At 47.3% G+C, this 57,671-nt stretch carries 53 protein-coding genes (2 of these 53 running past the window's edge); 42 read left to right on the top strand and 11 right to left on the bottom strand.

Annotated elements, in window-relative coordinates; translation table 11 throughout:
- The 5 genes from EFA47_RS09880 to EFA47_RS09860 all read left to right on the top strand — a co-directional run.
- Nucleotides 1-310: the 3' portion of an MATE family efflux transporter gene (locus tag EFA47_RS09880; protein WP_122644492.1), read on the top strand. The gene continues 1,082 nt to the left of window position 1, outside the view; 310 of the gene's 1,392 nt are visible here — the last part of the coding sequence; its start codon lies off the left edge, out of view; the stop codon is at nt 308-310.
- Nucleotides 311-313: 3 nt separating this feature from the next.
- Nucleotides 314-1,156, top strand: coding sequence for a hypothetical protein (locus EFA47_RS09875; RefSeq protein WP_122643116.1), 843 nt, complete (start codon nt 314-316; stop codon nt 1,154-1,156).
- 12 nt (nt 1,157-1,168) lie between these two features.
- A complete protein-coding gene (locus tag EFA47_RS09870) occupies nt 1,169-2,545 on the top strand; it encodes a radical SAM protein (protein ID WP_122643115.1) in 1,377 nt (458 codons plus the stop codon).
- Entirely contained in the window at nt 2,529-3,554 is a 1,026-nt protein-coding gene (locus EFA47_RS09865) for a hypothetical protein (protein WP_122643114.1), read from the top strand. The genes EFA47_RS09870 and EFA47_RS09865 overlap by 17 nt, the downstream gene beginning before the upstream one ends.
- A gap of 128 nt (nt 3,555-3,682) precedes the next feature.
- Nucleotides 3,683-4,507 (top strand): Mrp/NBP35 family ATP-binding protein, encoded by an 825-nt coding sequence (locus EFA47_RS09860; protein ID WP_122643113.1) that lies wholly within the window; start codon nt 3,683-3,685, stop codon nt 4,505-4,507.
- Between the two features lie 174 nt (nt 4,508-4,681).
- Here the strand turns inward: EFA47_RS09860 and EFA47_RS09855 are convergent, their stop codons facing one another.
- Nucleotides 4,682-5,377, bottom strand: a complete 696-nt coding sequence (locus EFA47_RS09855; RefSeq protein WP_122643112.1) for a S1 RNA-binding domain-containing protein — start codon at nt 5,375-5,377, stop codon at nt 4,682-4,684.
- A gap of 199 nt (nt 5,378-5,576) precedes the next feature.
- On the opposite strand from EFA47_RS09855, the gene EFA47_RS09850 reads away from it, so the two are divergent.
- From EFA47_RS09850 to EFA47_RS09790, 12 genes are all read left to right on the top strand, one after another.
- The gene (locus EFA47_RS09850; RefSeq protein ID WP_122643111.1) at nt 5,577-6,224 is read left to right on the top strand and encodes an ABC transporter permease; all 648 of its coding nucleotides are present in this window, start codon (nt 5,577-5,579) and stop codon (nt 6,222-6,224) included.
- Between the two features lie 30 nt (nt 6,225-6,254).
- Nucleotides 6,255-7,169 carry a glycine betaine ABC transporter substrate-binding protein gene (locus tag EFA47_RS09845; protein ID WP_122643110.1) on the top strand — a complete coding sequence of 305 codons (915 nt, stop codon included), beginning with the start codon at nt 6,255-6,257 and terminating at the stop codon, nt 7,167-7,169.
- 87 nt (nt 7,170-7,256) lie between these two features.
- Nucleotides 7,257-8,027 carry an ABC transporter ATP-binding protein gene (locus EFA47_RS09840; protein WP_122643109.1) on the top strand — a complete coding sequence of 257 codons (771 nt, stop codon included), beginning with the start codon at nt 7,257-7,259 and terminating at the stop codon, nt 8,025-8,027.
- Nucleotides 8,024-8,650 carry an ABC transporter permease gene (locus tag EFA47_RS09835; protein ID WP_122643108.1) on the top strand — a complete coding sequence of 209 codons (627 nt, stop codon included), beginning with the start codon at nt 8,024-8,026 and terminating at the stop codon, nt 8,648-8,650. The genes EFA47_RS09840 and EFA47_RS09835 overlap by 4 nt, the downstream gene beginning before the upstream one ends.
- Before the next feature lie 122 nt (nt 8,651-8,772).
- A complete protein-coding gene (locus EFA47_RS09830) occupies nt 8,773-10,425 on the top strand; it encodes a putative manganese-dependent inorganic diphosphatase (RefSeq protein ID WP_122643107.1) in 1,653 nt (550 codons plus the stop codon).
- A gap of 26 nt (nt 10,426-10,451) precedes the next feature.
- The gene (locus EFA47_RS09825; RefSeq protein ID WP_122643106.1) at nt 10,452-11,063 is read left to right on the top strand and encodes a flavin reductase family protein; all 612 of its coding nucleotides are present in this window, start codon (nt 10,452-10,454) and stop codon (nt 11,061-11,063) included.
- Nucleotides 11,064-11,405: 342 nt separating this feature from the next.
- Entirely contained in the window at nt 11,406-12,287 is an 882-nt protein-coding gene (locus EFA47_RS09815) for a carbohydrate ABC transporter permease (RefSeq protein ID WP_122644491.1), read from the top strand.
- Nucleotides 12,288-12,301: 14 nt separating this feature from the next.
- Entirely contained in the window at nt 12,302-13,138 is an 837-nt protein-coding gene (locus EFA47_RS09810) for a carbohydrate ABC transporter permease (RefSeq protein WP_122643104.1), read from the top strand.
- A 38-nt stretch (nt 13,139-13,176) separates the two neighbouring features.
- A complete protein-coding gene (locus EFA47_RS09805; protein WP_122643103.1) occupies nt 13,177-14,475 on the top strand; it encodes an ABC transporter substrate-binding protein in 1,299 nt (432 codons plus the stop codon).
- Nucleotides 14,465-15,976: a CehA/McbA family metallohydrolase gene (locus EFA47_RS09800; RefSeq protein ID WP_122643102.1), complete on the top strand. Its 1,512-nt coding sequence runs from the start codon at nt 14,465-14,467 to the stop codon at nt 15,974-15,976. Before EFA47_RS09805 ends, EFA47_RS09800 begins: the two co-directional genes overlap by 11 nt.
- Entirely contained in the window at nt 15,969-16,715 is a 747-nt protein-coding gene (locus EFA47_RS09795; protein WP_122643101.1) for an HAD family hydrolase, read from the top strand. Before EFA47_RS09800 ends, EFA47_RS09795 begins: the two co-directional genes overlap by 8 nt.
- Nucleotides 16,716-16,717: 2 nt before the next feature.
- Entirely contained in the window at nt 16,718-17,803 is a 1,086-nt protein-coding gene (locus tag EFA47_RS09790) for an ABC transporter ATP-binding protein (RefSeq protein ID WP_122643100.1), read from the top strand.
- Nucleotides 17,804-17,953: 150 nt separating this feature from the next.
- Here the strand turns inward: EFA47_RS09790 and galT are convergent, their stop codons facing one another.
- From galT to EFA47_RS09775, 3 genes are read right to left on the bottom strand one after another with little or no spacing between them, the layout of a single operon-like run.
- Entirely contained in the window at nt 17,954-19,444 is a 1,491-nt protein-coding gene (gene galT, locus EFA47_RS09785) for a UDP-glucose--hexose-1-phosphate uridylyltransferase (protein ID WP_122643099.1), read from the bottom strand.
- 2 nt (nt 19,445-19,446) lie between these two features.
- Nucleotides 19,447-20,445, bottom strand: a complete 999-nt coding sequence (galE, locus tag EFA47_RS09780) for a UDP-glucose 4-epimerase GalE (protein ID WP_122643098.1) — start codon at nt 20,443-20,445, stop codon at nt 19,447-19,449.
- A 29-nt stretch (nt 20,446-20,474) separates the two neighbouring features.
- On the bottom strand, nt 20,475-21,641 hold the full coding sequence (locus EFA47_RS09775; protein WP_122643097.1) for a galactokinase: 1,167 nt from the start codon (nt 21,639-21,641) through the stop codon (nt 20,475-20,477).
- Nucleotides 21,642-21,927: 286 nt separating this feature from the next.
- On the opposite strand from EFA47_RS09775, the gene EFA47_RS09765 reads away from it, so the two are divergent.
- Nucleotides 21,928-22,797: an AraC family transcriptional regulator gene (locus EFA47_RS09765; RefSeq protein WP_122643095.1), complete on the top strand. Its 870-nt coding sequence runs from the start codon at nt 21,928-21,930 to the stop codon at nt 22,795-22,797.
- A 110-nt stretch (nt 22,798-22,907) separates the two neighbouring features.
- Here the strand turns inward: EFA47_RS09765 and EFA47_RS09760 are convergent, their stop codons facing one another.
- A complete protein-coding gene (locus EFA47_RS09760) occupies nt 22,908-24,302 on the bottom strand; it encodes an MATE family efflux transporter (RefSeq protein WP_122643094.1) in 1,395 nt (464 codons plus the stop codon).
- 104 nt (nt 24,303-24,406) lie between these two features.
- Here EFA47_RS09760 and EFA47_RS09755 point away from each other — a divergent pair, with 104 nt between their 5' ends.
- The 3 genes from EFA47_RS09755 (at nt 24,407) to EFA47_RS09745 (ending at nt 27,402) form a co-directional block, all read left to right on the top strand.
- On the top strand, nt 24,407-25,216 hold the full coding sequence (locus EFA47_RS09755; protein ID WP_235853246.1) for a polysaccharide deacetylase family protein: 810 nt from the start codon (nt 24,407-24,409) through the stop codon (nt 25,214-25,216).
- Nucleotides 25,217-25,312: 96 nt separating this feature from the next.
- Nucleotides 25,313-26,038: a tRNA threonylcarbamoyladenosine dehydratase gene (locus tag EFA47_RS09750; RefSeq protein WP_122643092.1), complete on the top strand. Its 726-nt coding sequence runs from the start codon at nt 25,313-25,315 to the stop codon at nt 26,036-26,038.
- A gap of 47 nt (nt 26,039-26,085) precedes the next feature.
- Nucleotides 26,086-27,402 carry a replication-associated recombination protein A gene (locus EFA47_RS09745; RefSeq protein ID WP_122643091.1) on the top strand — a complete coding sequence of 439 codons (1,317 nt, stop codon included), beginning with the start codon at nt 26,086-26,088 and terminating at the stop codon, nt 27,400-27,402.
- On the opposite strand, the gene EFA47_RS09740 is transcribed toward EFA47_RS09745, so the two are convergent.
- The 3 genes from EFA47_RS09740 to EFA47_RS09730 are packed head-to-tail and all read right to left on the bottom strand — an operon-like array spanning nt 27,379 to nt 29,983.
- Entirely contained in the window at nt 27,379-27,891 is a 513-nt protein-coding gene (locus tag EFA47_RS09740; RefSeq protein ID WP_122643090.1) for a DUF4364 family protein, read from the bottom strand. The two genes, EFA47_RS09745 and EFA47_RS09740, sit on opposite strands and share 24 nt — an antisense overlap.
- The gene (locus tag EFA47_RS09735; protein ID WP_122643089.1) at nt 27,884-28,810 is read right to left on the bottom strand and encodes a TIGR01212 family radical SAM protein; all 927 of its coding nucleotides are present in this window, start codon (nt 28,808-28,810) and stop codon (nt 27,884-27,886) included. The genes EFA47_RS09740 and EFA47_RS09735 overlap by 8 nt, the downstream gene beginning before the upstream one ends.
- A 24-nt stretch (nt 28,811-28,834) precedes the next feature.
- On the bottom strand, nt 28,835-29,983 hold the full coding sequence (locus EFA47_RS09730) for an NAD(P)-dependent malic enzyme (protein ID WP_122643088.1): 1,149 nt from the start codon (nt 29,981-29,983) through the stop codon (nt 28,835-28,837).
- A 320-nt stretch (nt 29,984-30,303) separates the two neighbouring features.
- Between EFA47_RS09730 and rho the strand changes: the two genes are divergently transcribed.
- From rho to EFA47_RS09680, 10 genes are all read left to right on the top strand, one after another.
- The gene (gene rho / locus EFA47_RS09725) at nt 30,304-31,653 is read left to right on the top strand and encodes a transcription termination factor Rho (protein ID WP_122643087.1); all 1,350 of its coding nucleotides are present in this window, start codon (nt 30,304-30,306) and stop codon (nt 31,651-31,653) included.
- Nucleotides 31,654-31,740: 87 nt separating this feature from the next.
- Entirely contained in the window at nt 31,741-31,941 is a 201-nt protein-coding gene (gene rpmE, locus EFA47_RS09720) for a 50S ribosomal protein L31 (RefSeq protein ID WP_122643086.1), read from the top strand.
- A 133-nt stretch (nt 31,942-32,074) separates the two neighbouring features.
- Nucleotides 32,075-33,049 (top strand): DUF1385 domain-containing protein, encoded by a 975-nt coding sequence (locus EFA47_RS09715; protein WP_122644490.1) that lies wholly within the window; start codon nt 32,075-32,077, stop codon nt 33,047-33,049.
- The gene (gene prmC, locus EFA47_RS09710) at nt 33,046-34,107 is read left to right on the top strand and encodes a peptide chain release factor N(5)-glutamine methyltransferase (protein WP_122643085.1); all 1,062 of its coding nucleotides are present in this window, start codon (nt 33,046-33,048) and stop codon (nt 34,105-34,107) included. The genes EFA47_RS09715 and prmC overlap by 4 nt, the downstream gene beginning before the upstream one ends.
- A 103-nt stretch (nt 34,108-34,210) precedes the next feature.
- Nucleotides 34,211-35,284 carry a peptide chain release factor 1 gene (prfA, locus tag EFA47_RS09705; protein WP_122643084.1) on the top strand — a complete coding sequence of 358 codons (1,074 nt, stop codon included), beginning with the start codon at nt 34,211-34,213 and terminating at the stop codon, nt 35,282-35,284.
- Between the two features lie 148 nt (nt 35,285-35,432).
- The gene (locus EFA47_RS09700; protein WP_122643083.1) at nt 35,433-37,166 is read left to right on the top strand and encodes an ABC transporter ATP-binding protein; all 1,734 of its coding nucleotides are present in this window, start codon (nt 35,433-35,435) and stop codon (nt 37,164-37,166) included.
- A gap of 223 nt (nt 37,167-37,389) precedes the next feature.
- A complete protein-coding gene (locus EFA47_RS09695; RefSeq protein WP_122643082.1) occupies nt 37,390-38,286 on the top strand; it encodes a DUF2156 domain-containing protein in 897 nt (298 codons plus the stop codon).
- Between the two features lie 23 nt (nt 38,287-38,309).
- Nucleotides 38,310-39,494, top strand: coding sequence for a pyridoxal phosphate-dependent aminotransferase (locus tag EFA47_RS09690; protein ID WP_122643081.1), 1,185 nt, complete (start codon nt 38,310-38,312; stop codon nt 39,492-39,494).
- A gap of 18 nt (nt 39,495-39,512) precedes the next feature.
- Nucleotides 39,513-40,577: a histidinol-phosphate transaminase gene (gene hisC, locus EFA47_RS09685; RefSeq protein WP_122643080.1), complete on the top strand. Its 1,065-nt coding sequence runs from the start codon at nt 39,513-39,515 to the stop codon at nt 40,575-40,577.
- Nucleotides 40,578-40,591: 14 nt separating this feature from the next.
- A complete protein-coding gene (locus EFA47_RS09680) occupies nt 40,592-41,101 on the top strand; it encodes a COG2426 family protein (RefSeq protein WP_122643079.1) in 510 nt (169 codons plus the stop codon).
- Nucleotides 41,102-41,205: 104 nt separating this feature from the next.
- Here the strand turns inward: EFA47_RS09680 and EFA47_RS09675 are convergent, their stop codons facing one another.
- Nucleotides 41,206-41,778, bottom strand: coding sequence for a nitroreductase family protein (locus EFA47_RS09675; protein ID WP_122643078.1), 573 nt, complete (start codon nt 41,776-41,778; stop codon nt 41,206-41,208).
- 347 nt (nt 41,779-42,125) lie between these two features.
- Between EFA47_RS09675 and EFA47_RS09670 the strand changes: the two genes are divergently transcribed.
- From EFA47_RS09670 to EFA47_RS09625, 10 genes are all read left to right on the top strand, one after another.
- Entirely contained in the window at nt 42,126-42,584 is a 459-nt protein-coding gene (locus EFA47_RS09670) for a hypothetical protein (protein ID WP_122643077.1), read from the top strand.
- Between the two features lie 189 nt (nt 42,585-42,773).
- Nucleotides 42,774-43,829: a flavodoxin-dependent (E)-4-hydroxy-3-methylbut-2-enyl-diphosphate synthase gene (gene ispG, locus EFA47_RS09665; RefSeq protein ID WP_122644489.1), complete on the top strand. Its 1,056-nt coding sequence runs from the start codon at nt 42,774-42,776 to the stop codon at nt 43,827-43,829.
- Complete coding sequence (locus tag EFA47_RS09660; protein ID WP_122643076.1) at nt 43,817-48,346, top strand: PolC-type DNA polymerase III; 4,530 nt, start codon at nt 43,817-43,819, stop codon at nt 48,344-48,346. The genes ispG and EFA47_RS09660 overlap by 13 nt, the downstream gene beginning before the upstream one ends.
- A 120-nt stretch (nt 48,347-48,466) precedes the next feature.
- Nucleotides 48,467-49,699, top strand: a complete 1,233-nt coding sequence (glyA, locus tag EFA47_RS09655) for a serine hydroxymethyltransferase (RefSeq protein WP_122643075.1) — start codon at nt 48,467-48,469, stop codon at nt 49,697-49,699.
- Between the two features lie 301 nt (nt 49,700-50,000).
- Nucleotides 50,001-51,311, top strand: a complete 1,311-nt coding sequence (locus EFA47_RS09650) for a phenylacetate--CoA ligase family protein (RefSeq protein ID WP_122643074.1) — start codon at nt 50,001-50,003, stop codon at nt 51,309-51,311.
- 3 nt (nt 51,312-51,314) lie between these two features.
- The gene (iorA, locus tag EFA47_RS09645; RefSeq protein WP_122643073.1) at nt 51,315-53,060 is read left to right on the top strand and encodes an indolepyruvate ferredoxin oxidoreductase subunit alpha; all 1,746 of its coding nucleotides are present in this window, start codon (nt 51,315-51,317) and stop codon (nt 53,058-53,060) included.
- 2 nt (nt 53,061-53,062) lie between these two features.
- Nucleotides 53,063-53,632, top strand: a complete 570-nt coding sequence (locus tag EFA47_RS09640; protein ID WP_122643072.1) for an indolepyruvate oxidoreductase subunit beta — start codon at nt 53,063-53,065, stop codon at nt 53,630-53,632.
- A 17-nt stretch (nt 53,633-53,649) separates the two neighbouring features.
- Complete coding sequence (locus EFA47_RS09635; RefSeq protein WP_122643071.1) at nt 53,650-54,069, top strand: ACT domain-containing protein; 420 nt, start codon at nt 53,650-53,652, stop codon at nt 54,067-54,069.
- A 48-nt stretch (nt 54,070-54,117) separates the two neighbouring features.
- Nucleotides 54,118-55,452 (top strand): phenylacetate--CoA ligase family protein, encoded by a 1,335-nt coding sequence (locus EFA47_RS09630; protein ID WP_122643070.1) that lies wholly within the window; start codon nt 54,118-54,120, stop codon nt 55,450-55,452.
- Between the two features lie 14 nt (nt 55,453-55,466).
- Entirely contained in the window at nt 55,467-55,910 is a 444-nt protein-coding gene (locus EFA47_RS09625; RefSeq protein ID WP_122643069.1) for an amino acid-binding protein, read from the top strand.
- A gap of 143 nt (nt 55,911-56,053) precedes the next feature.
- Here the strand turns inward: EFA47_RS09625 and EFA47_RS09620 are convergent, their stop codons facing one another.
- Complete coding sequence (locus tag EFA47_RS09620) at nt 56,054-56,251, bottom strand: cold-shock protein (protein WP_122643068.1); 198 nt, start codon at nt 56,249-56,251, stop codon at nt 56,054-56,056.
- 393 nt (nt 56,252-56,644) lie between these two features.
- On the opposite strand from EFA47_RS09620, the gene EFA47_RS09615 reads away from it, so the two are divergent.
- Complete coding sequence (locus EFA47_RS09615; RefSeq protein ID WP_122643067.1) at nt 56,645-57,070, top strand: RrF2 family transcriptional regulator; 426 nt, start codon at nt 56,645-56,647, stop codon at nt 57,068-57,070.
- Between the two features lie 102 nt (nt 57,071-57,172).
- Here EFA47_RS09615 and EFA47_RS09610 read toward each other — a convergent pair whose 3' ends face one another.
- Nucleotides 57,173-57,671 carry the 3' portion of a potassium channel family protein gene (locus EFA47_RS09610; RefSeq protein ID WP_122643066.1) on the bottom strand. The gene runs 170 nt beyond the window's last position, so the window shows 499 of its 669 coding nt (coding positions 171-669); its start codon lies beyond the right edge, outside the window; it ends in the stop codon at nt 57,173-57,175.

Below are 57,671 nucleotides of genomic sequence, written 5' to 3'. Positions count from 1 at the left end.
TGCAAAAGAATATCTGAAGTTTATGTTTTTTGTTATGTCTTATTTTGTGGTGGCGCAGTCTTTTAACACGACTCTGGTTGTGGGCACTTTCCGCTCAGGGGGCGACACCCGATTCGGCCTGATAATGGATGTGGCAACTATGTGGGGCTGCTCAATTTTGCTTGGCTGGCTGGCAGCTTTTGTGCTTAAACTGAGCGTCCCAGTTGTATATGTTATTTTGATGTGCGATGAGTTAATAAAGCTGCCAATCACATGGATCAGGTACCGAAGCCTTAAATGGCTTAAAGATGTGACTAGAGAAATGGGGTAAAAAATGAGTGGAAGAAGGCAGGACGACCGGGGACATGGAAGATATCCGATGGTGCATGAGATTCCCGTTTTTTCAGGGCGTATAGTTTATCAAATGAGGTGGTGGTCAGTTGTCATCTGTCTGGTTCTTTTCTTTTTTCTGCCGGATGATGTGTCTAAAATATTAGCTGCCCTGGGTTTTGCGGCCATGCTGCTGCTTTTAGGCCTGACCGATAAGCTGTTGAAGAAATGTACATGGCAGTTTTATGGCAGCTACATAGAAAAGAATAGTTTTGGAATCCAGAGAAGATTTTATTATGAGGAAATCACGGAATTATTGTCATGCCGGAAGATGAGAGTGACGGCCTGCTGCTTTAAAGTCCCTACAGGCAGAGGAGCCATAAAATTCCACTATGAACTTGTAAAAGAGGAACAGCAGAAGCAGTTTATAGAAGGATATCAGTTTTTAAAAGGAAAAATACAGATGGAACTGCCCGAACTAAACTGGAAGGTCATGGATCTGATGGACCGCAGCTATTATTATAGGAAGATACGCAGAAGAAGCGGCGCTTTTATGCTGCTGGGCGGACTATTTACGGTGGTTTCCTGGTATGCACTGGCTGGTTGGGGCCATCTCATAGCCGGGCCCGGCGTTTTCGGGATTGCCATTGGACTGGCTCTGGAATATACTCAGATAAAAAGCTTGTATGAAGGCATATATTTTGGCAAAAAAAATGAGTCCAGGATACAGGACATTTTTATGCAGTATGATACAATAAAACTTAGGAAAACAGGCATAACATATTTCTGGCTGCTGGCAGCAGTTGTGCTAACAGTGGGAGTGAATTTGCTGTGTGTTATGGGGTGACAGGAGGGGACTATGATTCGGGAAAAGTGGTATGAGTGGAAAAACTGGAGGGAGATGGTTCATACAACATGGAACCCAAAAGATCCGGGGGCCATTAGAATACACATGATCCCACCGAAATTTAAGGTTTTTGGCTACGCGCCGTCTGTGGCTATCCTCAATGGAAATCAGATTGTCCCGGTCAATGAATCCTGGGCAGTGCTTCTGACGGAGTTTATCAGGCAGCTCAATACGTTTGGCGGGCAGGAGATGCCAGAGAATGCATTAGAGGGGGTTTTAGAACAGGTTATCAGGAATGTAAAGAAGGTCTATCCAGGCGCGTCAGGGGAAATGCTCAGGGAGGATCTGGAGATTATGGCAGAGGCTTTTGAGGCCATAGCAAGGGGGAAAGAGCCTGAAACCCATATCGGGCAGATGAGTATTGGAGAGTATGCCCCCAATATGACTGCACCCCACCGCATGGATTTGATGGTCAGCGCCATGGAGAGGGAAGGCCGGTGGAACTGTAACCTGCGCTGCATCCATTGCTATGCAGCGGGGCAGCCTCATGCCAATGAAAAGGAGTTGGGCACGAGGGAGTGGAAGAAAATTATTGAGAAATGTAAAAAAGCCGGGATACCGCAGCTTACGTTTACCGGAGGGGAGCCTACCATGCGGGAAGACCTGTGTGAGCTTATTTATACGGCCAGATGGTTTATCACAAGGCTGAACACCAACGGGACACTTCTGACAAAAGATTACTGCCTCAGGCTGGCGGAGGCAGAACTGGATAATGTGCAGATTACACTTTATTCTTCTGACAGGGACACCCACAATAAGCTGACTGGGTCAGAAAAATATGACGCAACTGTCGAGGGGATACAAAATGCACTGGAGGCAGGACTTTCTGTCAGCGTAAATACACCCCTGTGCAGAGAAAATGCAGATTATGTAAACACCCTTCAGCTTTTGAAATCTCTGGGGGTAATCTATGTCACATGTTCGGGCATGATCCCGGCAGGAAATGCAGTAAAAAAAGGAGTTGTTTCCATGAAACTTACTGAGGGGGAAATCACACGGGCAGTTATGGGAGCAGTGAAATACTGTGCAGAGAATGAGATGGAGATCCGTTTTACTTCTCCTGGATGGATACCAGGGGAAAAGCTGAGGGAGATGGGATTGGAGGTGCCCTCCTGCGGAGCTGCCCTGAGTAATATGGCAGTGACGCCGGGAGGGGAAGTGACCGCCTGCCAGAGCTGCCTGGACATAGATACATTCGGGAGTATACAGGATACGGACTGGAAAAAAATCTGGAATCATCCTGTATGTAAAAAGTACCGAAAGTTCTCTGCGTCCATGAAAGAGGTATGTCCATTGGGAGAGGGGGGAGCCTATGAGGGCAGCATGTAATCCAACAATAAAGACAGGAGGCTTCCTGCCAAAGAGCATAGAGCCGGGGAACGGCAGGGAGGGCGCGTATTGGGGCGGAGGTTTAAGGGGCATAGCCTTCAGGTGGATGGCGTTCTTGTGCCTCGGGGTTGTTTTATCCTTTTTCATGCCAGGATTTAAATCTGAAGCTGCCGGGCCCTTAGATGAGATCGAGAAGGAGCGTATCTGGATAGAGACACGGGCAGACGGATCCCTTAATATCTCTTATTATCTGGAATGGACAGTCCTCGACAGTACGAGTGAAGGTCCCCTAAGCTGGGTGAAAGTAGGGATTCCCAATGAATACGTGGAAGGACTGGCGGCAAAAAGCAGCAGTATTGATAAAATCAGCTATTATGGCCAGGGCGGAGAGTATGTGCGCCTGGATTTGGACCGGGAATATGTGGCGGGGGAGACAGTCACGCTGGAATTTTCTATTCACCAGCACCGGATGTATAAAATGGATGGGGGGAACTATCAGTTTCAGTTTACCCCTGGGTGGTTCGACGATATTTCAGTAAAGGAGCTGACTATTGGGTGGAAGTATGACCAGAATACGGAATCAGATATGCAGTTTTCAGAAGAAATAGATGGATATACGGTTACAGAGAAGAATCTGGCTCCAGGGGAGAGGGTCAGTGTAACGGTATATTATCCACAGTCCCAGTATTCATTTCAGGATGATTACACAAAAAAAGCATCTTCACCTGCCGGCATTTTCGTAGTCATTCTTGTTTTGGCTGGAATTTTAGGGCCCCTTGCCTATGCCGCCCTGCTGTTTGGCAGAAGAAAGGGAGCCAGGCCAAAGGACAGGTATGAAAAGCACAGAGGACTTGGCAGTATGTACGCTGCCCGCAGAAAAACTGGCAGAGGACACCATGGAAGGGGCGGCGGATGTGCCTGTGCCTGCGCCTGTGCTTGTGCAGGAGGCGGAAGGGCAGGATGCTCCAGAAAAGACTTTTATCTGGGGCAGAGATATCAGGATAAATAAAAAAGAAGGATACAGTATCCTGGAAGGCATCTGAGGGAAGGTGTATTTTGTGCTAAATTATGCTATAATAAAAGACAGTTGTAAGTAAAATCAGCTGTTAAACTATAAAGAAAGAGAAGGTGAATAGAATGTCAGAAGAATTCAGCAGCGGCTGCAGTGAGGAATCCTGTGCAGGATGTGCCCAGGCAGGGACATGTGGGGGCAAAAAGGAGGATTTCCGTGTTCCTGCCAATGCGTTTTCCCAGATTAAGAAAGTAATCGGCGTCATCAGCGGGAAGGGCGGCGTAGGTAAATCTCTTGTCACAGCGTCTTTGGCCCGCTTGATGCGTAAAGAAGGATATACAGTGGGGATTCTGGACGCGGACATTACAGGGCCGTCGATTCCTAAAATGTACGGCGTACATGAGATGGCAAAAGGGACAGAGGACGGTATGTTTCCTTGTATTGCGAAAGATGAAACAAGGATTATGTCTGTAAATCTGTTGTTGGAGGAGGAGGACATGCCGGTTATCTGGAGAGGGCCGGTAATCGCAGGTGTAGTGACACAATTCTGGTCTGATGTTATGTGGGGGGATTTGGATTATCTGTTTGTAGACATGCCTCCGGGTACAGGGGATGTGCCCCTTACTGTATTTCAGTCCCTTCCCGTGGATGGGGTTGTTATTGTGACTTCCCCCCAGGATCTAGTGCAGATGATTGTCAGAAAGGCTTACAATATGGCCAAACAGATGCATGTGCCTGTACTGGGAATTGTGGAGAATTATAGTTATGTCAAATGTCCTGACTGCGGCAAAGAAATCGAAATTTTTGGGAAGAGCCATATTGACGAGATAGCCGCAGGGCTGGGAGTCCCAGTGTTGGGAAAGATGCCTGTGGATACACAGCTGGCAAAAGCTGTTGAGGAAGAAAAGTTTTATGAGGTGGAGAATCCCTATTTAGAAGTCCAATTATAGGCTGCAGATAAGACTATTAGGGGATAAAGGGCGCCGTCTTGCCCCTGGCAGGCCTGCAATTTATTTTATAAGAGGAGTATGGGCAGGAGATAGCAGAGTATCCAGAGTTATAACATACATGCGGGCAGAGCCATTTCGGCTCTGCCCGCATGTGGATCCCTATATTTTTCTGCCTTACAGCTGAATGTTCTTGAATAAATCGCCCAGGCTTGTACCAATATTCTCACTTTTGGGGATCTCCACCCGCTCTTCAGTTTCCCTGGGAGCCTCCTCAAGCACCTTCATGCTCAGGCTGATTTTGCCATCCTTGATTCCTATAATCTTCACCTTTACGGTGTCTCCCACAGCCAGTACATCACCTGGAGTTTTGACTCTCTTCTGGGATATCTGGGATACATGTACAAGGCCGGAAAGTCCATCTTCAAGTTTTATAAATGCACCATAATTTTGGAGAGTCTCCACAGTGCCTTCCATAACCGTGCCTATTTTGACATTTGCAATCTGCTCTTCACGGGCCTTTCTTTCTTTTTCTTTTAGTATTTCCCTTGCAGATAAGACAAGACGGTTGTTAGCCTGGTCAACGTCAATGACGCGGACCTCAATATCTTTCAGAAGATAGGTTTCCAAATCTTCTATATAGGAAAGGGACAGCTTAGATGCAGGAATAAACCCACGCAGCCCTTCCACCATGGCAATGGCCCCGCCGTTTACAATTCCTTCTATCTTTACGGGCAGAACCGTCTTTTCTTCCATATAGCCGAGAACTCTGTTCCAGGGATTGGCATCATCGAAATGTTCTTCGTAGTCCGCCATTGTCTCAACTTTTTCTTCGTTTGTCTGCATTTCTTCAGTTTTCATTTCTTCGCTCATTGTAGCACCTCAACTTATCTTTTAATAATATGTGTAAACCGCATGGTTTCAGTATATCATAAGTAATACAAAAAAAACAACTAATCTTATAATTTCCTATACATGATATTTTTTTCTTATAGTTACTTTACGTGGGAAGGAAAAAAGAGTATGATATCACATGAAATAGAATACAGATTTTAAAGAAAGAGAATGTACAATGTCAGAACTATTTTATGAAATACAGGGATATTTTGCCGGTAACTTTAGTGAGTACCTGACCAGCCTGGGGGAGCATATCAGCATCAGCCTGCTTTCTCTGCTGGCAGCGGCGCTGATAGGCATTCCCCTGGGCTGTGCCTGTGTGAGAAATGGGCGGTGGGAGAAGTGGGTTACAGGGTGTTTTCAGGTACTTCGGATTATTCCCAGCCTGGCAGTCTTGATTTTACTGATTCCCATAATGGGGACAGGGGCCAGGCCGGCCGTATCCGCCCTGGTGCTTCTGGCAATCCCCCCTATTTTGATGAACACGGCAGCCGGATTTAAAGGGGTGCCAGAATTTATGACAGAGACTGCGGCGGGCCTTGGCATGACTGGACGCCAGATGTTCTGGAAGGTAGAGGTGCCCCTGGCCCTGCCCCTTATTCTGACAGGGATGCGTACGGCGGCAGTGGAAATTGTGGCCAGTGCGGCCATTGCCGCAAAAATTGGAGCTGGGGGACTGGGGGGCCTGATACTCACTGGACTGGGACTCAACCGCACAGACCTCCTGCTGGTAGGGGGGATTTCTGTGGCCCTGCTTTCTCTTTTGTTCGGCGCCTTATTTGGACTGGCCGAGAGATGGATGCTGCGGTATAAATACATTTAAGATAAGAAAGAATACGGAGGGTTAAAATTTATGAAAATACTTTGTAAGAGAATCATCGCTGTAGTGATGTGCCTGACGGTGGCAGGGGGATTTGCCGCCTGTGGCGCAAAAAAGGGTGCTTCTGAAGATGGGGGAGAGAAGGCGGAGATACGGGTTGGCTCCAAAGACTTTACAGAGGGCCTGCTGGTATCAGAAATCTATGCCCTTGCCCTGGAGGATGGGGGATATAAGGTGGACAGGGTATTTGACATCGCAGGTTCTGTAGTCCATACTGCACTGGTCAATGACGAGATTGACCTGTACCCTGAATATACGGGGACAGGACTTTTGACTGTCCTTGGGATGGATATGCTGACAGACCCCCAGGAAGTGTACGATACAGTGAAGGCGGAGTATCAAAAGCAGTTCCAGGTGACCTGGCTGGATTATGCAGCGGCCAATGACGGCCAGGGACTGGCTGTCAGGACAGAGGTGGCCAAAGAACTGGGAATCGAGACTATTTCAGACCTCCAGAAGTATGCAAAGGAGCTTAGGTTTGCATCCCAGGGAGAATTTGATGAGCGGGAGGACGGCCTTCCTGGTCTGGAGAAAGTGTACGGTGAATTTAACTGGAAATCATCGAAAGTATATGACAGTGGCTTGAAATTCGAAGTATTAAGAAATGATGAGGCAGACGTCACGCCTGTTTACACCACAGACGGCCCTCTGGCAGAAAAGGAGGAGTTTACCCTCCTTACGGATGACAAAAAAGTATGGCCGCCCTATAACCTGGCGCCAGTTGTGCGGGACGATGCCCTGGAAAATACGCCGGAGATTGCAGACATACTGAATACGGTCAGCGCTTCCCTGGACACAGAAATCCTCACTGAGCTCAATGCAAGGGTAGATGTGGAGAAAGAGGATTATGAGGATGTGGCTGCAGACTTTTATGCTTCCACATTTTAGTCCCCAGGGCGCTGGAAAAACAGGATACAGGCAGAGAGGAACAGATAAAAGGCAGTCCCAGGCCACTGGCACTGCCGGGAGGAAAGAATGGGAAGTACGGCAATTGAATTTCAGAATGTAAGTAAAAGGTTTAAGAAAGCCTCGGGTTACGCGCTGAAGGATGTGTCTTTTACGATAGAGGAGGGAGAATTTATTACCATACTGGGTTCCTCCGGCTGCGGGAAGACAACTCTCCTTAAAATGATAAACCGGCTGTATGACCCGGATGAGGGGGAGATCCTTTTGTCCGGTAAAAAGATCGCGCATCTGGAGCCTTCAGGGCTCAGGAGAAAAATCGGCTATGTGATTCAGCAGATAGGACTGTTCCCCCATATGACTGTGGCTGAGAATGTGGCGGCAGTACCCAGGCTTTTAAAGTGGGAGGAGGATGCGATAACTGGCAGAGTCAGGGAACTGCTTAAGCTTGTAGGGTTAGATCCAGGGGAATACCAGGCCCGGTATCCTTCCCAGCTCTCAGGCGGGCAGCAGCAGAGAGTAGGCCTGGCCCGCGCCCTGGCGGCAGATCCGGGGATCATGCTTTTGGACGAGCCATTCGGGGCCCTGGATGCGATTACACGTATAGGGCTTCAGGATGAACTGCAGGCAATACACCGGGGGATGAATAAAACTTTTCTGCTGGTTACCCATGATATGAATGAAGCCTTTAAGCTGGGCACCCGTGTTATGGTCATGAGCGGAGGGGAAATCAGGCAGTTTGATACACCTGGCGAAATTGTGAGAAACCCGGCAGACTCATTTGTAGAAATGCTCATCCGTTCTGCGAGAGAGCAGGAAAAGCTGTGGGAGGGACTGCTGTGACAGAATATATTTTCAGGCACTATGATGATTTGCTGGAGGCTTTGGCAGAGCATATCCAGATTGTGGCTGTGAGTTTGTTTTTTTCTCTTCTTATTGCCGGGGGCCTGACAGTTGCCTCAGCCTACAGCAGAAAGATGGGGGAAATACTGATCCAGATTTTTTCGGTTGTCTATGCCATCCCCAGCCTGGCTTTGTTTGCCCTTTTGATTCCTGTGACAGGACTGGGTGCAAAAACGGCCGTCATTGTACTGACTGCATACAATCAGTATATCCTGCTGAGGAACTTTATCACTGGACTTAACGAGACAGATGCCGCGGCAGTGGAGGCGGCCAGAGGTATCGGGATGAGTGTCATGCAGGTACTGGTGCGGGTAAGGCTTCCCCTGGGGAAAAAGGCGGTTTTTACGGGGATTCAGCTAAGTGCAGTGTCCACCATTGGTATAGCTACAATTGCAGCTATGATTAACGCAGGAGGCCTGGGAACTATTTTGTTTGACGGCCTGCGGACAATGAATGTCTATAAAATTTTGTGCGGCAGTATTCTTTCAGCAGGACTTGCACTTTTGGTAAACGGAGTTTTCGGGACTTTGGAGAGGCGGCTGTATTCAGGATACAGGCCATAAGGCATAAGATACAGATGAGGGAAGTCTAGTCCTATAATATGGGGCAGATAGACGGCAAACAGGTTTTCGGCCCTTGGATTTAGGGCCAGGTTTTAGTATGAATTAAGAAAAGGAAAATAAGGATGGAAAATAGAGTAAATAAGACAAGGGTATATGTGGTGGGCCACAAGAATCCGGATACAGATTCAATCTGTTCTGCAATTGCCTATGCAAACCTTAAGAACCAGGTAACAGGAAAAGAACATACTCCGCGCAGGGCCGGCCAGCTCAATGAGGAGACTCAGTATGTACTGGAACGGTTTAAAGTGAAAGTGCCCGCCCTGCTCTCAGATCTCCGTGTACAGGTTAAGGATGTAGAATTGAGGAAAATTGAAGGCTTAAGCGGAAGTGTTTCAATTAAGACTGCCTGGGCAAGGATGAAAGAGATGAATATTAAGACACTGCCGGTGACAAGAGAAGGGAAGTTAGAGGGACTGATTACAATCGGGGATATTGCTACATCCTATATGGATGTATACGACAGTACGATACTCTCAACGGCCAGGACACAATACAGAAATATAGCCTCCACGATTGGGGGAAAAGTGGTCATTGGAAATGACCACAGTTACCTTCTAAAAGGAAAAGTGGGAATTGCGGCATCTAGCCGGGATCTAATGTCTGAGTTTATTGAAAAGGACGACCTGGTTATACTGGGAAACAGAAGAGAGGCACAGCAATGTGCAATTGACCTGAATGTGGGTTGTATGGTAATCTGCCAGGGGGCCGGGGTTCCAGATGATATTATGGAGCAGGCCAGGAAGAAAGAAATCGTAATTATTACCACTCCCCATGATACGTTTACTGTGGCCAGGCAGATTAACCAGAGTATCCCGGTACGCCATTTTATGACAAAGGACAGCCTGATTACTTTTAAAATGCGTGATTATGTAGACGACGTGAAAGATGTCATGGCACATAAGAGATTCCGTGACTTCCCTATTGTGGACAATAAGGGGAATTTCCTCGGATTCATATCCAGGAGGCGGCTGCTCAACAGCAGAAAAAAGCAGGTCATTCTTGTGGACCATAATGAAAAGAACCAGGCCGTGGATGGTATTGAGGAGGCCGATGTGCTTGAAATCATCGACCATCACAGGCTTAGCAGCATTGAAACTATGGGCCCCGTATTTTTCAGAAACCAGCCCGTGGGGTGTACTGCCACCATTGTTTACCAGATGTATCAGGAAGAGGGAGTGGAGGTGGATTCTGTGACAGCGTCCCTTCTCTGCTCTGCGATCATATCAGATACGCTGATGTTCCGCTCACCTACGTGCACGGCTTTAGACGAGGCCTCTGCCAGGAAGCTGGCACAGATTGCTGGGATTAATATTGAAGAGCTGGCGCTGGAAATGTTCCATGCAGGCAGCAACCTGAAAGGCAAGAGTCCGGAGGAAATTATATTCCTGGATTTCAAGCAGTTTACAGTAAACGAGACAGTTATTGGGGTGGGACAGGTGAACTCCATGAGCGCAGAGGAGCTCCAGGATATAAAAGCCGATGTGCTCCCCCATCTGGACAGGGCCAGAAAGTCCCATAAGCTGGATATGGTATTCTTTATGCTGACCAATATAATTACAGAGTCATCAGAATTGCTCTGCTGTGGCTCTGACGCCAGAGATAAGATAATTTCGGCCTTTGATTTGAGGGAGGATACGGAAGATATTCTTCTGAAAGGCGTTGTATCCAGGAAGAAACAGCTCGTTCCCACATTGGTAGGGGCGCTGCAGCAGTAACAAGCAGGAGAGGAAAGGAGGCAGGCATGGGAAAACAGATATGGAAGCCGGGGAATATGCTCTATCCCCTTCCTGCTGTGATGGTAAGTGCGGGCAATAAGGCAGGGGATACAAATATCCTGACAATTGCATGGACAGGGACGGTCTGTACCAATCCCCCTATGGCTTATATTTCTGTCAGGCCCCAGCGCCATTCCTATCAGATGATATGTGACACAAAGGAATTTGTCATCAATCTGGCAACTGAAAAGATGGCAGAGGCTGTAGATTACTGTGGGGTCCGGTCTGGACGAGATGTGGATAAATGGAAGGAAACAGGACTGACTAAGGAGGCTTCCTCTGTATTAGAATATGCGCCCTGCATTCAGGAGAGTCCGGTGAATATTGAGTGCAGAGTGACAGAGGTACAGGAACTCGGGAGCCACCACATGTTTCTGGCAGAAGTGGCTGCGGTGCGGATCGACGATTCCTTTATGAATGCAGAGAATACATTCGAATTGAATAAGTCGGGACTGCTTGTGTATTCCCACGGGGAGTACCTGGGGACTGGCAGGACACTGGGGACTTTCGGGGGGAGTGTGAGGAAGAAAAACAGCAGGCCGAAAAAGAAGGGCAGGCACAGTAAGGGCAGAAGATGAACGGACCCCACCGATTGTGGGCCAGTGCGCTGATGCTGCCCATATGGCCGGTTAGGGGGAAAAAGCAGCCGGTGTTTTTACCCTGGTGCAGAATACAAATTGGATCATAATACAGAACGGCAGGGCGTATAAGATGGAATTCCTTATACGCCCTGCCGTTCTGTGTGCCCTGATATATGGTTTAAGAATAAAACCCGTTCCTATCATATTCTGTGGGCATGTAAGGGATGGGAAAAATTTTTACAGTGTTTTTACAAGATATTGAAGAGATATTTAAAACCCCTGTTTATAATGTCAAACATGCTCTGGGCAGATGAATACCGGGGCAGGAAAGGGAAGATTATGAAAGGTAGCATAAAATTTAAACAAATAGGCAGCGCTTCGTTATTTGTCCTGCCAGCTTTAATTCCGCTTATTGTATTCTGGATTTATCCTATATTGAGATCTGTATATATCAGCTTTACAGACTGGGACTATATGTCTCCTGAATATAATTTCGTACTTTTTGACAATTTCAGCGCCCTGTTTAGGGATACAAGGTTTTACGATGCCCTCTGGAATACAGTAGTATTTACTTTGGGGACATTAATTCCCACGATTGTGCTTGGGTTATTGCTGGCTCTTTTGATGCAGAAGGCATTTAAAGGAAGCTCAATTATAAAATTTATTTTATTTTCCCCATGGATTACACCTACAGTTGCAGTGTCCATTGTATGGACATGGATCTATGACCCTGGCACAGGAGCCGCAAATACGGTACTTAACTTTTTCCACCTCCCGGCGCTCCAGTGGATTAAAAGTTCGGATACGGCCATGTTGGCAGTAGTCATTGTGACAGTATGGAAGAGCCTGGGATATGCTATGATATTTTATCTTTCTGCCCTGGAAAAAGTTCCGGGAGAGCTGTATGAAGCCAGCGGACTGGACGGGGCAAAGAGATGGCAGAGGTTCCGGGATGTGACAATTCCCTGTATTTCGCCGACCACCTTTTTTCTTGTGATTATTACAATGGTTACTTCCCTGCAGGCCTATGACCAGATACAGATCCTGACACAGGGAGGCCCGTCAGGGAGTACCAGGACTCTGCTGTACATGTATTATCAGCTTGGCTTTGAAGAGTTTAATATGGGACAGGCCACGGCAGTGGCGATTGTCATGATAGGCATTACAGTGCTTTTGTCTGTCATACAGTTCACGGCATCGAAGAAATGGGTTCATTATTAGAAAGAGGGGCGGATATGAGAATAAGAACAGGGATAGAGAAGGCCGGAAAGGGCGTCATTCTGCTGGTTTTCAGCATTTTTACAATATTTCCGTTTATCTGGATGGTATTAAGCGCGCTAAAAACAAAGGCAGAAATTATGGACGTAAGTGCGTTCTTTCCAGCAGAATTTCAGTGGCAGAATTTTTATGAGGTTATTTTTAATTCCCCTCTGCTTAAATATGTGGGGAACAGCCTGTATGTGTCATTTATTACGCTGGCCCTGCAGATTGTGACAGGGGCAATGCTTGCGTATGCCATTGTATTTATGCGCTTTAAGGGGAAGAAGATACTGTTTGCAGTAATTATGGGAACCTATATGCTTCCCACAGCAGCGTCTTATATTCCCAGCTATATTATTCTGGCAAATGTAAATCTTTTAAATACTTTTACCGGACTGATTTTATCAAACTGTGTGAGTATTTTTGGCATTTTTCTTTTGAGGCAGGCTTTTATGCAGGTGCCGGCGGGGTTAATCGAGGCCGCCAGGATTGACGGCGCCAACCACTGGAAAATCTTGTGGAGGGTTGTCTGCCCCATGACAAAATCATCCTTTATTACTTTTGGCCTGATGAATTTTATAACCTGCTATAACAATTATATGTGGCCTTCCCTGATAACGGATTCAGATGAAAAGATGCTTGTCTCGCAGGGACTTAGGAAATTTTTTATTGAGGGGGGCGCCTATGGGACAGAATGGCCCCTTGTAATGGCTGGAAGCACGCTGATTGTACTGCCGCTTCTGATACTTTTTGCATTCACCCAGAAATGGTTTATCAATGGGATCGGCGGAGATACGGGTATGAAGGGATAATCCCTCTTACATATAAATTAAAAATCAAGGAGAAGATTATGAGAAAAAGAGTAATAGCAGCATTATTAGTATGTGCACTTGGAATGTCTGCGGCGACAGGCTGCGCGGACACCGCCAAGGCAGAGACAGCGAGGACAGAAGATGGAAAGATACAATTGGATTTGTGGTATTCAGGGGGGAAGACAGCAGTCAATGTTTTTCAGGAAATTGTAGATGCTTTCAATGAATCACAGGAGGAGTATGAAGTACATACAACCACCCAGGCGGATTACACTGAGACATATGAGAAGCTGCAGGCAGGCATTGCAGGGAAGAAGGCGCCGGATATGGCCCTGCTGGATACGGATAAATCAAGAAACCTGTCATCTAAAAACCTGGTAGCAGACATAAACCCATTTATTGAAGCAGACAGTGAATTTCCGGAGGAGGATTATCTGTCAGTCTTTTATGAGCAGGGACTGGATAAAGAGGGAAAGCTATTTGCGCTGCCTGCATATGGCACAACCCAGGTTCTTTATTATAACAAGGCCGCATTTGAAAAGGCAGGCATTGACCCGGCGTCTATTGAGACATGGCAGGACTTGGCAGGGGCGGCAGAAAAAATGACTGCCCAAGACGGCTCCTTCATAGGATGGGAACCCATGTGGGGTTCTGCAAACCTGATAGATGCAGCATTGAGCAACGGAGCCGCCTTAGTCAGCGATGATGGGAAAACTGCGCTGATTAATTCGCAAGAGTGGGTGCAGGTATGGGAGAGCTTCCGCACATGGATCCATGATGACAAGATTATGAAGGTAAATTCCGGCGGACAGGGTTGGGAATATTGGTATACAACCATTGATGATGTCCTCCAGAATAAAGCAGGGGGTTATACAGGCTCATCAGGAGACCAGGCAGACCTGGATTTTAGTATTGTCGGGGCAATGGAGCAGCCAGGATTCAATAACAGTCCCTCGGCACCTACGGCAGACGCCCTTCAGCTTGTAATGCTGGAAAATTCTTCAGAGGAAGAAAAACAGGGTGTATATGAATTTATGAAATATTTTACAACGCCAGAAAATCAGGCGAAATGGTCTATGGCAACAGGGTATGTGGCAGTGAGGGAGTCAACGCAGGAAGTAGATGAATTTAAGGCTTATACGGAGAAAAACCCACAGGCCCTCGTGCCTCTTAGCCAGGCTGCCCACGGGACGCCGGCTTTGGAGGATCCTACAGGAGGTAAAATCCTGGACGCACTTTCTATTGCAGCGGATCAGGTAGAACTGGAGAATACGCCCGCACAGGAGGCCCTTGACGAGGCATGTAAAACGGCTCAGGAAGCATTGGATGCATTGTAAGATGGAAGAGCGTATTATATTTAAAATCGGGAAAGCTAGTCATAAGCTGCACATGGAATCTTTAGACATTCCATGTGCAGCAACTCAGTTACATATAGATGTGGTATTACCCGGAGAACTCAGATACATGGGTTTTATCCTGGCAGAAGATCCAGACATAAATATCCGGCTTCAGAAGCTTTTAGGGTATGGGGAGCAAAGACTGGGAATCGGGGAAAGTGTACAGGATACGACAATCGGAGGTGTGCCAGGCAGGATACAGGCAGGAAGCTGGAGAATTGGGTTGGGTATTTTTACAGAATATGTGGAGCATACATTGGGGGAGCGGACAGAAGAAATTACAGTCATAGTCTCAGATAAAAAGGAGAAGATATCTGACCCCATAGATGGTGAATGCTGGGTAGCAAAGGGACTCTGTATATCTGAAGAGAAGTACATGTGGGATAAGGTGTATGGCGAAGAGAAAAGGTGGTATAAAGGAGATTTCCATACACATACAAGACTTTCTGATGGGAAGGAAAGCATTGCCAGTGCAGTGCATAGGGCAGAGCAGGTAGAAATGGATTTTTATGTCCCTACGGAACATAATCTGATGCACACGGGGTGGTGTAAGACCAGCCTTTGCATCCTTCCGGGCATTGAAGTCACAACAGACAAAGGGCATATGAATGTATTTGGCATCCAGAAAATGCCGGAAAGAATTTTTGATATTGTGGCGCACAATGGTGAGGCAATTGTAGATTCTTATGTAGAAGATGTGATTTTCCAGGCAAAGCAGGAGGGATGGATCTTAAGTATAAACCATCCATTCCTGACAATATGGAGGTGGCGGTACTCCCAGACAAAAATGCAGGATATTGACTGCATTGAGATCATAAATGACCCTACCTATCCCGACGGGCCGCCCTCCAATGACATGGCGATTCGATTTCTGGATACAGTCTGGAAGGAGGGGCACCGTATATGGGGAATCGGGGGGAGCGATTCACATAATCTGGAAAATGAACTGTATGAGGGGGCTGTTCTGCCCTCTGCGGCAGGGGATCCGGGGACATGGGTATTTTGCCCTTCCCTTACCCCCAGAAACCTAATGGAATCCGTGAAGGAGGGACACATATGCGTCACCAGGTTTTGCCGGATAGAGCCAGAAATATATGTGGGCAGGGAGAAATATCTGCCCGGCAGCAGGATCACAGACCGTGCTTGTACAGTTATATATAAAGCAGAAGTGACAGGACTGGATCAGGAACCGGATATTTTTCTTGTACTGGACGGAGAATATAAAAAGCTGCCTGTGGCAAACCCATCACCCGGCATATACAGTATACGGGCGGAGCTGGATCTTGCGGAAACTCTTTGGCAGTGGTTCAGATTAGAGGCCAGAAGCAGCGGCGGGGATTTTTTAGGGTATGTAAACCCAGTCTGGAGGGGGAATAAAGTGCCAAAGCTTAAAACCTTTGGGGAAATACTAAAAAAAGCAGAAGGATCAGAAAATGATTAAAGGAATTTTATTTGATAAAGATGGGACGCTTGTGGACTTTTTTTCATTGTGGCTGGGGGCGGCAGAAGAAGTCACAGGAAAATTTCTGAGGAAGAACAGTATGCCGGAAGACAGAGAAATGAGGGAATATATTATGGAGGCCATGGGGATTAAAAATAATAAGGCAGATCCCAAAGGTGGACTGGCATACAAATCCTATGCAGAAATTGCAAAAGATCTGGAGAAGGCCCTGAGTAAAAAGAATATCTCCATAAGCGTGCGGGAAATAGGCGCCCAGCTTGAGGGCATGTTTACCCAATACATATCAGGTGATGACGTATGTTACATAGAAACAGCAGATCTTAAAGTGCTTCTGGAGAAGTTAAAGAGGATGGAGATTTACATAGGACTGGCCACGGCGGACACCCTTTACAGCGCCCTGAAATGTCTTGAGTCACTTAACATATTGGCGGAATTTGACTATATTGGGGCGGACGATGGCGTAAAGCGTCCAAAACCCTATTCTGATATGTTTCAGGAATTCCAGGAAAAGTTTTCTTTAAAACCTGAGGAAATTGCGGTGGTGGGAGATACCTGTAATGATATGGTGTTTGCCAGACAAAACGGCGGGATAGGGATTGGCGTCCTCAGTGGCGTAAGTAAAAGGGAAGATTTTGGAAAAGAGGCGGACTATATACTTGCGTCCGTGGAAGGGCTGCCTGCTTTTCTCAAAGAGCTTCAAAACAGACAGGAGGAATAAATGTGGCTGATATTCAGTTAAAACATGTATATAAGAGATTTGACGGGGGTGTCACTGCAGTGGAAGATTTTAATCTGGATATTAAGGACCAGGAGTTTGTCATCTTTGTAGGGCCCTCCGGCTGCGGCAAGTCCACGACACTTCGGATGATTGCGGGGTTAGAGGAGATCTCGGACGGGCAGTTGATTATTGACGGCAAGGCCATGAACCAGGTGCAGCCATGGGACCGTGATATAGCCATGGTTTTCCAGAATTATGCCCTCTACCCACATATGTCAGTTTTTGAAAATATGTCTTACAGCCTCAGGCTGAAAAAGGTACCCAAAAAGGAGCGCAGGAAAAAGGCAGAGGAAATTGCCAAAATCCTGGGTCTTGAGGAAGTGCTGGACAGAAAGCCGGGGGAACTTTCAGGGGGACAGAAGCAACGGGTTGCAATGGGTAGGGCCATTGTCAGGAACCCTAAAATATTCCTGATGGATGAACCTTTATCTAATCTAGATGCAAAGTTGAGGACGCAGATGAGAGCAGAAATATTAAAGCTCTATGGCAGCCTGCATTCTACGTTTATCTATGTCACCCATGACCAGACAGAGGCTATGACCCTGGGAACAAAAATAGTTGTCATGAGGGAGGGGGTCATCCAGCAAGTTGCATCACCAGAACAGCTGTATAATGAACCGGCCAATGTATTTGTAGCTGGTTTTATCGGAACGCCCCCCATGAACTTCTTTCAAGGAAAATGCTGCCGGGGCGGAGAGTATGGGGTACGCCTGCGGACCGGGGATATATCTGTGGACCTCACGGAAGCTATGGCAGAAAGAGTACGCAGAAAAGGCTATATGGGGGAGGAGGTCATAATCGGTGTAAGGCCTGAAGATATGCTCCTTAATGAAGGGGGCATAAAGCATGAGATAAAAGTATATGAGATGCTGGGGGCAGAGGCATATCTTTACTTTGATTATGAAGGAAAAGATGTGGCGGTCAGGACAACTCCGGACATCCGGCTTAAAAGAGGGGACAGCGCAGGACTGTCCTTTAGAAGAGAAAGAATCCATTTATTCGATGCAGGCAGGCAGACAAGAATATGAAACCAGGGGAACTGAGCCTGGGGATAGAATAGGGGCGCCCTCTCAGGGAAGAGAGAGGGCGCCCCGTAAATATTCTGGCCTGGAAGTATTTAGGCCGGCGGCATCAGGGCGGGACATAATATAGATCTGCAAGTCCTGCCCTGTAAAATTTTAAAGCGCAGATATAAAACGGAAAAATGCTTCTCTGCCTTCTTTTGTATATTTGTAGACGCCGGCGTCCTCCAGTACTTGGCAGAATACCTTGCCTATTTCTTGTTTTAGGATATCTCCAATATTTCCGGCATGGATATCTGGGTAATGGGGGAGGAACCCCTCCGCCCAGTCTGCATGTTTGGCGAGGATATTGCTGCTTCGGATGTCTTTGCCTTCCAGTATATATTCTTCCAACAGCTCCATTTCTCCCTTCAGGCGTGAGGGGAGGACTGCCAGTCCCATGACTTCGATCAGTCCAATATTTTCTTTTTTGATATGGTGCAGTCCGGCGTGGGGATGGTATACTCCCAGGGGATGCTCATCGGTGGTGATATTGTTGCGCAGGGTCAGATCCAGCTCATACAGGCCGTCACGCATCCGGGCGATAGGGGTGATGGTATTGTGGGGCTGGCCTTCTGTCTCGGCAAATATAAAGGCAGACTTATCCGTATACCCCCTCCATTTTTTCAAGATATGGTCGGCAAGGCCGATCAGCCGGCTTTCATCTTCACCCTGTAAGCGGATGACAGAGAGGGGCCACTTTACAATCCCAGCAGTGACATCTTCAAAGCCAGGCACAGTAAAGCGCTCAACAATGGGCGCCCTGGCCATGGCAAAGGTATAATTTCCTCCCTGGAAATGGTCATGGCTTAAAATGGATCCCCCCACAATAGGCAGATCTGCATTGGAACCAAGAAAATAATGAGGAAATAGTTTGACGAAGTCAAACAGCTTGCAAAATGTGGCCTTATCTATCTTCATGGGGATATGCTCACCGTTAAAAACAATACAGTGCTCGTTATAGTATACATAGGGGGAGTACTGGAACCCCCAGCGGCTTTGGTTGATGGTGACGGGGATAATCCGGTGGTTCTCCCTGGCCGGATGGTTCATGTGGCCTGCATAACCTTCATTTTCCATACAAAGCAGGCATTTGGGGTAGGAAGATGCTTTAGCATTCCTGGCCGCGGCGATGGCCTTGGGATCCTTTTCCGGCTTGGATAGGTTGATGGTAATATCCAATGTCCCATAGATGGTCTCTACAGTCCACTGTATATCCTTTCTTACCCGGTATCTGCGGATATAGTCGCTGTCCTGGCTGAATGTATAATAATAGTCTGTGGCAGCTTTTGGTGAATGCTCATACAGGCCCCAGAAGGTGTGCTGTACCTGTGCAGGGCGGGGCAGCAGGCAGTTCATCAGCTTTGTATCAAATAAATCTCTGTCTGTAATATGATCCTCAATCATTCCCCGCCTGCATGCCTCGTCAAGAAGTTCTTTCAAAATATCTTCCAGCTTTATACAGGACATGTCGCAGTCTGTATCTTCATACTCATGTTCACCAAAAAGCTCCAGCAGGAGGTTGGTCGTATAAATCCTTTCGCATTCCGGTGTGAGTCCAGTGGAAATACCATACTGCACAAGCTTTTTAACTGCTTCATAAAACATATCTACACCTCCTGTGACTCAAAACCATGGGGGTGCCCACTGTGCCATTTCCATGCAGAGGAAATAATCTCCTTTAAGTCTGCGTGCTGGGGGTTCCATCCAAGGACAGATCTTGCCTTATCACTGGATGCAATCAGCCTTGCCGGGTCGCCGGCCCTCCTTTGCGCTGTCTTTGCGGCAATAGCAAGACCAGTCGCTTCCTGGGCAGCCTCAATGACTTCCCGCACAGTAAAACCTACGCCGTTCCCCAGATTAAAGGTATTGCTCTGCCCGCCCTTCATAAGATAGTCCACTGCCAGAATGTGGGCCTGCGCAAGGTCTGTCACGTGGATGTAGTCACGGATACAGGTGCCGTCTTTAGTATCATAATCATCACCAAATATGCTGATGTATTCTCTCTGCCCCAGAGGAACCTGCAGGATCAGTGGGATGAGGTGGGTCTCTGGACTGTGTGCCTCGCCGATGCAGCCCCTTTCGTGTGCCCCGCAGGCATTGAAATAGCGCAGGGCCACATATTTTAACCCGTGGGCCATATCTGTCCATTTCATCATTTTCTCCATGGCCAGCTTCGTCTCCCCATATGTATTGGTGGGGCAGGTTCTGTCCTGCTCCAGTATAGGGATATTCTCCGGTTCACCGTAGGTGGCGGCGGTGGAGGAAAAGACAATTTTTTTGACATCATGGGCAATCATGGATTCCAGAAGCACTTTGGTTCCGCAGACATTATTGTCGTAATATTTCAGAGGGTTGGACATACTCTCGCCTACCAGGGAGTTTGCTGCAAAATGGATGACTGCGTCAACAGGCTCCTTCTCAAAAACAGAGTCTACAAAAGCACGGTCCCTGATATCCCCCTGATAAAATCGTGCCTTTGGATGGACTGCTTCAATATGGCCTGTTTCCAGATTATCCACTATGGCCACATCTTCTCCCTTGTCAATCAGTTCGTAAACTGTGTGTGAGCCGATGTACCCGGCTCCTCCTAATACTAATACAGACATGTTGCTACCGCCTTTCTGAATACTGGTTATTAGAGTTTATGCGCCCCGTCCCCGATCTCTACTGTATAGAAATCAGCTTCATGGCCTACCTTTTCTTTGTAGGCTTTGCCCACTGTGTCAATGAATGTATCTATAGCGTCATTCTTCACGATGCTCACTGAACATCCTCCAAATCCGCCGCCCGTAATTCTGGAACCGATAACGCCGGGAATGGCCCAGGCCAGTTCTACCAGAGTATCTACCTCGGGGCAGGAGACTTCATAGTCATCCCGCAGTGAGATATGAGACTGGTTCATTAATTTGCCGAAGCTGCTTATATCTCCATCCTTCAATGCCCGGACGGCTTCAATTGTACGCTGGTTTTCAGAGACAGCATGTCTGGCCCTTTGTACCTGTACAGGGTCATGTATGGCTTCTTTAAATTTATTAAAAATATCCATATCTAAGTCACCCAGAGAGTGGATATCTAATTCTTCCTGGAGGGCCGCCAGGGCGTCTGCACATTCCTGGCGGCGTTCATTGTATTTGGAATCTACCAGGCTGTGTTTCACTTTGCTGTTTGTGATAATAATTTTAGCATCTTCAAGCTCCACTGGGGCATACTGGAAACTTAAGTTTGAAGTGTCAAGGAAGATGGCGTGGCCCTTCTTTCCCATGGCTACTGTAAACTGATCCATGATACCGCAGTTGCAGCCATTAAAATGATTTTCTGAGTATTGCCCGATTAAGGCTAAGTCAGTCATGGAGAGTGTGTCAATGCCAAAAAGATCGGTCAAAATCAGGCCTGTGAGGACTTCCAGGGAAGCAGAGGAGGAGAGGCCGGAACCATTGGGGATATTGCCCCATATGACCATATCAAATCCAGACTTTAAGCGGATGCCTCTCTGGGCGAAGGCCCAGACAATGCCCAGGGGATAATTGGCCCACCCATATTCTGCCTTGTTGGCAAGGTCATCAACTGACGCCTCCACAATGCCGAAATTGTCAAGATTCATGGAATAAAAGTGCATAAGGCGATCCTCCCTTTTCCGTGCCAGGGCGTAGGTGCCCAGGGTTAGGGCGCAGGGGAATACATGGCCGCCGTTATAGTCGGTGTGCTCGCCAATTAAATTGACACGCCCGGGGGAAAAATAAAGTTTGGTACCTTCAGCGCTCCCAAAGAGCTCTTTAAATTTTGCCGTCAGTTTTTTTCTCATAGAAATTCCTCACTTTCCTTCTGTTTGATTTCTGAATTTCATGTTACTTTTTATTATAGACAGGAAAGCGCTGGATGTATATAAAAAATCCGTGCAAATATATGTAATTATGTTGCGGGAAATACATATCCTCTGTATTGACACCGGCAGGAAAAGGAGTATACTGATTTTAACTTGGCTAAGGCGCCGGCATATGCCATATATCGGGATAAAAAAGGAAACTGTGGAAAGATTGGCTATAAAAAAGCAGCCTGTAAAAAATGCAGGCTATAACGTGAGGTGAGAGATGAAAGATTCATATAAATATTCATATAAAGTAGGGGGGAAACTCCTGACATCCTTATCTGTGTACAATGTGGGGTATCAGAAGTGCGAACCTTTTTATCAGTGGGGGCCGGGAATCAGGAACCATTTCTGTATCCACCATATTCTTTCAGGGTGCGGCACCTACAGTGTAAATGGAAATACATACCGGCTGTCTGCAGGCGATACTTTTATTTTGTTTCCGGACACAGAGGTTAGGTACTCTGCAGACAGGGAAAATCCATGGGAATATGCCTGGGTCGGCTTCATGGGGACAGACGCCGCGCCTATTATCCAGGCCACAGATTTTACGAGAGAGGCACCTTATATTCAAAAATCCGGCCCCCCGGGGAAACTCTTGAGGGACCGGCTGAACAAGATCTATGAAGTGAAAGGGAACAGCTATGAGGCGGCAGTGGCCATGGCGGGGGCCCTTTATACCCTGCTGGCTGCGTTTATGCAGTATGCATCCCGGTCAGAGCCTGTCAAAAATATACGGCTGGCCTATGTGGAAAAGGCCGAGGACTACATATCGACCAGCTATTCCTATCCAATTACGGTGGAAGATGTGGCATCCTATGTGGGAATCAGCCGGAGTTATCTGTACCGTTCTTTCCTGACCTGCCTGGGCCAGTCGCCCAAGGAATATTTGAGTGAATTCCGTATCCGCCAGGCCAGCCGCCTGTTAAAAGAGACAAGCCTTTCTGTGTCAGCAGTGGCCTACTCTGTGGGGTTTGAAAATAATCTGTACTTTTCTAAGGCTTTCAAAAAGCAGGTGGGAGTGACGCCCACGCAATACAGGGAAAAGGGCGGCATGGGAACCCTTAAGTCAAAGACCCCGATGCAGGCATAGGGGGCATCAAATTACCAGCGATGCAAGCACCGGGGGATCAGACCCCCGCGGCAGCCGCCAAATAGACATGTAAACATGCCCGCTTGGCGTGTTGCTCCCGGGGATAAATATCAGGGGGCCTCCTCGCCGGGGGTATCCTCCGGCTTCTCAAGAGGGATGAGCTTAAGGCGGTTTATCCTCTTAAATAAAAGTGTACATAACACAAGCGAGACAATCTCTGCTATGGGGATGGCCCACCATACCCTTGCCAATCCGAAAAGTTCTGCAAATATATAGGCCACAGGAAGAATCACGAACATCTGCCTGGCCACAGAGACAATGAGGCTGTACACACCGTTTCCCAGAGCCTGGAATACAGAGCTTACGATAATAGAATAACCAGCAAAGATAAAGCTGAGGCTGATGATTCTTAAGGCCGGCACGCCAATTTCCAGCATTTGTGCCGATGCATCAAAGAAAGACAAAAACTTTGCAGGGAATAGCTGGAACAGGGCAAGGCCTATCAGCATAATGCCTACTGCAAGCAGGATGCTCAGACGAATGGTGCCCTGGATACGTTTTTTGTCCTTGGCGCCATAGTTATAGGCAACAATGGGGATCATACCATTGTTCAGTCCAAATACAGGCATAAAGATAAAGCTCTGCAGTTTAAAATATACTCCAAACACTGCCGCTGCAGTGGAGGAGAACAGGAGAAGAATCTTATTCATGCCAAATACCATGACAGAGCCAATGGACTGCATAATAATAGAAGGAACCCCTACTTTATAGATGTTGGCAATAATCGTTTTGTTAGGCCGGAACCCTTTCATATTTAGATTCAGTTCTGTATTTTTTTTACAGTTAAAATAAAGAGAAAGCAGCACTGCCACAATCTGTCCGATGACGGTGGCAATGGCGGCGCCAGCCACCTCCAGCCGGGGCAGCCCGAACATACCGAAAATCAAGATTGGATCCAGGATAATATTGATGATAGCCCCGGTACCCTGGGTAATCATGTTATAGATAGTCTTACCAGTGGACTGCAGCAGGCGCTCAAAGGTAATCTGCATAAAGATTCCCGCAGAGACAACTGTAATAATAAGCATATACTGGGTTCCGTACTGGACAATTTCCGGGTCATTTGTCTGAATAGTGAAAAAAAGGCGGGAACCAAAAATTCCTATCAGGGCCATGACAATACAGCTGATAATGCCAAGAAAAATCCCGTTCCTGGCTGTTTCATCCGCTTCTTTAAATTTTTTTTCACCAAGATTCCTTGACAGAAGGGCGTTGATGCCTACCCCTGTACCTGCGGCGATGGCGATCATAAGGTTTTGCACAGGAAATGCCAGGGAAACGGCGGTCAGTGCATTTTCGTTAATCTGCGCGACAAACACGCTGTCTACGATGTTGTACAGAGCCTGCACTAGCATGGAGATAATCATAGGCAGAGACATGGATATCAGCAGTTTGGGGACAGGCATGACGCCCATTTTATTTTCAGATAGTGTTGTTTTTTCCATTTTAATATAACCTCCTCATATGTGGCACAATGGTAATTATAACATCAATAAAAATTTAGCACAATGCATATATTTAAAAGAAGTCTAAAAAGGTTGTGTGCTGTTTGCGATTAAAAAGATTGGTACAGTTAGCCGGCATGATGTATGTATTCATGCTTTTGGGATTTACATACCCGTCCTTTATACAAGGGAGTATTTGGGGCGGGGCAGGAGAAGGGGGCAACCTGGAGGCAGATGCAGCCATACAGGGCACACATGCTTTCGTATCTAAGGAGTCCGGGGACATGGCTGGGGAAAATACAGGGGGAGGTGAACAAAATCCAGACACTGCCCCAAAAGACAGCCAGGAAACCAAACCTAAGATTGCCCTTACCTTTGACGATGGCCCTAATCCTACCTGGACGCCGAAACTGCTGGATGGACTGAAAGAAAGAGATGTGAAGGCCACCTTTTTCCTGATAGGCATGAATATTGAACAGGAGGGCGGCAGTGAGATTGTAAAAAGGCTGTATGAGGAAGGACATCTGATAGGGAACCACACATACCATCATGTAGAAATTACAAAGCTTAAGGATAGCCAGGCGTATCAAGAACTGGCTATGACAAACAGCCTTATTGAGGGGATCACCGGAGAAAAAGTAGAGTTTATGCGGCCTCCCTTCGGAGCATTCCAGAAAGAGCTGGCTGAGAAGATCCAGCTCCTTCCAGTCATGTGGAGCGTGGATCCTCTGGACTGGGCTACAGAAAATGTAGATGAAATTGTAAATAAAGTAGTGACGGAAACAGAAGAAAATGATATTATTTTGTTACATGACTGTTATGGAAGTTCTGTGAAGGCGGCCCTGCGCATTGTAGATCTGCTCAAGGCTGAGGGATACGAATTTGTGACAGTAGATGAACTGCTGCTGGACTGACAGCATCTGCACGCAATGGTGCAGTATACTGCAGAAGTGCCGGGAATTTGACGTATATTCCCTAAAAGCGGCAATGGCAGAAAGGACTAATGTATCATGCTGAATGAATATTCCCGTACGGAATTGCTGATAGGGACAGAAAAAATGGAGAAATTAAAGCAGGCCTCTGTGATGGTATTCGGGGTGGGCGGCGTGGGTTCCCACTGTATAGAGGCGCTTGCCAGAAGTGGTGTTGGCCGGCTGACACTGGTTGACAATGATACTGTCTCCCTTACGAACATTAACAGGCAGTCTATTGCTTACCACAGCACCATTGGTATGTATAAGACAAAGACCATGGAGTCCAGGATTAAGGATATTAACCCTGCTATAGAGGTGGAGACTCATGAGATATTTGTCCTGCCTGATAATCTGGAGGCATTGCTTGCCAGGAAGCCGGACTATATCATTGACGCCATTGATACAGTGACTGCTAAACTGGCACTTGTGGAGCTGGCACATAAGAAAAATATACCTATTATAAGCAGTATGGGGACAGGGAATAAACTGCATGCTGAACTGTTTGAGATAGAGGATTTGGAAAAAACCAGTGTATGCCCTCTGTGCAGGGTGATGAGGCGGGAATTGAAGGCCAGGGGGATTTCCCACGTAAAGGTACTTTACTCCCGTGAGAAGCCTGTCAGCACAAAGGGCAATGAGACAGGGGAGGATTCAGGGGCGCGCAGGAGCATCCCCGGGAGCATATCATTTGTCCCACCGGTGGCGGGACTTTTAATTGCCGGGGAAGTGGTCCGTGAACTATCAGGCATTAATCAGGCATAAGCCTGGATGGCCAGAAGGGGCAGTACGGCAGTGACAGGAGGAAACATATGGATTTGTTTGATTATATGAGAGAGACGAAACAGGAAAAAGAAGCGCCCCTGGCATCCAGGATGCGGCCTGCTACATTGGAGGAGGTGGTGGGGCAGCAGCATATTATAGGCAAAGACAAGCTTTTATACCGCGCCATCAAGGCAGACAAATTAAGTTCCCTGATTTTTTATGGCCCTCCGGGGACGGGAAAGACCACATTGGCCAAGGTGATTGCCAACACTACCAGCGCCCAGTTTAAGCAGATCAATGCTACTGTGGCTGGGAAGAAGGATATGGAGGAGGTTGTAAGGGAAGCTAAAGAGCTGCTGGGCATGTACCAGAAGCGGACAATCCTGTTTATTGATGAGATCCACAGGTTTAACAAGGGGCAGCAGGACTACCTACTTCCTTTTGTGGAGGACGGGACAGTCACCCTTATCGGGGCGACTACGGAGAACCCTTATTTTGAGGTGAATGGCGCCCTTTTGTCCCGGTCCAGTATATTTGAGCTGAAATCTTTGAACCGGGAGGATATCAGGACGCTGATTAAACGGGCAGTGTATGACAAAGAAAAGGGTATGGGGAGCTTTGGGGCGGACATAGACGAGGATGCCCTGGACTTTCTGGCGGACATATCCGGCGGGGATGCCAGGAGCGCCCTCAATGCAGTTGAGCTTGGAGTCCTGACAACCAAGCGGGCAGATGATGGGCAGATACACATTACGCTGGATGTGGCGGCTGAATGTATCCAGAAAAGAGCAGTGCGCTATGATAAGGATGGCGATAACCACTATGATACAATCTCAGCGTTTATTAAAAGTATGCGGGGGTCTGACCCTGACGCTGCGGTGTACTATTTGGCAAAGATGCTGTATGCAGGGGAAGATATTAAATTTATTGCTCGCAGGATTATGATCTGCGCCTCTGAGGATGTGGGGAATGCTGATCCCATGGCCCTCACTGTCGCCGTGTCTGCGGCCCAGGCTGTGGAGAGGATCGGCATGCCGGAGGCACAGATTATACTGTCACAGGCAGTGACCTATGTGGCATCTGCGCCAAAAAGCAACTCCGCAACTTTGGCTATATTTGCTGCCGGGGAGAATGTAAGAAAGGTCAAGACCACAGTTCCGGCCCATCTGCAGGATTCTCATTATAAAGGCTCCAGGGAGCTGGGGAGGGGGACAGGCTATCAGTATGCCCATGATTACCCCGGACATTATGTAAAGCAGCAGTATCTCCCGGATGAGATAAAAGACGCCAGGTTCTATGAACCCGGCGAACTGGGATATGAAAAGAAAATAAAAGAATATTTAGAGAAGCTGGGCCAGGATTGACGCATAGACATCCTGGCTTTTTCTTGTCCAATGATTCACAATGGTCTCAGCCTCAACCTCCGTAGGTACTGTCAGTTTTAAGTCAATCAAGCTGAAGCCGTTTTCTGTGATCTGGCAGCGGATTTCGTATTCGTGGTTTGTATTCAGGTAGTAATCTGCCTTGACGGCCGCCTCCTCCTTTAAGTCATACTGCTTTTCCTTTAAAAAATCATTTATATCTTTCTGGATGGCGGGGGAGATCTTATTTTTAAAATACTGGATAGTTTCGTCCCCGTTTTCTGTGAGATGGTACAAGGTCCGGTTGTGGGTGGACTCCACCCGCAAAAGCTCAGAGTCCAGCATTTCAGATAAAGCTCCCTGCAGCTTAAAATAGGTGGTATATCCTTTGTCCAGAATAAATTCTGAGATTTGGGAGGTGGTCAGTGGAAAATCCACTTTCTTGAGCATGTACAATATAATTAATTTATATAGTGTCAATGTTTCAGTCATGATACTCCTTTCCCTGCCAGATATCTTGCTCCTTCAAATAGTGCTGCAGCGCGTTTAATACTGTACGCTTGTTTTGCGTCCACATAGGCGCAGCTAAAAGCTCCTTTGGGCCGTCCCCGGTCAGCCTGTGAATGGCAATCTGTGGGTTAAGCCTGGATATGCAGGTTCCAAGAAATTGGATGTATTCAGCCATGTCTGGCACATGAAATGGCTGGTTTTCATAAATAACCGCCAAATCAGTATCTCTCAAAATATGGAGCAGCTGCAGCTTAATCCCCTGGATATCCATGTGGTTTAAATATTCTAAGGTCTCCAGCATCTGTTCCTGTGTCTCCCCGGGAAGATAAAGGATTGTGTGGACAATCACTGTGATCCCTATGGCCCTCAGGTTCTGCACTGCCTGCTCAAAGACAGGGAGTTCATATCCCCGACGGATAAATGCTGCCGTGCCAGGGTGGATGGTCTGGAGGCCAAGCTCTACCCAGACAGGGCGGGTGCGGTTTATTCTCTCCAGAAGAGTGAGTACGGAAGGCCCCAGGCAGTCGGGCCGGGTGGCAATGGAGAGGATTTTCACATCAGGGTCTTTTAAAGCCTCTGTATACAAGGCTTCCAGCCTGGAGACAGGGGCGTAAGTATTGGTGAAAGCCTGGAAATATGCAATAAAGGAATGGACAGGGCGTTTTTCGGCCAGCTCTTTTTTCCCAGCGGCAATCTGTTGGGCAACAGATAAACCACAGGAGCCGGCAAAATCCCCTGAGCCTTTGGCGCTGCAGAAAATGCAGCCATTAAAACCCAGGGTGCCGTCCCGGTTAGGGCAGGTCATGCCCCCGTTGAGCGTGATTTTATAGACCTTCTCCCCATAGACCGTTTTTAGATCATAATCCATGGAATGATAGCGTTTCTCTCCCCAGCGGTTCATTTTATATTTGTTCCTTCTTCACATTTATATCAATTCTTTCACGGCCCTGCTTACAGCTTCGGACACGCGGGGGTCAAAGGCCTCAGGCAGGATATGGTTTTCATCTAGCTCATCGTCAGAGACAAGTCCGGCGATAGCCTTTGCTGTGGCCAGCTTCATATCTTCCGTTATCTGTGGGGCACGGCCTTCTAGGGCCCCTTTAAATATTCCAGGGAATGCCACCACATTATTGACCTGGTTGGGGAAATCGGAACGTCCGGTCCCGATGACTTTTGCCCCGCCGGCCTTTGCCACATCAGGCATGATCTCGGGCACAGGATTGGACAGGGCAAAAATGATGGAATCTTCGTTCATAGTCTCCACCATTTCCTTTGACAGGATATTAGGTGCAGAGACGCCCACAAAAATGTCGGCGCCCTTCATGGCATCGGCCAGTTTGCCTGTAATGCCGCGGGGATTTGTAATCTCGGCCATTTTCTTTTTGATCCAGTTCAGATTTGGCGCAGAGGGGGAGACGATTCCCTTGCTGTCACACAATATAATATCTGTAAACCCATAGGTCAGGAGAAGGTTTGTGATGGCCACGCCGGCAGAGCCGGCTCCATTAATGACTACTTTACAGGACTTTTTTTGGCGGCCTGTCACTTTCAGGGCATTGATAATCCCGGCCAGGACCACAATGGCTGTGCCGTGCTGGTCGTCGTGGAAAACCGGGATGTCCAGCAGCTCTTTTAACCGGTCTTCGATTTCAAAGCACCGGGGTGCAGAAATATCCTCCAGGTTAATACCGCCAAAGGCAGGGGCAATATTCGCCACAGTTTTGATGATCTCCTCTGTGTCCTGTGTATCCAGGCAGATGGGCACCGCATTGACGCCGCCAAATTCTTTGAATAGGACGGCCTTTCCTTCCATTACCGGCATGGCGGCGCGGGCACCGATATTTCCAAGGCCCAGGACAGCGCTTCCGTCTGATACGACGGCGATTGTATTTGATTTTATTGTATAGGTATAGGCAGCCTCCGGGTCTTTAGCAATGGCCTTGCAAGGCTCGGCTACGCCCGGGGTATAAGCGATGGCCAGGTCCTCTCTGGTGTTCACATGGGCCTTTGCTGTAGTCTCAAGCTTTCCTCTCCACTGTTCGTGCATCTGTAATGCTTTTTCGCTGTTTGTCATGATAATTACCTCTCTGATATTTAGTGTTTTCTTCCAGGCAAAATGGCCTTATCTGTTCTCTGTCAACTATAATAACACTGTTGGATTGGCAACGCAAGGAGGAAACAGGTAAGGGAGGGCAAGAGGGATTCGAAAAAATACTTTTCTTTTCGCAAAGTATGATGTATAATAGCAACAGATTGTATAAATATCTCATTTACAATGGAGACAGGTATTATAGGATACCTGAATTCAGACAAGTCATTTCAGACTACGATTCCCGCAATTAAAATTAATATTAAGAAATGATTAACATAAAATTTAAGAAAGGAAACTGCAATATGACCAGAGAAAAGTATGAATCCCTGCCCCTTGCCACCCTGAGGGATCTGGCTAAAGCCCGCAAGATGAAAGGGGTATCTGCGATGAAGAAGAGTGGGCTGATTGACGCCATGCTTGCGCAGGACGAAAAAGAGAAACTGGAGGCTGCGGCGGCGGAAGCGAAGGAAGAGGTAAAGGAAGAGCTGAAGGAAAAGAAAGAAGGCACAGACATTGAGATGCTGGACAGCGGAAAGTCAGCCAATGGAATCCTGGAAGTATTGCCTGACGGTTATGGGTTTATCCGCTGTGAAAATTACCTGCCCGGAGAGAATGATGTCTATGTGTCCCCCTCCCAGATACGCAGGTTTAATTTAAAGACCGGAGATATTATATCAGGAAATACAAGGGTTAAGACCCAGTCAGAAAAATTCAGCGCGCTTTTATATGTGTCTACTATTAATAAGATGAAGCCTTCAGAGGCAGCCAAACGCCACAATTTTGAGGATCTGACGCCAATTTTCCCCAATCAGAGGATACGCCTGGAGACTCCCGGAAGTTCTACCGCCATGCGGATTGTAGACCTGCTGTCACCCATAGGAAAGGGACAGAGGGGCATGATTGTATCTCCGCCCAAGGCAGGTAAAACTACACTTTTGAAGGAGACGGCCCTTTCCGTCCAAAAAAGGGAGCCTCATATGCATCTTTTGATTCTTCTGATAGATGAGAGGCCGGAGGAAGTGACAGATATTAAAGAAGCCATTGAAGGCCCCAATGTAGAAGTGATTTATTCTACATTTGACGAGCTTCCTGAACATCATAAAAGGGTATCGGAAATGGTCATTGAACGGGCCAAGAGGCTGGTGGAGCACGGTAAGGATGTCATGATACTCCTGGACAGTATTACCCGCCTTGCCCGGGCCTATAATCTGACAGTGCCGCCGTCAGGGCGGACCCTCTCAGGGGGACTTGACCCGGCGGCCCTGCATATGCCCAAAAGGATTTTTGGCGCGGCCAGGAATATGCGGGAGGGGGGCAGCCTTACCATCCTGGCCACAGCCCTGGTGGACACAGGAAGTAAAATGGATGACGTGGTATACGAGGAATTTAAGGGCACTGGCAACATGGAGCTTGTGCTGGACAGGAAACTGCAGGAAAAAAGAGTGTTTCCCGCCATCGATATACCTAAATCAGGGACAAGAAGGGAAGACCTGCTGCTCAGCAAAGAGGAGCAGGAATCTGTGTACATTATCCGAAGGGCCATGAACGGCCTGAAAGCAGAAGAGGCGGTTGATAACCTGCTGAATATGTTTGCACAGACAAAGAGCAATGCTGAACTTGTACAGATGGTAAATAAAAAGAAATTTATTTAACTGCTTGCAAAATAAAAAGACCTGTGATACAATAACAAAGCTGTTTAGAGATTATAATAATATTTTTAAAATAGAGAGGTGAAAATCATGAGAGAAGGAATCCATCCAGAGTACCATCAGGCAACCGTAACTTGCAACTGCGGCAATACTTTTGTGACAGGCTCTACAAATAAGGAAATCCATGTGGAAATCTGTTCCAAATGCCATCCATTCTACACAGGACAGCAGAAAGCCAACCAGGCTCGCGGACGTGTTGATAAATTCAACAAGAAATATGGTATTAAATAAGAAGGATTTATTGCAGGCTGAGGTTGAGATCTCAGCCTGTTGTTGCCTTTTCAACAAGATGATAGGCCCAGAGGTCAGTGCTTTCCGGAGGGGAGGACCTGACCCTTTTCTGGTATTATGGACAGGAGGAGATATGAAATCATCAAATATAGGCGGACAGGCTGTACTGGAAGGGATTATGATGAAAAATAAAGACCGCTATGCCGTGGCGGTGAGGAGGCCTGACAAAGAAATCGAGGTAGATGTAAAGGAGTATGCCAGCGTGATTCCCTGGAAACCCCTGTCACGGATTCCATTTATAAGAGGCATTTTCAACTTTATAGATTCCCTGGTTCTTGGCATGAGGACGCTCACATACTCGGCCCAGTTTTATGATGACGAGGAAGAAGAAAAGACAGAGATGACAGAAAGTGAGATTGCCAGGCAGGAAAAAAGGGATAAGATGTTCATGAACCTGACAGTGGCCGTCTCGGTAGTGATAGCAGCAGCTCTTTTCATGGTGCTGCCTTATTTTCTGAGCAGTGTTTTGAGAAAACATATTACTTCCAGGGGAATGATAACGATCATGGAGGGAGTCATCCGCCTGGCTATTTTTCTGGGATATATTCTTCTGATTTCCAGGATGGGAGACATCCAGCGGACCTTCATGTACCACGGCGCTGAACATAAATGTATTAATTGTATTGAGAATGGCCTGGTGCTGAATGTAGAGAATGTCCGCAAAAGTTCAAAGCAGCATAAGCGCTGCGGCACCAGCTTCTTATTTTTTGTAATGATTGTAAGCATTATTTTCTGTTTTTTTATTACTGCAGAATCACAGCTTATGCGCGTACTGCTGCGCATCGCGCTTTTGCCCTTGATTGCAGGAGTTTCCTATGAGATCATTAAACTGGCCGGAAACAGTGATAATTTTATAGTAAATCTTTTGAGCAAGCCGGGAATGTGGGTACAGAACCTGACCACGAAGGAACCCGACGACAGCATGATCGAGGTGGCCATAGCCGCTGTGGAAGCGGTCTTTGACTGGAAGGCATACTTAGCAGAAAACTTTGGTGGGGGCCGGACTGAGGCGGAGACCGGGCCTTATGTGAAAGGGCAGCAGGCATGACTCTTTTGGAAGTATGCCAGTGGGGGGAGCAGAGATTGGCTGCCGTAAATATAAAGGAGGCCCGCCTGGATGCCTGGTATCTGCTGGAGCACGCGGCAGGAATCAGCCGCGCCGCCTATTATGCGCGGCCAGATAAGGAACTTGACCCCTTTATAGAAGAAAAATATAGAGAATATATTGAGAAAAGGTCAAAACGGATACCGCTGCAGCATATAACAGGGGTACAGGAATTTATGGGACTTGCTTTCCAGGTAAATGATCATGTGCTGATACCCAGGCAGGACACGGAATGTGTAGTGGAAAATGCCCTGGAAATCCTAAAAGGTATAATTGAGGAAAGTTCCCGTGAAGGTTTTTTTGCTCAGCAGGCTGGCAGAACGGAGGAAGAGGGACGTAGCCAGGGGAAAGAGGAGGAGAAAAGAGTCAGGATTCTGGATATGTGTACAGGATCAGGCTGCATCCTCCTGAGCATCCTGCACTATGGACGGGAGTATATATGCCAGGCAGATGCCGGCATAGTGAATAGGTATGTACAGGAAAGCAGGCCCTGTAGGGAAGGCCGGGGTACAGATGCAGAAGAACAAGGGGCAATGGACCCTGCCTGCAGGATGAAAAGCGGGGTTATCCTGGAGGGCATAGGCGCGGACATATCAAAGAAAGCCATTGAGACAGCCCAGGTGAATGCAGGTGCCCTGGGCCTTGAGGCTGGTTTCAGGGCCAGCAATTTGTTTGAAGATATTGAGGGAAAATTTCAGATGATTGTATCTAATCCCCCTTACATTAGGACAGAGGTGATTGATACCCTGGAAGAGGAAGTAAGGGTTCATGATCCCCGTGGGGCCCTTGACGGCGGGGAGGATGGTTTATACTTTTACAGGGAGATTATACAAAAGTCCAGGGAGCACTTAGTTTTTGGGGGATATCTGATTTTTGAGATTGGCGCTGACCAGGGAGCGGATGTGGCAGGCCTGATGGAGCAGGCCGGATTCTGCAGGCTGGCCGTGAAAAAGGATCTGGCAGGTCTTGACCGGGTTGTGATTGGTGTGTATGATAAGTAGAGTGAATGCAGAGTGTATGGGGCCTTATATAATTAACCGCACTGCGGCAGATACGTAAATGCCTCATGTGCCCGGGCACAGCAGTGAGAAAGGATAGAGAGCGATGTTTGACAGATTAGAGGATTTACTTATCCGTTATGAAGAGATTATGGGGGAATTGCAGGAACCCCAGGTGGCCGATGACCCGGAACGGTTCCGCAAGCTGATGAAGGAGCAGAGCGACTTGGCTCCCATTGTGGAGGCATATAAAGAGTACCGGCAGTGCAGGCAGAATATTGAGGACAGCCTTGCCATGCTGGAGGAAGAGTCGGATGAGGATATGAGGGAGCTGGCCAAGGAGGAATTAAATGAATCTAAGGCGCGGGTGGAAGAACTGGAAACAGAACTTAAAATTCTCCTTCTGCCCAAGGATCCTAATGATGAAAAGAATGTTATTGTAGAGATCCGTGCAGGGGCAGGCGGAGACGAGGCTGCACTGTTTGCGGCAGAAGTTTACAGAATGTACCTGCATTATGCTGAGGGCCGCCGCTGGAAGGTAGAAATGATGTCCCTCAATGAAAATGGCATCGGCGGTTTTAAAGAGTGTGTATGTATGATAACGGGCCAGGGTGCGTATTCCCGGCTGAAATATGAAAGCGGCGTACACCGTGTGCAGAGGGTGCCTGAGACAGAGAGCGGGGGGCGGATCCATACGTCTACGATTACGGTGGCTATTATGCCAGAGGCAGAGGATGTGGATGTTGTGATTGAGGATAAGGATATCAGGATTGATGTTATGCGTGCCTCTGGAAATGGGGGACAGTGTGTCAATACTACAGATTCTGCCGTGCGCCTGACCCATTATCCCACAGGCATTGTTATCTACAGCCAGACTGAGAAATCACAGCTCCAGAACAAGGAAAAGGCGTTCCGCCTGCTGCGCTCCAAACTTTATGACCTGGAGCTGGAGAAACAGCAGGCGTCAGAGGCGGAGGCCAGGAGAAGCCAGATTGGGACAGGGGACCGCTCTGAGAAGATCAGGACTTATAACTTCCCCCAGGGAAGGGTAACAGATCACCGTATCAAGCTGACCCTGCACAAGCTGGACACGATCTTAAATGGGGACTTGGATGAAGTGATTGATAACCTTGTGGCCGCGGACCAGGCGGCAAAGCTGGCCAAGATGAATGAGGAGTAAGGATAATAGGGGACGCAGGCCAGAAGGTGAAAATTAGATAATGAGATATAAATAAGGTGCCCTATTTCAGTTTTAATAGCTGTAATAGGGCATTTTTTATTACATAGGAAATTCCCTGCGGCATATAGACGGGGGAAAGGAGAAAAGTATGAAAGAGAAACTTAAAAAGCTATTTGCCTATTATAGGCCATATAAAATATTGTTTTACAGCGACATGTTATTCGCAATCCTGGGAGCGGCTGTGACACTGGTGATTCCGCTGCTTGTACGCTATATTACCAATGAGGTAGTATACTTTGAGGCTTCTGTGGCCAAACAGGCCATACTCATAATTGGCGCGGCCCTGCTTTTACTGACTGCACTTGAGATGTTCTGTAATTTTTATATTGCCTATTTCGGGCATATTATGGGGGCAAAGATGGAGGCGGACATGCGCAGGGATATTTTTGGGCATTACCAAAAGCTTACCTTTGCCTTTTACGATAACCAGAAGGTGGGGCATCTGCTGTCCAGAATTACAAGTGATTTATTTGACATCAGCGAGCTTCTCCACCATGGGCCGGAGGATCTGGTGATCTCTGTTATTAAAATTATCGGTTCTTTTATAATCCTCCTGACTGTGAATGTAAAGCTGGCGCTGCTGGCATTTATTTTTATACCATTGATGGCTGTGTTTGCTTTCTATTATAATGGCAAGATGAAGAAAGCATTTAAGAGGAACCGGGAGAAAATAGCGGACATTAACAGCCAGATCGAGGACAGCCTTTCTGGCATACGTGTAGTCAAATCATTTGCAAATGAAAAAGAGGAGATGAAAAAATTTAAAGCCGGGAATGATAATTTTGTGGCGGCTAAAAAGACCAGCTATAAATATATGGGCATCTATAATTCTGGGCTGGGTGCAATGAGCACCCTGGTTACAGTAGTTGTGCTGCTCTCAGGCGTGGGGATGATGCTGGCAGGGAGTATATATGTAACAGATTTGATTACCTTTCTCTTATATATCAACAATTTTACAGAGCCTGTGAAAAAGCTGGTGAGTTTTACAGAACAGTTCCAGAACGGATATTCTGGTTTTGAAAGATTTCTGGAAATCCTCTCTATTGCACCGGATATTGCGGATAAACCGGACGCCCTGTCACTGCCCTCAGTAAAGGGGGAAATCGAATTTAAAAATGTGTCCTTTGGCTATGAAAATGAGATGGTGCTTGAGGGCATGAACTTTAAGGCGGCGGCAGGGGATTACATTGCTTTAGTGGGCCCGTCGGGTGTGGGGAAGACAACACTGTGCAGCCTGATACCCAGATTCTATGAGGTGACTAAGGGTGCGGTCTGCCTGGATGGCACGGATATCCGGGATATTAAACTGGAGGAGCTCCGCAGCCATATAGGCATTGTGCAGCAGGATGTGTACCTGTTTGCAGGCACTATCATGGACAATATCCGTTACGGCAAAATGGACGCCTCAGATGAGGAGGTCATACGTGCGGCTAAGAGCGCCAATGCACATGAATTTATTATGTCCTTTCCAGAGGGATATGATACAGACATTGGCCAGAGGGGCGTGAAGCTGTCAGGGGGGCAGAAGCAGAGGCTTTCCATTGCCCGGGTTTTCCTGAAGAATCCAGAGGTGCTGATTTTTGATGAGGCTACCTCGGCGCTGGATAACGAGAGTGAGATGATTGTCCAGAAATCTATGGAAGGACTTGCAAAGGACAGGACTACTTTCGTAATTGCCCACCGCCTGTCCACCATCCGCAATGCCCGGCGTATATTAGTGCTCACAGAGAGAGGGATTGCGGAAGAAGGGACCCATGAGGAACTCCTGGCGAAAAGGGGGGTTTACGCGGAGCTTTATGCGCTGCAGTTTAGCAGAAGGTGACTTTTAGCGCCGGGCAATTTCAGGCGGATCTGGGACTGGAACCGTATTTTAGGGATGCTGGGGAGGAATCCGCCAGAGAGGCATTGTCAGATAAATAGAAAGTATGCTATACTTAAAAATATGTGATTTCACCCGGATACTTTCAATTTATAGGAATATGTGAAGTCTTGTAAGCAAAAGATAAATAGAAGCAAAGAGAAACGCATCAGAGAGAAGGGAAATAATGGATGAAATAAAATTTAAAAGGCCGGAACTTGAGGATCAGGAGATTATTACTTCCTATTTCGCAAAAGCGCCCAGCAGGAGTTGTGAGAGGACATTTGCCAATGTGTACCTCTGGTCCCGGCACTATCATGTCAAATATGCGGTGATTGAGGATGCCTTGATTTTTCAGGATGATGAGACAGAACTGGCTTTTGCCTATCCTGCCGGGGAACCCCATTGTGTTAAGAAAGCGTTAGAGTTTCTGACGGACTATAGCCAGGGAAAGGGATATCCATTAAAACTATATAATGTGACAGAAGAAAACTTCACGCAGATGGACGCGTGGTATCCAGGAAAGTTTAAAGTGGAGTACATCCGGGACGCGGCGGATTATGTCTATGAGTCTGAAAAATTGGCTTCCCTGGCGGGGAAAAAGCTTCACAGTAAACGAAACCATATTAATAAATTTAAGACCCTGTACCCAGACTGGCGTTATGAACCCCTTACAGATGAGAACCAGGAGGAATGTTTTCAGATGGCATTAAAATGGCGTAATCAGAATGGGTGTGAGGAAGATATTGAGAAAAATGCAGAAATGTGCGTTACCCTGAATGCACTCAGGCTGTACAAGGAGCTGGGGCAGAAGGGAGGTATTTTGAAAGTAGGCGGCAAGGTTGCTGCATTTTCCATCGGTGAGCCAATGAATAAAGATACCTTTGTGGTGCATATAGAGAAGGCGTTCCCTGATATAGAGGGAGCCTACACTATGATCAACCAGCAGTTTGTCCTCCATGAGTGTATGGATTATAAATATGTGAACCGGGAGGAGGACACTGGGGCAGAAGGGCTGCGGAAGGCAAAGATGTCCTACAAGCCTGTTTTTATGGTAGAAAAGGGCATTGTTACAGAACGATAAATGAAAAGAATGGAGAATACAGGATGATTTCAAAGAAAATGGAGAATATGGTTGCAAATAGTTCTGCAATCCGTGCAATGTTTGAGGAAGGGAACAGGCTGGCCCAGATATATGGCGCTGAAAACGTATATGATTTCAGCCTGGGCAATCCCAACGTACCTGCCCCTGAGGCGGTAAAGAAAGCCATAAAGGAACTTCTGGATAAGGAGGATCCTTTGGTTCTCCATGGATATACAAACAGCAATGCAGGTTATGAGGACGTGAGGCAGGCCGTGGCTGATTCCCTGAACAGCCGTTTTGGGACAGCCTTTGAGGCAAAAAATATAACAATGACAGTGGGAGCTGCCGGAGGGTTAAATGTGATTTTAAAGGCGCTATTGAACCCCGGTGATGAAGTGATCGCCTTTGCTCCGTATTTTGGCGAATATAGAAGCTATACAAATAATTACGATGGCGTGCTTGTGGAGATATCACCGAACACAGAGGACTTTCAGCCTAAGCTGGATGAATTTGAGGAAAAAATTACAGCCAGGACAAAGGCAGTCATCGTGAACACGCCGAACAACCCTACAGGTGTAGTATACTCGGAAGAGACGATTAAAAGGATGGCCGCAATTTTGGAGGCTAAGCAAAAAGAATTTGGGACAGACATATATTTGATTTCGGACGAGCCGTACAGGGAACTGGTTTATGACGGTATTTTGGTTCCCTATCTGACAAAATATTATGCAAATACAATCGTGGGATATTCTTATAGTAAATCCCTCTCTCTCCCGGGGGAGAGAATCGGTTATCTTGTTATACCGGATGAGGCGGCTGACAGTGAAAACCTGATTAGCGCTGCAAATGTGGCCACGAGAATTCTGGGATTTGTCAATGCCCCCACACTGCAGCAAAAGGTAGTAAAAAAGTGCCTGGGCGAGGAAACAGATATTTCCTACTATAACCGGAACCGGGAAACTCTCTATGAGGGGTTAAAAGAGCTTGGATTTGAATGCATCAGGCCTGAGGGCGCCTTTTACCTGTTTGTGAAATCGCCGCTGGAAGATGAAAAGGCATTCTGTGCGGCTGCAAAAAAATATAATATACTGATTGTCCCCGGCACTTCTTTTGCCTGCCCGGGATATGTCCGCCTGGCATATTGTGTTTCTTATGAGACGATTGTCAATTCATTGCCCAAATTCAAAGAACTTGCGGCAGAGTTTTAATAGGCAGGGGTGTGGGAAATGGGATTAAATAAAAATGTAGTAGAAAAAATCAGGAAGGTGGTGCCCTATGTACCTGGGGAGCAGCCACAGAATACGGTGATTAAGTTAAATACGAACGAGAACCCCTACCCGCCTGCACCAGGCGTACAAAAGGCCCTGCGTGAATTTGAGGCCCACAGGCTTAAGTTATACCCAGACCCGTCGGCATCTTTGCTCAGGGATTCCCTGGCAGAATACTACAAGGTCGGGCCGGAGCAGGTTTTTGTAGGAGTCGGGTCGGACGACGTGCTTTCTTTGTGCTTTCTCACATTTTTTAATTCCGAAAAGCCAGTTTTATTCCCGGATATCACTTACTCCTTCTATAAAGTGTGGGCCCAGCTTTACAGGATCCCTTATGAATGCCCTATGCTGGATGACAATTTTTGTATCCGCAGGGAGGATTATTATAAGGAGAATGGGGGGATTATTTTCCCTAACCCCAATGCTCCCACCGCCGTATACGAGGACCTTGACTTTGTGGAGGACATACTCAGGCATAACCAGGATGTGGTTGTAATAGTAGATGAAGCTTACATAGACTTTGCAGGCAGGTCGGCAGTGGAACTGCTGGACAGATACCCGAATCTGCTTGTGGTTCAGACCTTTTCCAAGGCAAGGTCTATGGCAGGCATGAGGATTGGATATGCAATAGGAAGTCCGGAATTGATTCAATATCTCAATGATGTCAAGTATTCTTTTAATTCGTATACAATGAACCTTCCTTCTATTGTATGTGGTGTGGAGGCTGTGAAGGACAAGGCATATTTTGAGGACACTGTACGCACCATTATTGAGACAAGGGAGTGGGCGAAGATAGAGCTAAAACGCCTTGGATTTTCTTTCCCTGACGCACAGGCTAATTTTATCTTTGCGGCTCATCCCCAATATGAAGGAAAGGCCCTTTTCGAGGCATTAAAGCAGGAACAGATTTACGTCAGGCATTGGGATGGCAGAAGGATCGGGCAATATCTGCGCATCACTGTGGGGACAAGAGAGGAAATGAAAGAGCTTTTTGGAACACTGAAAAGATATATGCATAAATAGGAGAATTATAGTATATGAAAGAAATGTTAATTGACTGGTTTGTAGTGAATCTGGGAGGGAAAGTAGGGAAGGAATTTATTGTATTCCTGATTTCCATGGTTCCCATTCTGGAGCTCAGGGGCGGACTGATCGCTGCAGGCCCGGCGATTCTGGACGTGGCAAAATGGCAGGCCATACCAATCTGTATTATCGGAAACTTAATCCCCATACCCTTCATCCTTCTTCTGATCACAAAAATATTCGACTGGATGAAAGGCACCAAAAAATTGAAACCCATTGTAGATAAGCTGGAGGCAAAGGCACTAAGCAAGAGCGCCAATATAGAAAAATATGAGTTTTGGGGACTGGTTATTTTCGTGGGTATTCCGCTGCCGGGAACAGGGGCATGGACGGGATCTCTGATTGCGGCCCTGCTGGGGATACGGTTCAGGAAAGCTTTTCCGGCCATTGCCCTGGGAGTGCTCATCGCAGCCGCTATTATGACAATACTTTCTTATACGATTATCGGAGGGATATTCGCGTAAGGCAATGGATTTTATGGTGGGGCATAATAAACCCCGCAGCTTTATGATCTGTCGGGTTGCAGGCAGCGCCATAGTTTCTGGGGAGCTATGGCGCTGCCTGGCAGTTATTTGATTGTTTGCACCCGTACTTTTATATCCTCCTTTTCTTTGGGCGCGGGTTCCTCAACAATTCCGCCGAAAGGCATTTGCGCCACAAGGATATAGCTTTCTGGGATCTGGAATAACTCCCTGACTTTTGTGTTGATTACCGGGTTATAGTGCTGCAGGTTTGCGCCTATGCCCAGTTCACGGAGGGCGCCCCAAATATTAATCTGCAGCATTGCGCTGGCCTGATTGGCCCATACAGGGAAGTTGTCTGCATATTTTGGGAAAGAACCCTGCAGGTTTCTCACCACTGCCTCATCATAAAAATATAGCACAGTTCCGGCCCCATTTCTAAAACCTTGGATTTTTTCTATTGGGACTTTTCCCTCAAACACATCATAGACAGTATCCCAGAGAATGTCATGCTTTTCACCCAAAACAATCATGACTTGTGAGCTTTTCATATTAAATGCGTCCGGAACCAGTTCCGTGACTTTTTGTATGGTATTTATTACTGTATCCTCAGGGACTGGCAGTTCTTTATTGATGTTATAAATGCTTCTTCTTTTTTCTAATGTCTGGATGATACTCATGTTAAAACCTCCTTACATTTTAAAATTGATGTCCCCCTTGACAGCTATAGAGGGAGGGCCTTATGGTTTCTGTCTCTGTTTTGTTTTTTCCAAAGACAGTATAACTCTATAGGCCTGATATGTAAATATAGCAATATTTTTTACTTTGGAATACATTTTAAATATACTACAGAGAATATCCTATGATACTTATCCTAGATGAAAGCTTTTCTAAAAAAACCGTAAAATACCTATAATATGGAGTAAACCGTGATAAAATAAAGGATATATGCAGGGGGCCGTACCCGTTGACACAGCACTTGAAAATCCGTATAATAAAACAGAGGAAATAGAAGGGAAGTATATACATGCTTGCGAAGAATAACGAAGAGAAGAGAAATCAAATTTGGAGGGCCGTGATGGCAGTGACTACAGTGCTGATCATCATCATTGCGGCCTTTTTTCTGATAAAACTATTTACAGCCAATCCCCTGGAGGGGAGATGGAGCCATGAGGACAGCAGCATGGTGATTACAATCAAGAGCAGCGGGAAGGCTGTCCTGGAGTGGCCGGAGGAATTTGAAGGCGCAGGGGTTTCTGTGGCCTTGGAATATGGCATTGATAAGGAGACTAAGACCTTTACCCTGCGGGCCAGTGACGAGGCTATCATACAGGCTGCAGATGCCTCAGAGGGTGCGGTGACAGCCGATGGTTTAAGCTCGGCGGTGAATACACTGGAGGGGACATATGATTACAGCATTGAGCAGAAGAAGATGACTCTGACAGACAGGGAGTACGGCGACCAGATGGTATTCGACAAAAAGTAGAAAATATAGGATATAGACGGACAGGGAAGAAGTTTCCCTGTTTCTTCTATAAGTAGGGAATGTTTTGCCGGCAATTTTGTAAATACTGCTCTTTTCTAAAGTTTCTATGTATTTTTAGTATAGTGGCGGAGACACAGGCTGACAGACACCTACAGGCAGATGATTGAGAAAGGACGGGGCATGATGGGAATTCTGCGGGAGAAGACAAAGGAAGTGAAGATCGGGGACGTCACGATCGGGGGCAGCCATCCGGTTGCAATACAATCTATGACCAATACAAGGACAGAGGATGTAACTGCCACTGTGAGGCAGATACATATGCTGGAGGCCGCGGGATGTGAGGTGATCCGCTGTGCAGTGCCTTCTTTGGAGGGGGCCCTGGCGATCAGGGAAATAAAAAGGCAGATCCATATCCCGCTGGTTGCGGATATACATTTTGACTACCGGCTGGCCATAGCGGCCATGGAGAATGGGGCAGATAAGATCCGCATTAACCCGGGCAATATCGGGAGCAAAGAGAAAGTCCAGGCAGTGGTCTTTCAGGCGAAAGAGCGGGGGATTCCTATACGGGTGGGTGTCAACAGCGGATCTCTTGAAAAGCACCTGCTGGAAAAATATGGCGGCGTGACGGCGGAGGGTATTGTGGAGAGCGCCATGGACAAGGTGTCCATGATTGAACAAATGGGATATGATAACCTGGTGGTCAGCATCAAATCATCAGATGTGATGATGTGCGTAAAAGCCCATGAGCTGATTGCCAGAAAGTGCCCCTATCCTCTGCATGTAGGCATAACAGAGGCTGGGACTGTATATGCGGGGAATGTGAAATCCTCTGTGGGCCTGGGGATTATTCTGTATCAGGGAATCGGGAATACCATCCGGGTTTCCCTGACCGGGGATCCCCTGGAGGAGATTAAGACAGCGCGCCTGCTTCTCAAGACCCTGGGCCTTCGCCAGGGAGGCATTGAGGTGGTGTCCTGCCCTACATGTGGGAGAACCCAGATTAATCTTATAGAGCTTGCAAATAAGGTGGAGGATATGGTAGCAGATATTCCTCTGGATATTAAGGTGGCCGTCATGGGATGTGCGGTCAATGGCCCCGGGGAGGCTAAGGAGGCAGATATTGGAATTGCAGGAGGCGTGGGGGAGGGCCTCCTGATTAAAAAAGGCGAGATAGTAAAAAAGGTGAAGGAAGAAGAGCTTCTTGACACCTTGCGACAGGAGTTGTTGAATTGGAAAAAATAGGAAACCAGAGACTTTTTTTTGAAGTATTCCCCACATTAAAGGCCAGCGAAGAGATCAGGCTATTGTTTGGAGATGTAGAAGTTCAGAGAATAACTACAAACTCGGGCCGGGATTTTCTTAATGTACATATTTTCAGCAGGCATCTGATCCAGAAAAAACATATATGGCAGATGGAAGATCAAATTAGAGGGCAGCTCTTTGCAGATACACACATTAAAATCCATATAAAGGAGCAGTATGCCTTGTCAGAGCAGTATACGCCGGGTACTTTGATGATGGAGTACAGGGATAGTATTGTGATGGAATTGAAGCAGCACAGTATTCTGGCAGCCAATATGTTCGAGCAGGCCAAGATAGAGTTCGAGGGACGGGAAATTGTACATCTGCATCTGGAGGATTCCATAGTCTCCGAGGGGAGAAGAGAATACATTGTGGGACTTTTACAGGACATATTTCATAAAAGATTCCATATACAGGCGGACATCCGGGTGTCCTGCTGTGAGGCTAAGGAACACAAAGGCCGGGAATATGATGAACAGAGGATACAGCAGGAGATTAATGCCATCTTTGAGAGGAGAGCCAGGCACAGAGGGGAGAATCCGAAGGAGGAAACAGATATATCCAGAGAGGAGGCTAAGGATGCCCCTGATAAAAAGAAGAGCGGCATAAAGCTGAAGAAAGAGGCTCCGGATACCAAGAGAGGCACAGCCAGAAGGGGAGAATTCAAGAAAAAGGAGTTCTATAGGCCTCTCAAGCAGGGAGATGATCCGGGCCTGATTTATGGCAGGAGCTTTGAGGATGAACCCATTACACTGGATCAGGTGGCAGGTGAGATGGGGGAAATTACAATCCGCGGCAAGATTATTCATTTTGATACCCGGGAGATACGGGGGGAGAAGACAATTCTGATGTTTGCCGTGACAGATTTTACGGACACGATCACGGTCAAAATGTTTACAAGGAATGAACAGCTCCCTGAGCTTTTAGGAGAATTAAAAAAGGGGGCCTTTGTCAAGATTAAAGGTGTTACCACCATCGACAAGTTTGACGGTGAACTGACCATAGGTTCTGTGACAGGAATCAAAAAGAGCGGCGATTTTACTGTTTCCAGGCAGGATTTAAGTCCCATAAAGCGCGTGGAGCTGCACTGCCATACTAAAATGAGCGATATGGACGGCGTGTCTGAGGTGAAGGAGATTGTGAAGAGGGCCCACGACTGGGGACATCCGGCAATAGCCATAACGGACCATGGCGTGGTACAATCCTTTCCAGATGCAAACCACTATATTGAGACGTTAGATAAGGACGATCCTTTCAAAATCCTGTATGGTGTGGAAGGGTACATTGTGGATGACCTGACAGAGATAGCCGTGGGCGCCGGAGGGGAGAGCCTGGAGGGTACTTATATAGTATTCGACCTGGAGACCACCGGGTTTAGTGCCATCAAAGACAGGATTATAGAGATTGGGGCGGTGAAGGTGGTGGACGGTGAGATAACGGACCGATTCAGCACGTTTGTCAATCCAGGCATACCTATACCTTTTGAGATCACCCAGCTGACCAGTATCACAGATGAAATGGTGATTGGATCTCCAGGGATCGAAGTGGTTCTGCCCCAGTTTCTCGCCTTTGCTGGAGATGGGGTCCTAGTGGCCCACAATGCAGGATTTGATGTTGGGTTTATTGAGCAGAACTTAAGGAACCAAGGGCAGAAGCCGGAGTTTGTCTATGTAGATACAGTGGCCATGGCCCGGGTTCTTCTTCCCACATTATCAAAATATAAGTTAAATGTTGTGGCAAAGGCCCTGAATATTTCACTGGAGAACCACCACCGGGCGGTGGACGACGCGGCGGCCACTGCAGAAATTTTTGTGAAATTTGTCAATATGCTCAAGGAACAGAATATCCATACACTGAAGGAACTGAATGCTTTCGGCGACATGAATCCAAATGCAATACGCAAGATGCCCACATACCATGTGATTATTCTGATGAAGAATGATATCGGGCGGTATAATCTCTACCAGTTGATTTCCCAGTCCCATCTGACCTATTATGCCAGAAGGCCCAGGATCCCCAAAAGTGTGTTAAACCAATACAGAGAGGGACTGATTGTGGGGAGTGCATGCGAGGCGGGGGAACTTTACCAGGCAATCCTGGAAAGGAAGTCTGCTGAGTCTGTGGCACGTCTGGCCGCGTTCTATGATTATTATGAAATACAGCCTTTGGGGAACAACCGTTTTATGCTGGAGAGCGACCGTTTTTCCGATATTAATACAATAGAAGATTTGCAGAACATCAACAGGGAAATCGTAGAGCTGGGGGAAAAGTTTAAAAACCCGGTGGTGGCCACCTGTGACGTACATTTCCTGGATCCAGGGGATGAGGTCTACCGCCGTATTATCATGGCGGGAAAAGGGTTTGGGGACGCAGATGAGCAGGCGCCCCTCTATCTTAGGACTACAGAGGAGATGCTGGAGGAATTTGAGTATCTGGGATCTGCCAAGGCAAGGGAGATTGTCATTGAGAACCCAAACAAAATTGCCCATATGATTGAGAAGATTTCACCGATTAACCCAAACAAATGTCCGCCGGTTATCGAAAATTCAGAGCAGGATTTGCGGGATATCTGCTACAGCAAGGCCCACGAGATTTACGGGGAGAATTTGCCAGAGCCTGTGCAGACCAGGCTGGAGAGAGAGCTGACCTCCATTATATCAAACGGATATTCAGTGATGTATATTATTGCCCAAAAGCTCGTGTGGAAGTCCAATGAGGACGGATATCTGGTGGGTTCCAGGGGATCGGTAGGCTCTTCTTTTGTGGCCACCATGGCTGGGATTACGGAAGTCAACCCTTTAAGCCCACACTATTACTGCGGCAGCTGCCATTATAATGATTTTGACTCAGAGGAAGTCAGGGCGTATGCAGGGGGATGTGGTTTTGATATGCCGGATAAGTCCTGCCCGGTCTGCGGCGCACCGCTTGTAAAAGCTGGATTTGACATACCCTTTGAGACCTTCTTAGGCTTTAAAGGGGACAAGGAGCCGGATATTGACCTGAATTTTTCTGGCGATTATCAGGCAAAGGCCCACAAATACACAGAGGTTATTTTTGGGGACGGCCATACTTTTAAGGCAGGGACAATCGGCACCCTGGCTGATAAGACTGCCTTTGGTTATGTACGGAACTACTATGAAGAGCGGGGACAGAGGAAGCGGAAATGTGAGATTGACCGCATCACAGTAGGCTGTACAGGGATACGCAGGAGTACTGGTCAGCACCCGGGGGGGATTGTGGTACTGCCCCACGGCCATGATATTAACGAGTTTACGCCCATCCAGCATCCTGCCAACGATATGGCCACAGACATTGTGACAACCCATTTTGATTACCACTCTATTGACCATAACCTGCTGAAGCTGGATATACTGGGGCATGATGATCCTACTATGATACGTACCCTGGAAGAATATATTACTTCAGACGCCATGGAGAATGAATTTAACGAAGAAAACCCCTTTGTGGCAACTGAGATTCCTCTGGATGATGAAAAGGTATTGTCGCTGTTCCACGACACCAGCGCCCTGGGAATCAAGCCAGAAGATATAGACGGCTGTAAGCTGGGCTGTATGGGCATACCTGAATTTGGCACAGATTTTGTCATCCAGATGGTACAGGATGCCAAGCCTCAGTCACTGTCTGACTTGATCCGTATCTCCGGCCTGTCCCACGGGACAAATGTATGGCTGGGGAATGCACAGGAGCTTGTGAAGTCAGGAAAGGCAACTATTTCCACCTGTATCTGTACCCGGGATGACATTATGATTTACCTGATCAATCAGGGGGTGGACAGCGCCCTGTCCTTTACGATTATGGAAAGCGTGCGTAAGGGCAAGGGGTTAAAGCCGGAGTGGGAGGAGGCCATGAAGGAAAAGAACGTTCCAGACTGGTATATCTGGTCCTGCAAGCAGATCAGTTATATGTTCCCCAAGGCACATGCGGCGGCGTATGTTATGATGGCCTACCGTATTGCGTACTGCAAGATCAACTATCCTCTGGCATATTACGGGGCATACTTCGGTATCCGTGCAAACGCCTTTTCTTACGAGATCATGTGCCAGGGCAAGGAAAAATTAAATTATTATATCCGGGAATATAAGAAAAAAGGGGATGCCCTGAGTAATAAAGAGCAGGATGTCATGAAGGATATGAAGATTGTGCAGGAAATGTATGCCAGAGGCTATGAATTTCTTCCCCTGGATATTTACCGGGCCAAGGCCGCCAGGTTCCAGATTATAGACGGCAAGCTCATGCCTCCCCTTTCCAGTATAGAAGGGATGGGGGAGAAGGCGGCGGAGGCTGTGGAGGAGGCGGCTAAGGACGGACCATATCTGTCCTTGGATGATTTCAGGCAGCGCACAAAGGTCAGCAAGACAGTGATTGATTTTATGGCGGACCTGGGACTTTTCGGAAATCTTCCCCAGAGCAACCAGCTCTCCTTGTTTGATTTGTAGGATACAGATTCAGGGCAGGCTGCAAGGCTTTACAGGACAGCAAAATGGTGCATAAAGCCGGCAAAAACAGATAAAATGAATAATAATAAAATACCTAACAGTATAGGGAGGAAAAGAGAGATGTACGATTTTGTAGAGATTAGGAATGCAGATCCAGAAATAGCAGATGTAATCCAGGACGAGCTGGAAAGACAAAACTCACATATAGAGCTGATTGCCTCTGAAAACTGGGTGAGCAAGGCTGTCATGGCTGCCATGGGAAGTCCCCTCACAAATAAATATGCAGAAGGATATCCCCATAAAAGATACTATGGCGGCTGCCAGTATGTGGACGTGGCAGAGGATCTGGCTATTGGCAGGGCGAGGGAATTGTTCAAGTGTGAATATGTCAATGTACAGCCCCACTCAGGCGCACAGGCCAACATGGCAGTTATGTTTGCCATGCTTGAACCTGGTGATAAGGTCATGGGGATGAACCTGGACCATGGCGGGCACCTGACTCATGGATCACCAGTGAATATGTCCGGAAAGTATTTTGATTTTGCGGCATATGGAGTCAATGACGACGGTGTGATTGACTATGGGCGGGTTCTGGAGATTGCTAAGGAACATAAGCCAAAGCTGATCATCGCAGGCGCAAGCGCCTATGCCAGAACCATTGATTTCAAGAAATTCAGGGAGATCGCAGACCAGGTGGGAGCCTATTTGATGGCAGATATGGCCCATATTGCGGGACTGGTAGCTGCGGGACTGCATCCCAGCCCTATTCCCTATGCCCATGTGACAACTACAACAACCCATAAGACATTGAGGGGCCCCAGGGGAGGCATGATTCTGAGCAGCAATGAGGTAAATGAGAAATTTAATTTTAACAAGGCCATTTTCCCGGGTATCCAGGGAGGCCCTCTGATGCATGTCATTGCCGCAAAGGCGGTCTGCTTTAAGGAGGCGCTTCAGCCTGAGTTTAAAGCATACCAGGAGAAGGTAGTCAGCAATGCCCAGGCTTTGAGCAAAGGACTAAAGGAGCGGGGGATGAAGATAGTTTCCGGGGGTACGGACAACCATCTCATGCTTGTAGATCTGACCGGCAATGATATCAGCGGCAAGGAGCTGGAGAAGCGCCTCGACGATGCCCATGTGACCTGCAATAAAAATACCATCCCTAATGACCCCCGTTCTCCCTTTGTTACAAGCGGAGTAAGGCTTGGGACCCCTGCTGTGACCACCCGCGGCATGGGGGCAGAGGAGATGGATAAGATTGCGGGGATTATTGCAGCAGTGACAGAGAGCGAAGCAAATGTGGCAGCGGCAAGGGAGTCCGTGTCTGAGCTGACAGAGAAGTATCCTCTGTAGATTTTAGTAAGTGAATACGAGGCCGATACAGTCAGCCGGGCCCCTAAGGGCACGGCTGCCGTACAGGGTGCATAAAAGAGCAAGTGAGAAAGGGATGGCCTGTCACTTGCTTTTTCAAAGAACATGTCCAGGCTCTAGATGGCAGGCCTTAAATTTACTACTTTAATTCGGGAAAGTAATATGTTATACTTATTGAACATTAGTAGTTCCATGAGCATATCCAAAAGGACATCCCGCAATGTATGTCTTTACGGAGAGTACTTATGTGGGCAGCGAATGATATGACGAAGGAGGAATTAAAATGATTTGGGCAAAAGAGGAGACACTGCCTAGAGCTGAGATTGAGAAAATTCAGTTGGAACGGCTGAAGGAGACGGTATCTTATATTTATGAGCGTGTCGGGCCTTACCGCCAGAAGATGGATGAAGCTTCTGTGAAGCCGGCGGACATCTTAAGCCTGGAGGATTTGGGAAAGATGCCGTTTACATATAAAGCAGATTTCAGGGATCATTATCCTGACGGCCTGTTTGCGGTTGACAAGAAGGATTTGGTCAGATACCATGCCAGCTCAGGTACAACTGGAAAGCCTACGGTAGTTGGATATACAGCCCATGACCTGGATGTATGGCTCAATAATGTGGCCAGGATAGCCTGTATGGGAGGAGCCACGCCTGAGGATGTGGCACAGGTTTCTTTTGGCTACGGTACCTTTACAGGGGCCCTTGGCCTTCACGGAGGCTTGGAGAAGCTGGGCGCATCTGTAATCCCTATGTCCTCGGGAAACACAAATAAGCAGATTATGTTTATGGAAGATATGGGGGTGACTCTTCTGGTGGCCACCCCTTCCTACGCGCTTCATTTAGGCGAAGTGCTCCGCGAGAGGGGAATTGACCCATCCAGGGATTTGCAGATACATATCGGATTATTCGGAGGAGAAGGAATGACCGAACCTATGCGCAGGGAGATGCACAGAGTCTGGGGGGAGCAGTTTGTCTGTACTCAAAACTACGGCATGAGCGAACTGTGTGGCCCCGGGGTTTCGGGGGAATGTACAGAACTGTGCGGCATGCATGTGAATGAGGACTGGTTTATCCCTGAGATTATTGACCCGGAGACGGAGGAAGTGCTGCCTCCGGGGGAGACAGGGGAGCTGGTCATTACCTGCCTTGGGAAGGAAGCGCTTCCCCTGGTGAGGTACCGGACCGGAGATTTAACAAAGCTGATGTATGAACCTTGTAAATGTGGGCGTACAACTGTCCGTATGGCAAATCTGTCAGGACGGGCGGACGATATGCTGGTGATCCGGGGCGTGAATGTATTTCCGGGGCAGATAGAGGAAGTCTTGTTTAAGATAGAGGAGATTGGCCCGCACTACGAGATCCTTGTGGAGAGAAAGAGCAGGCTGGATGTTATGACCATCACAGTGGAATTGATTGACGACAGGCTTTTGGACAGCTACGCTAAATTAAGCGAGTTGGAGAAACGCATTAAAGCGTCGCTGAAGTCACAGCTGGGTCTGGCCACAAACATCAGGCTGGTTGCGCCTAATTCTCTGCAGCGGTTTGAGGGCAAGGCGAAGAGAGTCACAGATTTACGAAAGGATGGTTTATAAAATATGGCAGAAAAAGTAATTATGCTGGGGAATGAGGCGATTGCCAGAGGGGCCTATGAGGCCGGGGTAAAGGTTTCCTCTGCATATCCGGGAACGCCAAGCACCGAAATCAGTGAATATCTGGTGCAGTATAAGGATGATGTATATGAGGAATGGGCGCCCAATGAAAAGGTGGCGGCAGAGGTTGCCGTGGGAGCCAGTATTGCAGGGGTGCGCGCAATGGCTTGTATGAAGCATGTGGGACTGAATGTAGCTGCAGACCCTCTTTATTCTGTTTCCTACATGGGAGTCAGCGGCGGACTTGTATTTGTGGTGGCTGACGACCCGGGACTGTACAGCTCCCAGAATGAGCAGGACACCAGGATGGTTGCCAGGGCAGCCCAGATTCCCGTCATTGAGCCATCTGACAGTGCAGAGGCAAAAGAACTTTTTAAGGTGGCTTTCGAACTCAGCGAGCAGTTTGACCGCCCCTTTATCTTCAGGACAACTACCAGGCTGGCCCATTCCCAGGGACTGGTTGAGTTGTGCCCCCGCACAGAGGTGGAAGATAAGCCTTATGAAAAGAATATACGTAAAAATGTTATGATGCCTGGCAATGCGAAAATCCGCCATATTGAGATTGAGAAACAGAACCTGGAGTTAGCCGGGGCAGCAGACACAATGGAAATTAATAAGGTAGAGATGAATGATACCAGGATCGGCGTAATTACCAGTGGGATCCCGTATCAGTATGTAAAAGAGGCGCTTCCAGAAGCCTCCGTGCTAAAGCTTGGTATGGTAAATCCCCTGCCCAGGAAACTGATCGAAGAATTTGCATCAAAGGTGGATACTCTGTATATAGTAGAAGAGCTGGATCCAGTCATTGAGGAGCAGGTAAAGTCCTGGGGCATACAGGCAGTGGGAAAAGAGATTTTTACTGTCCAGGGGGAGTACAGCGCCAATATGCTCAGAACCGCCATATTAAAAGAAAAACCATATGATAAAACTGCTGCCGAGGCGCCCCAGCGCCCCCCTATTCTATGTCCAGGATGTCCCCACCGCAGCGTGTACCATGTGCTGAACAAGCTGAAAATGCATGCAGCAGGCGACATAGGCTGTTATACTTTAGGCGCGGTTGCCCCCCTCAGTGTGGTAGACACAACTATGTGCATGGGTTCCAGTATTTCTACACTGCATGGGATGGAGAAAGCAAGGGGCAGGGAGTATATCAAGAACTGGGTTGCCGTGATTGGGGATTCTACATTTTTACATACAGGTGTAAATTCACTGATGAATATGGTATATAACCATGCATCAGGGACAGTACTGATTTTGGATAATTCTACTACCGGGATGACGGGGCATCAGGATCATGCAGCCACAGGAAAAACACTGCAGGGCGAGGACACATATGCCATTGACATACCCGGCCTGTGCCGTGCCATGGGCGTTAAAAATGTAATCCAGGTCAATGCGTTTAATATTGGCAGGCTTGAGAAGGTAATTAAGGAGGAGAACGCAAAGGAGGAGGTTTCCGTCATTATCACGCAATCCCCCTGTGTGCTGCTGGACAAATCTAAAAAACCTCTCTATATTGCCCGCGAAGATAAGTGTAAGAAGTGCGGCATGTGTATGAAGCCTGGATGTCCTGCCATGACTAAGAACGAGGATGGGACTATCCATATCGATGACACAATGTGCACTGGCTGCGGCCTCTGTGAGACTTTGTGTAAATTTGGTGCAATAGAACTGGCAAAGGCGGGTGAATAAAGATGGCGACAAAAAATATTATGATTGTAGGAGTGGGGGGCCAGGGAACCCTGCTCACCAGTAGAATTTTGGGAGGACTTACGATTGACGGGGGGTATGACGTGAAACTCTCCGAGGTACATGGAATGGCCCAGAGGGGCGGAAGCGTAGTTACATTTGTGCGCTACGGTGAGAAGGTGGCAGAACCCATTGTGGAAGAGGGACAGGCGGACGTGATTATTGCCTTTGAAAGGCTGGAGGCCCTGCGCTACGCCCATTTTCTGAAAAAAGACGGGGTGCTCATTGTCAATGACTGGCGGATTGATCCCATGCCGGTCGTAATTGGGGCTGCGCAATACCCAGAGAATATTCTTGGCAAGCTGGAGAAAGAATATAAGGTTTATAAAGTAAATGCCACAGAAGAGTCCAGAAAACTGGGGAATCCCAAGGTTTTTAATTTGATCGTCCTGGGGATTGCCGCACAGCATATGGATTTTACAAGAGAGCAGTGGTACAAGGTAATTGAAAAGACCGTACCTCCAAAGACAGTTGAGATTAACAAAAAAGCATTTGATGTGGGATACACATTATAGCCGGGGCAGGTGAGAATATGATTAAACAGTTATCAGTATTTGTAGAGAACAGGCCTGGAAGCCTGAAACAAGTCACATCGGCGCTGACCGAGGCGCACGTAAATATCCGGGCGGTGGCTTCCTTTGACACGCCGGAATTTGGTATTTTACGCCTGGTGGTAGATAAGGCTGAAGAGGCGAAAGCCTACCTCACAGGCAGGGGATTTGTCGTCAGGATCCACGAGGTAATCGGCGCAGAGTTAAAAGATGAAAAAGGGAATCTGAACCAAATGCTTTCTATCCTTGCTGACGGAGGGATTAACATAAACTATATATATTCTTTTGTTATCCGTGAGGGCAGGGCACCGGTTATGGTATTTAATACGGATGATTATGAGAAAGCGGCGGATGTCCTTAAAAGGGCGGATGTAAAGATTGTAGAAGAAGCGGATTTATAAGTCTTAAACAAGATTAAAAATGGATAAAAAAGATAAGGAGCAGGGAAAATGGCGGCAGTATCATTAGAAAACTGGGTGGAAAGAATCTATGACCCCAAGATAGAATGTATGAGCAGTGACGAGATGGCCCAGCTGCAGGGCAGGCGCCTTCAGGACGTGGTGTACAGGGTATATCACAATGTAGATTTTTACCACAAAAAAATGAAGGATTTGGGCGTAGAGCCTGGAGATATCAAAAGCATTGAAGACATAGACAAGCTTCCTTTTACTACAAAGGAAGATCTTCGGGACAACTATCCATTCGGCCTTCTGGCAATACCCAAGAAAGAGGTTGTCCGGGTGCAGGGGACATCCGGCACTACAGGGAAACTGACACTGGCCTCTTATTCACAGAAGGATGTAGATGTATGGGGGGAGTGCGTGGCCCGGTGCTTATCCATGGCGGGGCTGACTGAGGAGGATATTCTGCATGTCTGCTATGGGTATGGGCTCTTTACCGGGGGCATGGGCCTGGATTTCGGTGCAAAGGCTTTGGGGGCAATGGCAATCCCTATGTCTGCCGGGAACACGAAACGACAGATGATGTGTATGGAAGATTTCGGAGCAACAGCTTTTGCATGTACCCCATCTTATGCCCTCCATCTTGCAGAATCTATGCAGGAAGCAGGCGTCGTAGAGCGGCTGAAAATCAAAGCGGGCATCCATGGTGCGGAGCCATGGACAGAAGAGATGCGCAAAAAGATAGAAAGTATCCTGAATATCAACTGTTTTGACATTTACGGACTATGTGAGATTACCGGCCCTGGCGTTGCGCAGGACTGTATCTACCATGAGGGACTTCATATCAATGTGGATTACTTCTATCCAGAAGTACTGAACCCAGCCACCCATGCGGCCTGTGAGGATGGGGAGACAGGGGAACTTGTATTCACTACGCTGGCCAAAGAGGCCATGCCTCTTATACGTTACCGTACAAAAGACCTGACCAGCATTGACCACAGTACATGTAAATGTGGAAGGACCACTCCTAGAATTTCCAAGTTTACCGGACGTACAGATGATATGAAGGTGATCCGCGGAGTCAATGTATTCCCGACTCAGGTTGAGACTGCCCTTCTTGGCATGGGAGGTGCAGTGGCTCCTCATTATCTTATGATCGTGGACAGGGAGGACAATATGGATGTACTGACAGTCATGGTTGAAGTCGATGAAAGTATGTTCTCCGATGAAATCCGGAAGCTGGATGCCCTGAAGAATAAGATTAGTGCTGTTCTGAAGCAGGCATTGGGAGTTTCGGCCCGTGTGAAGCTGGTGGAGCCAAAGACAATTCAGAGAAGTGAAGGAAAGGCAGTGCGTGTCATCGACAAGCGTAATCTGCAGTAGAGGAGGTAAGTGCTATGAGTATTACAATTCAACAGTTATCAGTGTTTCTCGAAAACAGAGAGGGCCGTCTGGACGAGGTACTTTCTGTTCTTGCCGGCAATGATGTAAATATTGTGGCCTTAAGCCTGGCAGATACGTCAGACTATGGAATGCTCCGCATGATTGTATCAGATCCCAATAAAGGCAGGAAAGTCCTCAAAGAAAATGGGATTACGGCAATGCTGACAGATGTGGTGGCACTGCGGGTGCCCCATGCTACAGGCTCACTGAGCAGGGCAATGCATCAGATCGTGGAGGGAGAGGTCAACATAGAATATATGTATGCCTTTGCCAATGGCGGCGACGCATCTGCTGTACTAAAGACGGATGACCCGGCGCGGGTCGTAGATATATTAAGAGGCAGCGGCTTTGATGTGTGGGAGGCAGCCGAGGCATACGTGTCCAATATCAGCCAATAGGATGCCAGCCTGCCGGTAAAAGTAAAGCGAAAAAAGAGAACGGAAAACCCGTTCTCTTTCTTTTAATCTCATTTTTCTGTATTACTTTTAAATATTAAATCCATTCTTAATTTATATATTAAAAGGTACATTTAAAATTCTGATTAAAGTTTTACTACGTTAGTTGCCTGTGGACCTTTAGAGCCTTCTGTCACATCGAACTCCACAGCCTGGCCTTCTTCTAAAGATTTGAATCCATCCATAACCAAGCCTGAATAGTGTACGAATACATCGTTTCCTTCTGAATCAGAGATGAATCCATAACCCTTTTGGTTGTTAAACCATTTTACTGTACCTGTCATTGTGTTACCCTCCATAAATAAAAATAAATAATAATAAAGTAGACGTATTGCATCTTCTATTAGAACAATACTCAGTTAGCGTAGCATATTTAACAATGAAAGTCAATGCGTTTATGAAAAGTTTCGTAATTTTATACAAAATTGTCGGTTTATGAAAGAATAAAAATAAAAGTAGTAGTTATTACTAAAAGAAAGATTGTAATTTTTGCATTTTTTGTTTACAATGAAGGGGCAAGAAAAACGATGATCCGGAGGCAGGCGTGCAATGCCTTGGGCCTGCAAAGGGAAAAGTATTGAAAAAGCAGCCGATGGGATGGCCGGGAGGCTTGATAGTTCAGGATAATAATCCCGCAGTTATGCCGTCCCTTTGTGGATAAAGGAGCAGAGTAGTCTATGAAAATGTCAACGAAAGGGAAATACGCTCTGGAAATTGCCGTGGACCTGGCTTTATACTCGTCAGATACAGGGCAGTTGGAGAGCCTGAAAAATATAGCTGAGAGACGGGGGTTATCTGAGAAATATCTGGAACGTATCATAAAAGCCTTGAAGCAGAAGGGAATTGTAAGAAGTGTCAGGGGGGCCCGGGGAGGCTACGCCCTGGCAAAACCACCGGAGCAGATCCGGGTAAGGGAAGTATTTAATGCTGTAGAGGGCCAGCTGGCTCCTGTGCAGTGCCTTACTAAAGAAACTGATTGTGGGATATCCTGTGATCTGTGCCCTACAAGGAATACCTGGGGAATGATGTGGTATATTATAACAGATGCCGCTGACAAGGTAACAGTAGCTGATATTGTAGAAAAAGTACGCAGAAACAAATAGTGACAGGCCCCTATGCCAGCAATCGCATAGGGGCCTGATTAAATTTGGCTGGTTTTTTAAGTTAAGCAGATCTTCTCCCGGATATGTTATATGGGTATCTGCCTATCCCTGCATATCAGCCTCAAATCTTTTAATGTTTTCCACCCTTCCAATCACTACGATGATGTCGTTTAAACTGAAGCGGTAAGAGGGCGATACCTCTATATCTGTAGAATGCCCCCTCTCGATGGCAATAATATTCAGTCCATATTGCTGACGGATATTGATTTCCTGTACGCTGACTCCGACCATATCTGGAGTGGCAGGGAGCTGTTGGATTTCCACTTCATTATCTAATGAAATGTAATCCAAAAAATTATGGGATACAAGTCTCTTTCCAAGGCGCAGGGCCATATCCCTTTCGGGATATACGACTTCTGCGCCGATCTTTTCAAGTACAGCCCCTTGATCACCGCTGAGCGCCTTAGCTATGACGTTAGGCACGCCAAGGCTCACCACATGTAAAGTGGTCAGGATGCTTGTATCGATTTTTTCTCCAATGCAGATAATGACTGTATCGCAATTCTGTATGCCAATTTCTTCTAAAGTTTCTTTTGTCAGA

Source organism: Luxibacter massiliensis (assembly GCF_900604355.1).
GTDB classification, from domain to species: Bacteria; Bacillota; Clostridia; order Lachnospirales; family Lachnospiraceae; genus Luxibacter; species Luxibacter massiliensis.
The sequence above is the reverse complement of the archived record's forward strand: the minus strand, read 5'-3'. Positions and strand labels throughout refer to the sequence as shown.

Excerpts from the sequence above, each read along its gene's own strand:
- EFA47_RS09875 (WP_122643116.1), top strand. The coding sequence starts at position 314 with ATGAGTGGAAGAAGGCAGGACGACCGGGGACATGGAAGATATCCGATG.
- EFA47_RS09870 (WP_122643115.1), top strand. The coding sequence starts at position 1,169 with ATGATTCGGGAAAAGTGGTATGAGTGGAAAAACTGGAGGGAGATGGTT.
- EFA47_RS09865 (WP_122643114.1), top strand. The coding sequence starts at position 2,529 with ATGAGGGCAGCATGTAATCCAACAATAAAGACAGGAGGCTTCCTGCCA.
- EFA47_RS09860 (WP_122643113.1), top strand. The coding sequence starts at position 3,683 with ATGTCAGAAGAATTCAGCAGCGGCTGCAGTGAGGAATCCTGTGCAGGA.
- EFA47_RS09855 (WP_122643112.1), bottom strand. The coding sequence starts at position 5,377 with ATGAGCGAAGAAATGAAAACTGAAGAAATGCAGACAAACGAAGAAAAA.
- EFA47_RS09850 (WP_122643111.1), top strand. The coding sequence starts at position 5,577 with ATGTCAGAACTATTTTATGAAATACAGGGATATTTTGCCGGTAACTTT.
- EFA47_RS09845 (WP_122643110.1), top strand. The coding sequence starts at position 6,255 with ATGAAAATACTTTGTAAGAGAATCATCGCTGTAGTGATGTGCCTGACG.
- EFA47_RS09840 (WP_122643109.1), top strand. The coding sequence starts at position 7,257 with ATGGGAAGTACGGCAATTGAATTTCAGAATGTAAGTAAAAGGTTTAAG.
- EFA47_RS09830 (WP_122643107.1), top strand. The coding sequence starts at position 8,773 with ATGGAAAATAGAGTAAATAAGACAAGGGTATATGTGGTGGGCCACAAG.
- EFA47_RS09825 (WP_122643106.1), top strand. The coding sequence starts at position 10,452 with ATGGGAAAACAGATATGGAAGCCGGGGAATATGCTCTATCCCCTTCCT.
- EFA47_RS09815 (WP_122644491.1), top strand. The coding sequence starts at position 11,406 with ATGAAAGGTAGCATAAAATTTAAACAAATAGGCAGCGCTTCGTTATTT.
- EFA47_RS09810 (WP_122643104.1), top strand. The coding sequence starts at position 12,302 with ATGAGAATAAGAACAGGGATAGAGAAGGCCGGAAAGGGCGTCATTCTG.
- EFA47_RS09805 (WP_122643103.1), top strand. The coding sequence starts at position 13,177 with ATGAGAAAAAGAGTAATAGCAGCATTATTAGTATGTGCACTTGGAATG.
- EFA47_RS09800 (WP_122643102.1), top strand. The coding sequence starts at position 14,465 with ATGCATTGTAAGATGGAAGAGCGTATTATATTTAAAATCGGGAAAGCT.
- EFA47_RS09795 (WP_122643101.1), top strand. The coding sequence starts at position 15,969 with ATGATTAAAGGAATTTTATTTGATAAAGATGGGACGCTTGTGGACTTT.
- galT (WP_122643099.1), bottom strand. The coding sequence starts at position 19,444 with ATGTTTTATGAAGCAGTTAAAAAGCTTGTGCAGTATGGTATTTCCACT.
- galE (WP_122643098.1), bottom strand. The coding sequence starts at position 20,445 with ATGTCTGTATTAGTATTAGGAGGAGCCGGGTACATCGGCTCACACACA.
- EFA47_RS09775 (WP_122643097.1), bottom strand. The coding sequence starts at position 21,641 with ATGAGAAAAAAACTGACGGCAAAATTTAAAGAGCTCTTTGGGAGCGCT.
- EFA47_RS09765 (WP_122643095.1), top strand. The coding sequence starts at position 21,928 with ATGAAAGATTCATATAAATATTCATATAAAGTAGGGGGGAAACTCCTG.
- EFA47_RS09760 (WP_122643094.1), bottom strand. The coding sequence starts at position 24,302 with ATGGAAAAAACAACACTATCTGAAAATAAAATGGGCGTCATGCCTGTC.
- EFA47_RS09750 (WP_122643092.1), top strand. The coding sequence starts at position 25,313 with ATGCTGAATGAATATTCCCGTACGGAATTGCTGATAGGGACAGAAAAA.
- EFA47_RS09745 (WP_122643091.1), top strand. The coding sequence starts at position 26,086 with ATGGATTTGTTTGATTATATGAGAGAGACGAAACAGGAAAAAGAAGCG.
- EFA47_RS09740 (WP_122643090.1), bottom strand. The coding sequence starts at position 27,891 with ATGACTGAAACATTGACACTATATAAATTAATTATATTGTACATGCTC.
- EFA47_RS09735 (WP_122643089.1), bottom strand. The coding sequence starts at position 28,810 with ATGAACCGCTGGGGAGAGAAACGCTATCATTCCATGGATTATGATCTA.
- EFA47_RS09730 (WP_122643088.1), bottom strand. The coding sequence starts at position 29,983 with ATGACAAACAGCGAAAAAGCATTACAGATGCACGAACAGTGGAGAGGA.
- rho (WP_122643087.1), top strand. The coding sequence starts at position 30,304 with ATGACCAGAGAAAAGTATGAATCCCTGCCCCTTGCCACCCTGAGGGAT.
- rpmE (WP_122643086.1), top strand. The coding sequence starts at position 31,741 with ATGAGAGAAGGAATCCATCCAGAGTACCATCAGGCAACCGTAACTTGC.
- EFA47_RS09715 (WP_122644490.1), top strand. The coding sequence starts at position 32,075 with ATGAAATCATCAAATATAGGCGGACAGGCTGTACTGGAAGGGATTATG.
- prmC (WP_122643085.1), top strand. The coding sequence starts at position 33,046 with ATGACTCTTTTGGAAGTATGCCAGTGGGGGGAGCAGAGATTGGCTGCC.
- prfA (WP_122643084.1), top strand. The coding sequence starts at position 34,211 with ATGTTTGACAGATTAGAGGATTTACTTATCCGTTATGAAGAGATTATG.
- EFA47_RS09700 (WP_122643083.1), top strand. The coding sequence starts at position 35,433 with ATGAAAGAGAAACTTAAAAAGCTATTTGCCTATTATAGGCCATATAAA.
- EFA47_RS09695 (WP_122643082.1), top strand. The coding sequence starts at position 37,390 with ATGGATGAAATAAAATTTAAAAGGCCGGAACTTGAGGATCAGGAGATT.
- EFA47_RS09690 (WP_122643081.1), top strand. The coding sequence starts at position 38,310 with ATGATTTCAAAGAAAATGGAGAATATGGTTGCAAATAGTTCTGCAATC.
- hisC (WP_122643080.1), top strand. The coding sequence starts at position 39,513 with ATGGGATTAAATAAAAATGTAGTAGAAAAAATCAGGAAGGTGGTGCCC.
- EFA47_RS09680 (WP_122643079.1), top strand. The coding sequence starts at position 40,592 with ATGAAAGAAATGTTAATTGACTGGTTTGTAGTGAATCTGGGAGGGAAA.
- EFA47_RS09675 (WP_122643078.1), bottom strand. The coding sequence starts at position 41,778 with ATGAGTATCATCCAGACATTAGAAAAAAGAAGAAGCATTTATAACATC.
- EFA47_RS09670 (WP_122643077.1), top strand. The coding sequence starts at position 42,126 with ATGCTTGCGAAGAATAACGAAGAGAAGAGAAATCAAATTTGGAGGGCC.
- glyA (WP_122643075.1), top strand. The coding sequence starts at position 48,467 with ATGTACGATTTTGTAGAGATTAGGAATGCAGATCCAGAAATAGCAGAT.
- EFA47_RS09650 (WP_122643074.1), top strand. The coding sequence starts at position 50,001 with ATGATTTGGGCAAAAGAGGAGACACTGCCTAGAGCTGAGATTGAGAAA.
- iorA (WP_122643073.1), top strand. The coding sequence starts at position 51,315 with ATGGCAGAAAAAGTAATTATGCTGGGGAATGAGGCGATTGCCAGAGGG.
- EFA47_RS09640 (WP_122643072.1), top strand. The coding sequence starts at position 53,063 with ATGGCGACAAAAAATATTATGATTGTAGGAGTGGGGGGCCAGGGAACC.
- EFA47_RS09635 (WP_122643071.1), top strand. The coding sequence starts at position 53,650 with ATGATTAAACAGTTATCAGTATTTGTAGAGAACAGGCCTGGAAGCCTG.
- EFA47_RS09630 (WP_122643070.1), top strand. The coding sequence starts at position 54,118 with ATGGCGGCAGTATCATTAGAAAACTGGGTGGAAAGAATCTATGACCCC.
- EFA47_RS09625 (WP_122643069.1), top strand. The coding sequence starts at position 55,467 with ATGAGTATTACAATTCAACAGTTATCAGTGTTTCTCGAAAACAGAGAG.
- EFA47_RS09620 (WP_122643068.1), bottom strand. The coding sequence starts at position 56,251 with ATGACAGGTACAGTAAAATGGTTTAACAACCAAAAGGGTTATGGATTC.
- EFA47_RS09615 (WP_122643067.1), top strand. The coding sequence starts at position 56,645 with ATGAAAATGTCAACGAAAGGGAAATACGCTCTGGAAATTGCCGTGGAC.